Here is a 55,364-nt window from a genome sequence, read left to right as displayed (position 1 = left end):
GCGCGCTGCTCACGTTGTAGTTCTGCAGGATGTCGTTGGTGCCGATGTGCAGCAGAACTGTCTGCGGCCGCTGGGTGTTCAGCCAGCCGACGATGTTCGCGTCGATCTGGTCGATGCGCCAGCCGGGATGCCCCTGGTGGTCGTGGTCACCCAGGCTGGCAGGCCCGTTGAACTGCGACCCGACGAAGTCCACGGTGTAGCGCCCGTTGACGAGTCGCTGCCAGAGCCCGATGCGGTACCCGCCCGGCACCTGCGTGCCCTCGGTGATGGAGTCGCCGAGAGGCATCACCCGCACCCCGCCGTTGGATTCGGCGTTGGCCGGGCCGGTCGAGGTCAGCACCCCGGCGAGGACGACGCCGAGCGCGGCGGTCGCCGCGAGCCATCTTGCCCTGGTTCGCATAAATTTCTCCCCTGCAGTGGCAGTGCTGACCGAGGGGTCAGGCCGTCGCGACCTCGCCGCATCGACATGACGATGCCGCCGCAGCACTGGGACGGATTGTTAACGCTAACAGCGATTCCTGTAAATTCTTGTCGCTGATCCGGCCCACGTCAAGCGCCAGGTGATCGGTGCGGGTACGGGCAGTTGGTCCTCCTGGTGCAGTCGGGACAGCAGTGACGCGTACGCCGAATGTAGGCTTTTTTCGCATAAGTACCCTTGACATGAAGATCATTCGACTACCTTCGCCTTGGTGGCGACAACCGATTTGTCGCCCTCTGCACTTAATGCGACGTGCGGAACCTGGTGTCCGGAGAAGGGCTAGGTAGCTCGATGTCCAACTATCCACACCCGAAGATGAGCGAAGTAGCGGCAGCTCAAGCCCCGTTGTCGAGGAGGCGGCGGGCACGCTGGCTCATCGCCGGGGTGGCCGGGTTGACCGGAGTGGTCGGTCTGGCTGCCTTCACCCCGGCGGGGATGAGCGGAGCGGCCGGAAAGACCGGAGGCACCCCCGCGAAAGCCGGAAGCCAGGTCCTCGCCGACGGCAGCCGAGGCAGCGGCGACGACCGCGGAGGCCAGGACCCGGGCGGTCGCGACGGCAAGGACCACAAGAAGGACGACGACCATCGGGACGGCCGGGGCGACGACTTCCGGTCCGTACCCTGCAACGCCGACGAGCTGATCGCGGCGATCGTCCGCGCGAACGCCAACTCCGGGGCGAAGCTCCGGCTCGCCGAGAAGTGCACCTACACGCTCAACAGGTCGGCCCCCCAGCCGCCGGTGCCCTTCGGTGCGGTCGGCCTGCCGATCATCACTCAGCAGGTCGTGATCGACGGGAACGGATCCACGATCGTCCGCGCGGCCAACGCCACCCCGTTCCGGATCCTGGAGGTCGGAACCGGCGGTGATTTGACGCTACGCGACGCCACCATCAAGGGCGGCCTGGCCGACGGCGGGCTCGGCCAAGGCGGCGGTGGCATCCGCATCGACGTCGGCGGCAGGGCCACCATCGAGAACACCAACGTGGTTTACAACCACACGAACGGCCCGGGTGGTGGTATCGCCAACTTCGGCGTCACGCGGATCCTCGGCGGGAACGGCCACGACAAGGACCGGGACGGCAAGGACCGCGACAAGAAGTGGGACGACGTCAGCACCATCAGCAACAACAGCGCCGTGTTCGACGGCGGAGGGATCTTCAACAACGGCAACCTCACAGTGCAGAACACCCGGCTGAGCTACAACAACACGATCGGGGTCGTCAACATCCTGCCCATCGGTGGCGCCGGTGGCGGGCTGTCGAACAGCAGCACCGCGGTGCTCGAGAACGTCCACCTGGACAACAACACCGCGGGCTTCCGCGGCGGCGGCATCCGCGGTGGCATCAACTCCACCACCGAGGCCAAGAACGTCGAGGTCAACGACAACCGAGCCGGCAGCGAGGGCGGCGGAATCTTCTCCGACGGCGTCTTCAACCTCAGGCACGGCAAGGTCCACCACAACGAAGCCGGCCAACGTGGCGGCGGCGTCTTCAACCAGATCGGCCAGTTCGTGGCCGAGGACAGTTGGATCAGCGAGAACGTCGCCAGTACGAACAGCACCATCGAACACGGCGGTGGCATCTACAACGGCAGCGGCACCGTCGTCCTGCGCCGCACCCACGTCGACCGGAACCGGGCCATCGGCTCAAGCTCCCGGGGCGGCGGAATCTACAACAACGCCACGCTCACCCTCACCGAAAGCAAGGTCACCGACAACATCTCCACCCTGGCACCCGGCGGCATCTTCAACGACGGCGGCCAGGTCACAGTGGACCAGAAGACCGCCATCAGCGGCAACCGGCCCACGAACTGCACCCCCAGCTCGCCGCCGGTGCCCAACTGCTTCGGCTGATCATCCCGGCAGTCGGGTAGTACGAGACAGACAATCCGGTCCCGCACAGGTTCTATCCAGAAGATCGGACCTGCTGCGGGACCGGATGCCGTCCGCGGAACGACCGCAGGGACTCGCACCGTCGCCCCTCTGCCGGGCGACGACCCTCCGGGTGCCCGGTTCAGGTATCGATGATGTTGTTGTTCTCGTCGATGCCGTGGCTGCGCCAATAGACGTCCCACTCGTCGTCGACGTGCTGCGGGACCTTGCCCTCCGGGTAGCGGACGTACGGCGGGGTCGGCTCCTGCCCATCCGGGAAGCAGGCGCTGCCGCCCTGCCCGCCCACCGCGATCGCCGGATACTCACCACCAGCGCAGATGTCTTCCCGGAACGAGCAACCGGTGGTGGCCATCAGCCCACCTAGGCCGACTGCGGCCAGAGCGATCATGATTCGCGTTCGCATGGAGGGAATTCTGGTCGCTGCGGCAGCGCCTGCCATGCGCACGCGTACTCATCTCGCGCCGGGCGTCACGATTCCTCGCCCGGATCGACCAGGCCGACGGGGCGAGCAGAACAACCGCGTCCGACACGTACGCCCATACGAAAGCAGGAAAAATAGTCTACTGGCTATATTACCTGCTCAATTGGTGCGCCCGAAGGGGCTCGAACCCCTAACCTTCTGATCCGTAGGCGTCCTCCGTGGATAGACGCTACGACCTGCGGAAACACAAGGTCGTCCACACCAAAACGCTGCGGGGTTAGAAGGTCTGGAACCCGGCCGCACGGAACCCCTCACCCTCTGTAACGATCTGGACTACAGAGATCCCTTACGCCCTACGGCCCGAAGCGCGGGAGGGCTTCCCCGAGCCCTTCCGGACCGGGGCAGGCTCCCTACGGGCCGGAGAGACCGCCGGGGAGAGCTTCCGGAGACCGTACGGCTGGACGAAGAGTTCCCGGCGGGCTACCGCCTCACCCCGGGCGTCTAGCTCGTACCCCTCGATCCAGAGCCACCCGTCGTAGGTGATCCGGTCTTCGAGTACGCGGATGAGCCGGAAGCGGAACGGCCGGGAGAACTGGACGCTGGCGGCCTGCGTGATGTGGAGGAGGTCACCACCTCTGAATGGGTGCACGACCCACCGCCCTCCGCCACGTCGAGATGCGGTCTCGGGCGAGGGCGACGTTTGGGCAGCCCTCCGCAGCACACTCAGGGCACTGTCGGTGACGGTGGGCGTCGAGCGTGGTCCAGGCCAGCTCCACCAGGAACGGCACTTTCACCGTTCCCCCTCGTCCGGCCAGTGGCCCCGGTTGATGGGGATCTTGCGGCGGGAGCGGCAGGGAAGCTCGTTCCCACAGCGGCAGACGTACCGCCACCGAATCCATGACCAGACCGGGCGGTGTCGACGGGCAAAGGTCAACGCCGTCGCCATCAGGTAGTCGTCAAACCGAACTCTTCGCACCGGGCCTCCTACGGTCGGTGAGCACCTACCGACCGAAGGTAGTCCAACTCGTACAACCCGTATAGCCCGTTCAAAACGTCTAGCCCGTACCCGACGCTCCACCCGTATTGCCCGTCCATAAGGTTCCGATTATGGTTGACGAGATGAGCCCTGTGGCGCTCTACATCCAGGTAGCGGATCTCCTCACCAAGAAGATCGAATCCGGGAAGCTCAAGCCTCGTCAGCCGCTCCCCTCCGAGGCTCACCTTCAGCAGGAGTACGGCGTCGCTCGCGGAACGGTGCGAGCGGCTATCCGCCTGCTGCGGGAGCGGGGTCTCGTCGTGACCCTCCCGGCGCGCGGGACGTTCGTCGCCGACCGCTAGCCCTCTACCCCTCCCGAACCACCCCGGAGACCGGGCAGCCCCGGAGGCGCACGCCTAGCGGGCGGCACGAGCCCCGAAACGGCCGCGCCTCGGGGGTAGTTGCAGCGCTAACTACGCTGAGGCGGTGAGGGACCTTATCGACTGGATTAACGTCGAGCGACTGTCGGTGCTGGTGGCTGCATTGGCGCTTCTCGGCGTCCTCTATAGCTGGAGGTCGGCGCAAGCCGCTAAAGCCTCCGCAGACGCCGCTCGCTCACAGGCGGCCTCGGCTCGGGAGCAGGTCGACCTGGGTCGTCAGCAGATTGATCTTCTGCTGAGGCAGATGGAGCGAACCGATAAGGCGCAGCGGGCAACTCGACAAGCCCAAGAGGAGTCCCTCCAGCCTACCTTCGTAGTCGACATTGCTCCTGCGCCCAACGACCGAAGTGTCATGATGCTGGTGATCGAAAACATCGGTCCGTCGATCGCGCGCAACGTCCGCATCGACGTATCGCCCCCACCAGTTCGAGCTGCCGGCAATCCGAACGCCAAAGCCATACACGAGTGGCCTGTCTTCAACCGAGCAATCAAGACAATGCCACCGCGGCATCGTATGGAGTTCTTCTTCGACATCGGGTTCCAGCGCTTCGCCAATGGCGTCAACAACGCCTTCACCTTTACTGTGAACGCGGACGGCCCGTTCGGCCCCGTCCCCGGGCTCATCTATGACGTTGACCTTGAAGTCATGCGGGATACCTGGGTCGGCCAAGCAACCCTAGGCAAGGTCATCCAGCAGATGGAGAAGGGGAATCGCGCTGTAGATGGCCTAACGGCGGCAGTGCGCCACCTTGACCCGGAGGTCAGACGGTCCAAGCGAGCCGCAATGGAAGAGGCTGAGAAGGAGTTTGAGCTGGAATAAAGCGCCCCGGCTCCCATCTCGGGAACCGGGGCGCTTCTCCCTCTCGGCTAGTCAGGCCGAAAGGGTTGGGGAGTCTCGGGTGACTAGGCTGAGGCTCCGAGCAAGCGAACGAGGTCGAGCACTTGGTCTACGTCCGAGACCACCATGCCCGCTACCTCGCTCACCCGAGGGGAGCAGGCTCGCACCACAGCCGGATGATCGCTATGTCTCGCCTCGATTCAAAGTCTGTGCCGGAACACTCCGCGAGAAGCAGTTTCAATGCCTCGTCCGGCACAACGGGATCGGCTTCTCTGCAACCTTAGGCGGGGTCATCTTCCGCATTGGGGATTCGGGGATTAGCTCCTCTCGGACGGCCTAGTTGTAGAAGGCCCGGAGAGCCCGGTACCGCGCGCAAGCGGTAGTGGCCGAGCGGGTCTCCAGGACGTGGAGGATGTACCCCTCGACCCGCCCCCTGGACAGCTCCAGGAGGTCCGCCTCGTCGACGAACGCCGAGAGCTGGAGCAGCGTCTCCCGGTAGTTCTGCGCGGTCCTGGGCGACCGGTTGCGGATCTTGAGGTCACGCTCGTAGGCGTTGAGGTGGAGCGAGTTGATCTTGGCCATGCACGGAGAGTAAGAAGGTATTCACAGTCCTGGCTAGACAAGAAGAAGCCCCCTAGCGGCCGTTGGGCCTGCTAGAGGGCTGTCTGTGCGCCCGAAGGGACTCGAACCCCTAACCTTCTGATCCGTAGCCGGAAGGAAAGGGTTGCCCTGGGCTGCAGTTATGCTGGTTTGCCCGGATTCGGAATGTAGCAAGGTCGACGGAACGTGACGCCAGGGCGCATCTTCATCCCCCAGGGTGCACCCATGGGTGCATGATCAACCAAACGCGCCCTGTTGCTGGAGCGCCTATAGGGCGTGTGGCACCCCAACTGCGACAATCTTCGCTAGCCGACAGAGCTGCTGCACCGTCAGCGGATACAACAGGCAGGTCTGGACCGCCCGGGGTTGCAGCAACGGCCGGCAGCTCCAGTGGGAGCTTGACCTGCAAGAACATCCGTCAGCGGCTTGCGTTTTTGGCGTTTGTGGCGCATGCTCCAAGCATGGCGACCACGACTGAAGATCTTCTGACCACCGGTCAGGTGGCCAAGCTGCTGGGGTCGTCACGTCAGCGGGTGGTCAACCTGTGCGAGCGTGGGGAACTGCCGTTCGTGAAGATCGGCACGCATCGGAGAGTTAAGCGGGACCAGGTTGAGGCGCTGCTGCGCCCGAGGCAGGAACTGACGCGCGATCAACTCAAGTCGCTGTGGCTCCACCAGGCAGTGGCGGGAAGTTTGGTCACCGATCCAGACGAGGTACTGAGCAAGGCTAGGAAGAATCTCGATCGGCTCCTCCGGCAGCACCAGGGGACCATGACGGAGGTCTGGCTAAGGCGCTGGCAGGACAAAATCAACGATGGAGTCGGCACCGTTCTCAAGATGCTGAACTCGGAGGATCCGGAGGCCGTCGAGCTACGGCAGAACTCACCCTTCGCCGGAGTTCTTTCCCAGCCGCAGCGCAAGAAGGTTCTTGAGTCCTTCACTCGCAGCGGCTGGAAGCAAGCGGCGTGAGGCTCGAGCAACTCGAGCATGTCCTACGGTCTGCGTGCCAGATCGTAGGAGATTCGAACGTCCTCGTCATCGGCAGCCAGTCGGTGCTGGGGGCGATCTCGGAGAGCAGACTTCCACTAGAAGCCACCGCCTCAATGGAGGTCGATGTGGCGTTCTTCGATGACCCTCAGGACCGAAAGGCCGACCAGGTCGACGGTGCTATCGGCGAGTTCTCGCCGTTCCACGAGATGAACGGTTACTACGCCCAGGGCGTGAGCGTGTCGACCGCGGTGCTGCCCGATGGGTGGCGGGACCGGTTGGTTCTGGTGGAGTCTCAGAGCACCCAACCGGGGCGAGGCTACACGCTCGAGCCGCACGACTGCGTCGTGTCCAAGCTGGTTGCCGGCAGGGAAAAGGACCATGCCTTCGCCGACGCGCTGATCCGGGCCAAGCTCGTCAATCCAGCAGTGGTCGCCGAACGGATTGAGATGGTCCAGGTCCATCCATTGGTGCTGAAACGCCTTCGCGATTGGATCGCCATGTACTTGCCAGCCGCCTAGAAGCGGCTGGTGGTGGAGTGCGGCCTCGCTTCCTCACGACAGCGCGCCGCTCCAGTTGGTTGTGCGCTTCCCGTGCGGCTAAGCAGCCTGACGAGCGTCAAGCGTTCCGCCACTCGACCCTTCTCCGCTCTGCTGACGCCAGCATTACAGTCACTTATCGGATTCAACACGTAGCAGTGCCGACTGAGCATGGCGCCAGCGCAACTTCCCTTCGCCAAGGGTGCACCCGTGGTCGCATGATCAATAGTTCTGGAGCCCAGGTCCACCGCCTACGTGAGACGCTGGCGGCGTCGCTAGTCCTCCTCAATCCAGTCCGCAGGTATCAGCGCCTCGCCTTCGGCTCGCCACCGATACCTGACCGCGTCGCTGAACCATTGCTCCTCAAGATCGGCATGCTCCATGACGATGACTTGGAGGTCTACTTCGGGACGCGCGAGGGTCTCGATGACTGCCTGATAGATGCGGACGAGCGCCTCCCGGTCGTCATCTGGCAGCACATGCGAACCGTCGCCGGCGTAGTCCGAGGGAAACCAGACCTGCGACGGCTGGTCCATGATCAGAGTCCTAGGCACCGGCCGGCCCTCCGTCGCAAACCACTCGTGCAGCGCCAGGAAAGTTGCGACGTGGTACCCGACATAGTTCTCGCCGCTACCCATCTCGTCTAGGGGTACGGCACCGTTGCGGGTGTCGGCGACGACGGTCAGGTGCCTCAAGTCCAAGCGGACCGGCCACGCAGAGTGCTCGATCTGAAGACGCCGAGCTTTCTCCCACAAGTGCTGGCTGATGCGAGCCAGGAAGGAGGCCAGTAGGTCCGGGTTTCCGTTCTCCTCCAGCCTCGCCTCGATTTCGCCGATCTCGGCTTCAATCTCAGCAGTGCGGTCCTGGATCGGCGGCTGTTGACCACGTCGGTCGAGCATCTCGAGGTAGAAGCCAATCCGCCCCTGAACCAACGCCGTACGGGCCTCAGCGTTGCGAAGCCTCTCGATGGCCTGGACCCCGGCCGCCAGTTCATCGATCTCGGCCTTGTTCACCCGCAGTAGCTGCGTGACCTCTTGGATCTCTTCGACCAGAAGTGCCACCATCTGGTCGATCTTTGGCGTGTCCGTTCGAATAGCTACGATCTCTCCGTCAAGTCGCACCAACTCACGACGCATGTCAGCCCAAGCAGCCTCGGCGCTCGGGGCGTCGGTGCCGCACACCGGGCATGCATGTGAAGGGGCAGACTCGCTTCCGAAGAAGCCGAGCGATGCAAGGCGAGCCCGCTGCTCGCTGGCCTCGGACGCGAAATCGCCGTTCTCGCTGGCCGCACGACGCAGCCGGGTCAGTTGGATATTCAAGCCAGCGAGCCGATCTCGCAGTTGCGCACGCTGCTGATTGAGTGCCGTAATCTGGTCGCCTTGGGCTTCCGGCTGCCCAACGGACTGGACGTCCACGCGTAAAATCGACCGCAGGGTCCCAACGGCTTCGCCCTCATCGAGACCCTGTGGCGGCAGCTCATCTAGCAGTCCAACTGCCGCCGCCTCTGCGAGCAGTGCGCGGGCCTGGCCCGTGGCACCAAGCGCTGCAGCGCGTTCATCGAGCGCACGCCGTAGTGCGGCAAGCTCCCGCTTGAGAGTACGTAGCCTGATCGTGAGTGCAGCGTACTCGGTATCCACCGCACCCAGAAAGTAAGGTATGACGGCCCGGATTGCATTGGGCCGATGCTCATCTCCTTGGGTGTGGAACAGCACATCTTGGTTTGCAATCTCATTCTGTTCCTGCATCACAAAAAACAAGGCGTGACGGATGCTCGGAGATAGCGGGCCGGTAGTGCCGGGCATCGGAAGTCGCAGTGAGCGGTCGATCCCGCAGAGATCTCCGATGATCTGCTTGGCCGTGTCGACGTTCGTGTTGAATTCGAGTTCGTCGAATACTGGCACCGACTCCGGGTCGGCAGCAACGCTGACGTACATGCGATCGGCGGTTTTTTGTAGGCGCTCCGGCGCCGGCCGGGCGACATACATTGAACGATCGCCGCTAACGATCATGATGCCGAACCCAATCGAATTGTCTCTCGTGACTCCCGCCTTGACTGGATATCCCCTGCTACCGAGGCAGTAGTCGATGATCGTCAGGATCGCGCTTTTGCCTCTGCGCGAGGAGCCAGTGATGATATTCAGCTGTCCGAGCTCGAAGGTCACCTTGCGCATGCGCGCGCCGCGGCCGTACACGACGACATGCCTGATCTGGAAGCTCAAGGACGGACTCCAAGAAGTGTGAAGGTCGTGGGGAGGTCGCCGGCTCTCGGAAGCCACCGGCCAAGGAACAGGCTGGCCTTCTGCATCTCGGAAACCTCGGACGTGCCCCCGGCGATCTTCTTGGGGATTCGCCGGGTTGATCGAAGAAGGTGTTGTTCCTCCAACACCAAAACGCCGGCCCGAAGGCTAAGCAGAAGCCCTTCCCTCACGAGGGGCCCGAGCAACGGAGCAGCCTGACGAAGATGCACTCTGGCTGCAGATTCACGCTCGATCCAGTTGACCGTCGTCGACGAGATGCTTCCCGGCAATACGGCCCGAACTGGGGCGGTAAGGGCCATGACGGGAGCTAGGACGGCGAGAAGGACGTGGCAGCCCGAACCGTACTCCTGCTCATGCCCCTGCACGGCGCGGGCAACCAGAAGTCCGGCGAATGCGGGGTTGTACAGATTCCGCTCTTCCCTACTCAAGAGCTCATGCGTTGGCATTCACTGCACCGCCGACAGGCTCCAGGATGGCAAGAAGACGCGCCTCGAAGTCCGGGTGCCATCCCACACGCTGGTCGTCCGCGAGAATGTGAAAAGAACCCTTGCAGATGAAGGGGTCATGGCACTCCGCCCGGATGTTCCTCCGGAACTCGGTCTCCACCCAACCGTATATCCGTCTCGCCGCTGCGGTCTTCTTCTCTTCCGCCGCTTCCTCACCAATATCATCCTGCATGACAGCAAAATGCGTCTCCCACTCCTCACGCAGCCGCCGCTCGTAGTTTCCGATCTCGCCTGGAAGGAGCAGGTTTTCTCTCGACCAGCGGGAACGTTGGGTGGAAGCCCGCAGGTAGTCGCGCACCGCAAGTTCGATTCGACGATTACCTACGCCAATCAGATCGAGTTGTCGGACGAACGTGCGATCACCGTACTCATCTCGGGTTGCTGTCATTTCCGCGATGTCGTTGTCGATCGGGAGGTTGTAGGGCCGAAACTGGTCACGCAACTCGCTGAACTTTTCATCGATCTCGCTGCCCTGAATTGGCAGCGCGCCCTCGACTCGCATAGTCTCGATGCACCGCTGGATGAACCAGCCTTCGAGGCGGTTAAGTAGCGATTCGGCCGCCGGCCTGCCGACCGCGAAGTGGCAGACCTGAAGGAGGTCTCGGTGAACATCCTCGATGGAGGGACCGTCTCCTAGGACGGTGATGGAGGCAAGCATCGCCTGTCGTTGGCCGTCGCCTAGGCTGCGGTACGCCCCGATGCTCTTCTTCTTGGCATCCGATGTCGATTTATCGGCCGCTGCCTCGAGCAGCTCGCGCGCCCTCTCGACATCTCGGCCCGGACCAGCCTGTAGGTAGTCAGCCACCGAATCGACGGGAACGTCCGAGGTTGTCAGCAGCAGTAGCCGGGTACGGGCCGGGTCCAGCGAACCGTCCCTGATCGCTTCGCTCCAAATGCGCAGCGTCTTCCACAGGTCGGTGCTGCCGTCCGTGAGCCGGGTGCCGCTCGCTCGATGCTTAAGCTGCCAACGTCTGCTTTCGCCAACGGCGACGATCTCCACGTCGTCCACCACCTCAACCGACACGCTCCAACTCGCGTCAGTCCCGAACTCGTTGAGCCCAGCCAAAAGGGCATATCGGAGCTGGTAGAGATAGCCGATAGCCGAGGCCGAAGCATCGAAGACGCTGCTTGAACCACTCACCGGAGCTCCTCGATAAGTCCTGCCAGGTCAGTTGTCGTGGCAGCACATCACAGGTAGGTCGCTGAGTAAATACGTGTCGTCACACTCGGAACGATCGCATAGCCAGTACCCGGCGTCGCGCGGCCGCATCAGCCTCGCCCGGCTCGCCGAGCGGGTCGCGCGGGTGGCAGTCAATGTGTGCCTACCCGTCCGAGCCGAGCACGGCCTCGCCAGCACAGGAGTCTCAGCCACCACCAGCGGCAGCACGTTTTCCCTGAAGGATCATGCTTGGCGGCCATCAGGAAACCCCTCCGGCACTGCGCAGGTTGATCTGAACTCCCGCTGGGCAGGGGAGCCGGCGAGATCCGAGACGGGGGTTACATCGCGCTGCAGGCCTCACCAAGGCCGAGCCGCCGACGTAGATGAACCCCCTCCAGAGGCTGCCCCCAGCAACCCTCGGTGACGGCCAACGAGCGTCAGCGGCAGGGTGTGCACCCATGGGTGCACGAAAAACGCCCCCTGGTCGACTTCTGTCGATGAAACGCCCCCTGGTCGACTTCTGTCGATGACCAGAGGGACGCTTTCCCTGCTCAAACACTGTGCGCCCGAAGGGACTCGAACCCCTAACCTTCTGATCCGTAGTCAGATGCTCTATCCATTGAGCTACGGGCGCTCGTGCTCAGCCAGCATACACACCTGGCTTTCGCGCGGAGACTCCGGGATTCGAACCCGGGAGGGGCTTTAAGACCCCAACCGCATTAGCAGTGCGGCGCCATAGACCAGACTAGGCGAAGTCTCCCTGGTGATCCTCAGACCACCGCGCCCGAGAATACAGGTCACCACCCACCGGGAGCAAAACGACTTCCGGGGTACGCCCACCGGGACCCGTCCGCCCCCGTGTTTCCACGCTGTGCGCCGGCGTGATCGGGACTACGCTCCATCGATATGCAGGAGCAGCCGCCCAGCGAGTCGACCCGTCGAGAGCCTGCTGAACGAGCGCGCCGGCGCTCTCCACGGGCCACCTTCACGCCTCCGGTCGTGGCCGAGGAGCCCACCGGGACGGTGGAACCGGTGCCGCCGGCGGCGGCTCCGGCGGGCCAGCGTCCTCGACGGGCCAAGGCTGCCCCGGCGGTGCTCTTCCAGCCACCGGAGCCGGATCGCCCCCTGCCTCGACAGCCCCGAAGCGCCCCGCCCGACACGACCAGCGACACGAGCCAGGAGCACCCGCAGCCGTCGAGCGCCGACGCGAGCGCCAACCAGCCGATGTCGCCGAGCGGCTCGGGGACGAGCCCGGCGACCGGCGACCAGGCACGCCTGGCCACCGGCGAGGCCAGCTCCGCGACAGAGGTCGCACCGACACCTCCGAAGGCGCGGACCACCCCCGTTCGCAAGGCGCCCCGGAGGGCAGCCGAAACACCGACCGAGGTGACCCCGACCGCGCCGGCACCACGCAAGCGCGCCGCAAAACAAACCAGAGCGGCAGACACCGCCGAGACGGCGCACACCACCACACCCACAAGGGCCCCCGGAACGAGCACCAGCGCCCCGCGCCAACCCGAAGAGGCGGACACCGCCGCCTCAGCGACACCGGCCAGGGCAGCGAAGACCACCAAGCGCGCGGTCTCTCCGCGAAAGGCCACCCCGCCGACAGACACCGACCCCGAACCCGCAGCCGCCCGCCAGGCGACACCCGCCGAACCGCAGACGACACCCGCAGCACCCGCCGAACGGCCCGCTGAGCCGGCTCTGGGGCGTACCCCGGAATCGGAGCTGCGCGCGGTCGCCGCGCGCGTGCTCGACCACCCTGGCTTCGCACCGGAGCTGTTGGCTCTTGCCGCAGTGCGGACGTTCGGGCCCGGCGCGGCCGGGTGGGCCGCGGGGTTGCGCGACAGGTACCCGGATGCCTCGGCGGACGGCCTGGCCCGGTTGGCGGCCCGGCGGTTCGTCCGCTCGGCGGGTGCGGGTGGGGCGACCGCCGCGCTGGCCGGCTTCTTCGCGCCGGTGGCCGAATTGGCGGCGGTGCTGTGGACGCACTCGGAGCTGGTGCTGCACCTGGCCGCGGCGTACGGCAAGGATCCGACGCATCCCGACCGGGCCGTCGACCTGCTGGTGCTGACCCAGGTGCACCCGGATCGGGCGAGCGCGGCGGCGGCTCTGGCCGCCGCCGAGAGCGCTGGTGACCCGGTCGAGGGGGCGTGGCCGCGGGCGGCGGAGGCGGCCTGGCGGTTGGCCGCGCCGCTCACGGCGCAGGCCGGTGGTTGGGTGGCGTTGCGGCTGGTGGCCCGGTTGCTGCCGGGCGCGGCGGTGCTCGCGGCGGCCTTGGGTGACGCGGCGGCGGCCGACCGGCTCGCGGCCCGGACGGTGGCCGTCTATCGGCCCGACCGGCGCTGACGGGTCAGAGCCAGTCGAACCACTCCCGGGGCAGCAGCGCGTAGCCGACGAAGGCGAACACGTCGAGCAGGGTGTGCGCGATGATCAGCGGCATCACCCGCCGGGTGCGCAGGTAGAAGAGGCTGAACACGACGCCCATGATCGCGTTGCCAACGAACGCGCCGAAGCCCTGGTAGAGGTGGTACGAGCCGCGCAGCAGCGCGCTGGCCGCGATGATCGCGGCCAGCCGCCACTGGAGCTGACGCAGCCGGGTGACGAGGTAACCGACCACGATCACCTCTTCCAGCACGGCGTTCTGCACGGCGGCGAGGATCAGCACCGGAACCGTCCACCAGATGTCCGGCAGCGCGGCCGGCACCAGCGTGGCGTTGAGGCCCAGGTGGGCCGCGACCCAGAACAGCGCCAACCCGGGTAGGCCGATGAGCGCCGCCAGGCCGGCGCCGCGCGCCACGTCCTGGCCGGGCCGCCGGGCGTCCAGGCCGAGGGTCCGCGCCGGGTCGCCAGGGTCACGGGTGAGCAGGTGTACGGCGAGAAGCACCGGCAGCAGCGCGAACACGATGCCGAGCAGCTGGTAGGTGAGGTCCAGCCATGGGCGGGCCGACGCCGAGGTGTTCAGTGAGGCGGTCTGCTTGGAGAGCGGACCGTCGGCGGTCAACTTCGCGATGATCGAGACCACCGCGTAGATCGCGGACTGGCCGAGGGAGAGGCCGAGGACCAGCAGCGTCTCGGTGCCCAGCAGTCGGCGGGACACCGGGCGGGTCAGCTCAACGGTCACCGCACCACTCTGCCCGACGTATGGCACCCGTGACATGGCCGACCGGCCACCGTGAGCCGATCGCACATTCTGTGCGACCAGTCGACACGCTCCGTGGAGATTCTATGAGCGCCCGATCCGTTGCCGTCTGGAGAAGGAGCGTCAGTGGACAACCTCGCGCGGTTGCTGAAGGAGAGCTGGGCCCTGGTCGAGGACGACCGGGTCCGGCTGAGCGGTCACTTCTACGCTCGGCTGTTCCTGCTCGACCCCGCCCTGCGGCAACTCTTCCCGGTGCAGATGACCGGCCAGGGCGACCGCCTACTCGAAGCGATCATCACGGCGATCCACACGGTGGACGACCCGGAGAGCTTCGACGAGTTCCTCCGGGCGCTGGGCCGCGACCACCGCAAGTACCACGTCGACGAGCGGCACTACGCCACGATGGGCGTCGCGCTGCTGGACGCGCTGCGCAGCACCGCCGGCGACGGCTGGAACCTGGAGTACGACCAGGCGTGGCGGGAGGCGTACGCGGCGATCGCCGCCCTGATGGTGGCCGGTGCCGCCTCCGACGACGACCCGCCGTTCTGGCACGCCGAGGTGCTGACCCACGAGCGGTACGGCCCGGACACCGCCGTGCTGACCTGCCGGGCGTTGCAGCATCCGCTGCGCTGGCAGGCGGGGCAGTACGTGAGCCTGGAGGTGCCGCGCTACCACCCCCGGGTGTGGCGCAACTACTCGGTGGCGAACGCCCCGAACGACGACAACGTGCTGGAGTTCCACGTGCGGTCTCCGGGGGCCGGCTGGGTGTCCGGTGCCCTGGTGCGGCGGGTGCGGCCGGGTGACCTGCTCCGCCTGGCGGCACCGATGGGGTCGATGACCCTGGACCGCGCCTCGGAGCGGGACATCCTCTGCGTGGCCGGCGGCGTCGGGCTGGCGCCGATCAAGGCGCTGGTGGAGGAGTTGGCCACCTTCAACCGAACCCGGTGGGTGCACGTCTTCTACGGTGCCCGGCAGGCGGCCGACCTGTACGGCCTGGACGGGTTGCAGGAGTTGGTGGCCGCCCACCCGTGGTTGTCGGTCACCGCGGCGTGCAGCGAGGATCCGGACTTCGACGGCGAGCAGGGCGAGATCCCGGAGGTGGTGGCCCGGTACGGCCCGTGGACCACGCACGACTGCTTCGTCTCCGGTGCCGCCCGGATGGTCCGGTCCACCCTGCGGGTGCTGGCCGCCGACAACGTGCCGCCGCCGAACATCCGCTACGACACCTTCGGCGACCTCTAGACGTTCCTCCCCCCACACCGGGGCGCGTGCCCCTGCCCCCTGGGGCACGCGCCCCGGTCCCTTCCTGGTCAGTAGCGCCAGGGACGCCCGGCCTCGCGGTACTCCTCCACCGGCACCAGGGGCACGCCGGGTGCCATCCGGTCGACGTAGAGCCGGCCTTCCAGGTGGTCGATCTCGTGTGCGACCAGCCGGGCCATACCGAATTCGAACGACGTGATGATCCGGCTGCCGTCCCACTGCGCGTGTTCCACGTCCAGGCGTAGCGGCCGGGGCACCAGACCTCGGTGGTCGAAGAAGGAGAGGCAGCCCTCGTACTGCTCGTCGGTCTCCGGGTCGGCGTCGACCACCCGAGGGTTGAGCAGCACGACCGGCTCCGCCGACCGGTCGGGGGGCCGCACCACGGCCGCCGCGCGGCCGATGCCGAACTGCGGAGCGGCGACACCAACGCCCTTGCTGAACGGGTGCAGCTCGTCGAGGCGGGCCAGGGCCATGACGAGCCGGTCGACCACGTCCCGGGCGGCATGGTCCTCACCGGGCAGGTCGAACGGGCGGGCCCGCTGGCGGAGCAGGTCGTCTCCGCGTTGCACGATGCCGAGGCCGCGCATCCGGTCGCTGGGTCGGACCCGGGCGGCGCCGGGGCCGATGTCCGGTTCGGTCTCCGGGCGGGCACGGAACCGCCACTGCATCCGGTAGCGGGCGTTCAACGGGGGGTCGTCGGTCTGCCAGTCGTAGATCACCCGGTCGCCCTCGTCGTGACGCTGCGGCGCCGTCCGCAGCGGGCCTTCCTCCGCACTGAGCGAGGTCTCCACGCCCCAGACCTGCGGGTCGAGGGCGGCGGGCAGATCCAGGCGTACGGCGAGTTGCCGGGTGGGCAGTCGGACGGCCCGCTGGAACCAGGGGCCCCACTTCTCGTGGCCGACGCTGTACGCGTACTCGATGGTGGCCCGGTCGCCCGGGTAGAGGGGGAAGCGTCGCTCCCCGTTCTCGAAGAGCAGCCAGATCTCCTTGAACGCGTCCCGATCGTGCTTGGCTCGCCAGTGCATCGGCTCCGGGTCTCCGCCGCCGTCGTCTCGACGGGCCTGTATCTGCAGCTCGGCGAAGGTGAGGGGGTGCTCCCGGTGGTGCCGGTTGGAGCGGCCGGGGTCGTTCGGGTAGCGGTCGACGGCGACCCGGACCAGGTAGCGGGTGACCGGCTCGGTGCCGGCGTTGTAGAGCTCACGGTGGATGACGCACCGGTACCCGTCGTCGGCATGGGTGAGGGTGGCCAGCTCCCGTTCCACGACCAGCCCGGTGCCGGGTGGCAGCCACTGGCCTGGCAGGTACGGCTCGCGGTGCGGATGACCTGACCGGGCGTGCCGAAGGTCGTCGTACTCCCGGAAGCGCTGCCAGATCGCGCCGCTCGCCTCCAGGACGGCCTCCGCGCGGCGGGCGAAGTCTTCGGTGGGGCGGTGCCGGCGCCCTTCGACGTGGCTCACGTAGGACGGGTCGAACCCCATCAGGACGGCCAGTTGCTTCTTGGACAGCCCGCGCCCGGTCCGTTGCCGGGCGAGTTCGGCCGCGAAGGAGTCGGCAGCCCGTTCGAGGGGTGAGGTAGTCATCAGCTTCCTCGTGGCCGGGGCTATAAGTTTCACGTTCCGTGCGCGGGCACACACGCAAGTGGCATGTTTTCGACACACCGCTTGACAATTCACCGATGGCCGTCGATTGTGCGGCAGCGTTTCCCAGCACCGACTCCGGGTAGTAGGCGGAGCACTACTCTCGCCGAATGCGGGGTGACCTGGGCGTCCGGGATATGACCAAGGTGAGGCTTCCCTTACGGCCACGGGCTTGGTTAGGCTAGCCTTAGCTCAGGACGGCACTGGTTCGTCCGCCGGGGCGCACTCCTCGGTCAGACAGACAGGGGACGACTCAGGTGACAGCGGTGATGCCACGGCGCGAGGCCGCCACCACGCCGCTCGCCCCCGTCACCGCTGCGCTCCGGGCCATGTTCGGCACCGACGACCTCCCCGGCCTCGCCCGGGGCCTGCTGGTCGACGACGAGCTCGGCTGGGCGCCCGCCACCACCCTGATCGATGGCAGTCGACTGTCGGAGTTGCTGAACGGCGCGGCCGTCCGCTGGGGCGGCACCCCGCACGCCTGCGCGGCGCTCGCCTGGAAGTCCTACAGCTACTGGGCGGCCCTGCCGGTCATGCTCGGCTGGGCCTCCGCCCGCCGGGTGCCACTGCTCGACCCGGCCGACCTGCTGATCCATTTCGAGGACCATCGGCAGCTGCTCACCATGGGCCTGCGCCGGGGCACCACGGTGGCGGTGCTGCCGAACGACCCGCTGGCGCTGACCGGCCTGCCGGAGGTGCGGGTTGTCGCCGACGAGGCGGAGCTGCTGGCCGCGCTGCGCGCGTCCCTGCTCGACGCCCACCTGGCGCCGCTCATCACGGCGATCCAGTCCGAGGTCCGGGTGGGCACCCGGACGCTGCTCGGCTCGGTCGCCTCCGGCATCGCGCACGGCATCCTGCGGGCTGCGGACGCCCTGCCCGGCTCCACCGTGCAGAGCATCGACACCCTGCTGGGCGCACTCGACCTGGCCGACCTGATCGAGCTGGTGCCGGGGCCGACCGGTGAGCCGACAGTGCAGCGCCGCACCTGCTGCCTCGCCTTCACCCTGCCCCGCCCGAAGGTCTGCCAGGGCTGCTGCGTCCGCTAGGCCGGACCGGGACGGTATCGCTCAGTCGGTCAACGGCCGGACGTCCCACACCCACACACCGCCGGTGAAGACCGGTTGGATCCCGGTCAGCTCGGTCATGCCCCGGCGCAGCGCGGTCTCGTGCTCGTGTGGCCCGAGGATGACCACCCCGGCCCGCCAGTAGCGCAGGTCGTCGACCGCTCGGACCCGGCTCTGCGGCGTGATCGGCGGCACCGCCCCGGTGCGCCGGATCGTGGTGAAGAAGCTGCTGGTGGGGCGGGGAGTCGCACCGAACAACGCGACCTTCGGCGGATCGGCGTCCGGACGGGTGTCCGGGCCGAGGAAGTAGCCACGGGCCAACGGCATGTCCAACCGGGTCGTCGCGGACCAGCGCAGCGGCTCGGCGTAGGTGGTGTCCGGCAGCGGCAGGGTCACCACACTGCGCCCACCGGCCACGTACGGCCGCCACGCCCCACTGGTCACGAAGCTGGGGACCGGATCGGGGCGGGCCACGGGCAGCGGGGTGGGGACGATCGGCAACAGGGCCATCGTGAGCACGGTGGCGGCGACGAAGCGGACCTGCCCCCGGGCGGCCGGATGCGCGTGGGACAGCTCGCGGGCACGTTCGGCGCCGTAGGCGAGCAGCAGCCCGATGATCGGGGTGATCGCCAACGCCCACCGTGTCGGCACCACCGAGTGCAGGATGGGCAGGTTCTCCAGCGCCGCCCAGGGTCCCGGCACACCCGTACCCCGGTTGTCGAAGCGGACCTCCCGCCCCAGCGAGAGCACCGCGAAGAGCAACCCGAGCGCGGCCAGCGCGAGCACCACGATCGACCGGCGCAGCCACCAGACCAGGGCGATCACCAGCACCACCAGGGCCCACCCGAAGAAGCTGTTCTCCTCGGTCGGGTTCTTGGCCAGGCCCGCGGCGGTGCGCGCGCTACCTGCCAGCGACTCCCGGGAGTACGCGACGAACGAGGCCACGTCGCTGGAGTAGCCGCGGATCAGGCGGGACAGCCCGGAGTACGCGCCCGGTCCGAAGAACTGGACGTACAGGGGGTACGCGAGCAGGAGCCCGGCGACCCCGGCGGCGACGGCCAGCCCGGCGAGGAAGGATCGGGCCCGCGGCCGTAGATCCGCGCGGCCGAGGGCGAGTACGCCGACGACCACGCCGAGCCCGATCGCGGTCATCAGCAGGATTTCCAGGTTGAGGAACGCCTGCCAGACGATGACCAGCGCGAGAAGGATCCCGTTGCGCAGCCAGCGGCCCGGTTCACCGAGTCGTAGCGTGCGCCAAATGATCAACGGGACGACGAACTGCGACACGATGTTCGGGTGCCCATTGGCGTGCGACACCATGGCCGGCGCGAACGCGCAGAAGCCGGCGGCCAGCCACGCCGGCCCCCGACTGCCGATCAGAACCCGGGAGAGCAGGAAATACCAGGCCGTGGCGGTAGCAATCATGCCGACGGTGAGAAAGATCAGAAATGACGCTCGTGGCCCGAACAGCAGGGTGATTGGCGTCATTGGCAATGAAATGGATAATACGGACGTATTGGCCATCAGATTGACGCCGTCGGGCACGTTCATCTGATTGGAATGGAACGGATACGCAAAGTGCGTGACTACTCGCGCACCGTGGGCCATCACCCATTCGAACTGCGACTGATCGGACTGGTTGTCCCGCACATCGCTGCCGGGGTCCAGCCAGAGTCGACAGGTGACCCAGAAGCCGAGCACCACGAAGCTCAGCACGGCGGTCAGATCGGCCCACATCCCCCTACGGGAAGGCGGATCGGCACCGGAAGCCCTCTCCGCCGACGGCGCGGCGGCCGGGCCGCGGTTGTCGCTGGGCACGTCCGGTTCAGGAGTAGTCATGACAATTCATAGGGTAGTCAGCGTATGGCACCGCCGTGACATGTTTCGGGGTACTGCCGTACTATGTGCCGGGTTCGCCGACCGCCGATCACGAACCCACCCCCCGACCACAATTCGGCCACCCCGATGCCTCGATTCTTTCGCCGTCCCAGCGGATGATTCACTCTGTCGGTCCAGGCACGGGTCGAGTTCATATCGTGAGGAATCGAACCATGGCAGAAATCACTGGGGATCAGCGCGTGCAGTCCGAGGTGCTGGAAGGCCTGGCAACCGCTGTCAACCACCGTCGCTGGTTCATCGAACTGGCCGTGCCGTACCTCGGCGACGACCCGATCGAGATCGGCAGCGGTCTCGGTGACTACGCGCTGGAATGGTCCGAGCGGCTGCCACGGTTCACCGCCACCGAGGCCGACCCGGACCGGCTGGTGCAGCTCAAGGAGCGCCTCGCCGACCGCCCGAACGTCGACGTCCGGCAGATGCTGCTGCCGCACAACGACCGGGGCGACTACAGCGCGGCCGTCTCGTACAACGTCCTGGAGCACATCGAGGACCACGTGGGCGCGCTACAGAGCATGCGCGACCTGGTCCGACCCGGCGGCGCCGTGATCATCATCGTGCCCGCGTTCCAGTTCGCGATGGGCCCGGCCGACATCGCCACCGGGCACGTCCGCCGCTACACGAAGAAGACGCTCGGGGCGGCGATGACCGAGGCCGGTCTGACCATCGAGAAGATGCACTACGCCAACGCGCTCGGGCTGATCGGCTACTTCATGGCCACCAAGGTCTTCCGGCTGATGCCGAAGGAGGGCCCGATGGTCAAGGTGTACGACACCCTCGTCCTGCCCGCCACCAAGGCCGCCGAGCAGCTCGTCCTCCCGCCGTTCGGCCAGTCCGTCTTCGCCGTAGCCCGCGTCCCAGCCTGACCCAAACCCAAACCAAACCCCCGGCCCCGGCCCCGGCCCCGGCCCCGGCCCCGGCCCCGGCGATCTTGCACTTCCTGTCGTTGTTATGCCTGGTATGCCAGGAATGCCGGGACAGAAAGTGCAAGATCGCGGGAGCTGGGGAGGGCCCGGGTCAGTCCTTGATCTGGTACGTCGGGCGGATCACCGCTCGGGCCAGGGTGTGGAACGTCAGGTTGAAGCCGACGTAGGCGGGGCTGGCGTCCGGGGTCAGGTCCAGGCGGTCGACGTCCAGGGCGTGCACCGCGAAGACGTACCGGTGCGGGCGGTCGCCGGCCGGCGGAGCCGCCCCGCCGTACCCCTGCTCGCCGTAGTCGTTGCGGACCGAGAACGCCCCACCGAGGTCGGTGCCCGCCGCGCCACCAGCCCCGGTGGGCAGCTGGGTGACGTTGACCGGCACGTTCACCAGCACCCAGTGCCAGAAACCGCTGCCCGTCGGCGCGTCCGGGTCGTAGCAGGTCACCGTGAAGCTCTTCGTCTCGGCGGGAAAGTCCGACCAGGCCAGCTGCGGCGAGACGTTGTCACCCCCGGTACTGCCATGCGCGTGCCGGGCGTCCATCGGCTCGCCGTTCTGCACGTCGTCGCTCGTCAGCGTGAACGAGGGCAGCGTCGGCAGCAGCTCGTACGGGTCCGGGGCGATCGGTCGTTCCAGGGTCATGGGGACGCGTCCTTCCGATGTGCGGAGATACCAGCCCCTTCTTACCCCGCCGCGGCCCTCCCGACGACCGGAAGCACGCGCTGACCGACTGTGGTTTCGCAGAGCTACGGTTGAGGTCGGGCAACGCTCCGCAGGGGGACATCGTGGCCGGCATCTGGCGGGACTTCGCAGTAGCCGTCCTCACCGCGTTCCGCCGCCGGGACGAACGAGCCATCGCCGACGACCGCCGACGCGCGGTGGAGCGACTGGCCGAGGAGACGATCCGCCGGGAGCGGCGAACCGTCGACCCGCCGGAGTGACCGGGAGGCCGGACGCCGGAGCCCTCCGGGACGACCAGACAAGATGATCTGATGTGGCGGATCTTCCGGTCCCGGCCGGTGGTCACCGCGGAGACTCACCGACCGACGCTGTTCGAGGTCTTCTTCGACCTGGTGCTCGTCTTCGGGCTCATCCGGGTCACCACGTTCATGAGCGAGCGACAGTCGTCGGTGACTCTGGTGCAGGGCCTGCTCGTCCTCATGCTGCTGTGGAACTCCTGGCTCGTCTACGCCTGGCTGGGCAACTACGTCCGGCTCGACGTCGGGCTGATCCGGGTCGGCATCGCCGTGGCGATGGCAGCCGTCTTCCTCATCGCGTTGGTCCTCCCCGAAGCCTGGGAAACCGGCAGGGGTACGAGGACACCCCGGCTGATCCTGGTGCTGGCGTACCTCGTGGTGCGGTCGACCCAGTTCGTTCTCTTCTACTGGGTGTCGGTGGACGACCCCCGGCGACTCAGAACCGTTCGGCTCTACGCCCTCACCACAGCGCTGTCCTGGATCCCGCTCGTCCTCGGCGCGGTGTTCGGTGGCACCGCGCAGATCCTGCTCTGGGCGGCGGCGCTCATCATCGACATGGGCGGTGGGGTGCTCGCCCTGCTGGTGGGCGGGTGGCCGGTCCGCAGCCCCGGCCACTTCGCGGAGCGGCACGGCCTGGTGGTGATCATCGCGCTCGGAGAGTCCCTGATCTCGGTCGGCGCCGGCGTCGGAACTCAGATGATCCACTGGCCTACCCTGCTGGCGGCGCTGCTCACGCTCACCGTCACGGGGTGCCTGTACTGGCTGTACTTCCCCAGCGCGTCGAGCGCCGGGAACGCACTGACGACAGACTCCGGACTGCACCGGGGCTTCGTGGCCGGCAACGCCTACAGCGTCGCCCACCTCCCGCTGCTCGCCGGAACGATCTACGTGGCGCTGGGAGTCGAAGAGGTGCTCGCCGGCATGGCGCACGGAAAGTCGCACGAAACCCTGCACTGGATTCCGGCTGTCGCGTTGTTCGGCGGGACCGCCCTGTACCTCGCGGGCCGGGCGACGTTCCTGGCACTCAGCGTCCGGTGCGTACGACCCGAGCAGTTTCTCGCCCCCGCCGTGGCGCTGCTGTTACTCCCTGTCGGCCGCTACCTGCCCGGCCTGGCCGCTCTGGGCCTACTCACCGGGTTCCTCGTCATCCTGCTCAGTTACGAGGCGTGGACCAGGCGCGGTGCCGGGATCGACTGACCCGCGCCAGATCCACTCGACATTCAGGAAATCGCGGCATCCGCGCGGCCGTAACACCCCGACTTCTTGGAAGCCGAGTGGATCAAGAATGGCGGAGGGTGTGGGATTCGAACCCACGAAGACATCGCTGCCTTACCGGTTTTCAAGACCAGCGCCATCGGCCACTAGGCGAACCCTCCTTGACCGTCACCCGTGGGCGTACGGCCACGCATAGTCTGCCACGGCTCGCTCCGGTCGGCCCGGCGTCCCTCCCCGTGCGCCGGCCAGGCGGTCTGCCGCGTCCACTGTGGGCTGGACGGTGCGCCTGCGGCACCCGGGTAGATCGGGAAGACTGGGCCCATGCGAGCCATCACGATTCCGGAGCCCGGTGGACCTGACGCGCTGGTGTGGGCCGAGGTGCCCGACCCGGAGCCGGGCCCGGACGAGGTGATCGTGGACGTGCGGGCCAGCGGGGTGAACCGGGCTGACCTGCTGCAACGGCAGGGGCACTACCCGCCGCCGCCGGGCGTGCCCGCGTACCCCGGGTTGGAATGCTCTGGGGTTATCACCGAGGTTGGCGCGGACGTCGCCGGGTGGGCGGTCGGGCAGCAGGTCTGCGCGCTGCTGGCCGGCGGCGGGTACGCGGAGCGGGTCGCGGTCCCCGCCGGGCAGTTGCTACCGGTGCCGGCCTGCGACCCGGTCGACGCGGCGGCGCTGCCCGAGGTGGCCTGCACGGTCTGGTCGAACCTGGTCCAGGTGGCGCGGCTCGGCGGGGGCGACACGCTGCTGGTGCACGGTGGTGGCAGCGGGATCGGGACCTTCGCCATCCAGTTCGGGGCGGCCCTCGGCGTGACAGTGCTGACCACCGCGCGGGAGGCCAAGCACGCCCGGCTGCGTGAGCTGGGCGCGGCGCACGTCATCGACTACCAGGAGCAGGACTTCGTCGAGGAGGTCCGGCGGATCACCGACGGACGCGGTGTCGACGTCATCCTCGACATCATGGGTGGGTCCTACCTGGGGCGGAACGTCTCCACGTTGGCCACCGGCGGTCGGCTCGTGGTGATCGGGATGCAGGGCGGACGCAAGGCCGAGTTGGATCTCGGCGCGCTGCTGACCAGGCGGGCCAGCGTCGCCGCGACGTCGCTACGGTCCCGTCCGCTCGCCGAGAAAGCGGAGATCGTCCAGGGCGTACGGGACGAGGTGTGGCCGTTGGTCGAGGCGGGTCGAATCCGGCCGATCGTGGACCGGCGGCTGCCGATGACCGAGGCGGCGCAGGCGCACCGGATCGTCGAGTCGAACGACCACTTCGGCAAGGTGCTGCTCACCCGCCCACCGGGCGGAGGGTCGGCCGTCAGCTGAGCGAGCCGGCCCGGCCGTCAGGTGAGCGAGCCGACCCGGCCGTCAGGTGAGCGAGCCGGCCGGCGTCGGGTCGACGGTCGGTCGGGGCAGCACCAGCCGGGCGCCCGGGCCCTCGCCGGCCAGCGCGTCCTCCGGGTTGTTCAACGTGCAGCGCTGCAGGGACAGGCAGCCGCAGCCGATGCAGCCGTCCAGGTCGTCGCGGAGCCTGGTGAGCAGCCGGATCCGCTCGTCCAGCCGGTTGCGCCAGCTCGCCGACAGCCGCGCCCAGTCCTGTGGGCTCGGCGTGCGGGCCTCGGGGAGCGAGTCGAGTGCCTCCCGGATCTCGTCGAGCGAGACGCCGACCTGCTGGGAGATCCGGATGAAGGCGACCCTCCGCAGCTCGGCGCGGGCGTACCGGCGCTGGTTGCCGCCGGTGCGGTCGGCGCGGATCAGCCCGAGTCGCTCGTAGTAGCGCAGCGCCGACGCGGCCACCCCGGAGCGGGCGGACAGCTCACCGATCGTCAATGAATCCGGCATCCCCAGGTCCTTGAGTTGAAGTCCACTTCAACTAACACAGTAGTGGCATGGCCACCACACTGACCACCGACAGCAGCGCCCGACTGCCCGGGCTGATCCGACGACTGACCGGCGACGAGAAACACGCGCCGAGCGCGCACTCCACCGTCGACGTGCTCCAGGTGCTCTACGACCGGGTGCTGCGGGTCACCCCCGACACCACCGACGACCCGGAACGGGACCGGTTCCTGCTCTCCAAGGGCCACGGACCGGCCGCCTACTACGCGGTGCTCGCCGCGCACGGCTTCATCCCGGACGCCTGGCTCGACGACCTGGCCGGGCCGGAGAGCCGGCTCGGCCACCACCCGGACCGACTTCTGGTGCCCGGGGTCGAGATCGGCTCCGGCTCCCTGGGGCACGGCCTCGGGCTGGCCGTCGGCACAGCGCTCGGCCTACGCGCCCAGGGGCTGGGCAAACCCCGGGTGTACGTGCTGCTCGGCGACGCCGAACTGGACGAGGGATCCAACCACGAGGCGATCGCGTACGCCGGAGCGACCGGCCTGGACAGCCTCACCGCTGTCGTGGTCGACAACGCGTCGGCCAGCCACGGGTGGGCCGGTGGCATCGCCGGCCGGTTCACCGTCAACGGTTGGACCGCCGACACCGTCGACGGCCGGAACCACGAAGCCCTGTACGCGGCACTGACCGGGCACCGACCACGACACCCGCACCTGGTGGTCGCCCGCATCGAGAGCAAGGGATGACCGACATGCGTACCGCCTTCATCGACACCGCCACAGCGCTTCTCGACGAGGACCCGCGTACCGCGCTGGTGCTGGCCGACATCTCGGCGAGCCAGTTCGCCCCAGCCGGCCACCGCCACCCGGACCGGGTGCTCAACGTCGGGATCCGGGAGCAACTGATGATCGGTGTGGCCGGCGGGCTCGCCCTGACCGGGCTGCGTCCGATCGCGCACTCGTACGCGACGTTCCTGGTGGACCGGGCGTACGAGCAGATCAAGTTGGATCTGGACCACCAGGGCGTGGGAGCCGTCCTGGTCAGCATCGGCGCGTCGTACGACGGGTCGGCTGAGGGTCGCACCCATCAGTCGCCCGGAGACGTGGCGCTCTTCGACTCCCTCGGTGACGGCTGGACCGTCCGGGTGCCCGGGCACCCGGACGAGGTGGGGCCGCTGCTGCGCAACGCCGCGACCACCGACGATCCGATCTACCTGCGGCTCTGCGAGCAGCGCAATGCCGAGGCGTACCCGGACGCCACCCGGCTACGGGTGCTCCGGCAGGGCCCGACGGATGCGCCCCTCGTGGTGGCGGTCGGACCGATGCTCGACCCCACCCTGGCGGCGACCGAGGGAATGGACCTGACAGTGGCGTACACCCACACACCCCGGCCGCTCGACACGCCCGGGCTGCGGGCGCTCGCCAACACCGACGTGGTGTTGGTCGAGCCGTACCTGGCGGGAACGTCGAGCGCGCTCGTCAGCCGGGCCCTGGCGGACGTGCCGCACCGGCTGCTCGCCCTCGGTGTAGGTCACACCGACCTGCGACGGTACGGCGATCCGGCCGACCACGCCCGGTGGCACGGGCTGGACGCCGACGGCCTGCGGCGGTCGATCAGCGCGTTCCTGGGGTCAGTTGGCGGCTGAGACGGCGGGACGGCGGCGAGCGCGCTCGCGCCCGAGGATCCAGATCGCCTCGACGCCGTCCTTCCAGGTGATCTTCTTGCCCTCTTCCCGGCCGCGTGCCCGGTAGCTGATCGGCACCTCGTACGGCCGGATCCGGCGACGCAGCAGCTTGCCGGTCACCTCGGCCTCCATGCCGAAGCCGCGCGAACGCACCCCGAGCGACCGGTAGAGCGCCACCGGCATCAGCTTGAAGCAGGTCTCCAGGTCGCCGATGTACGAGTTGAACAGCACGTTGGCCGCCATCGTGACGCCCTTGTTGCCCATCACGTACCAGAAGCTGTAGGCGCTGTGGCTGCCGAAGGTGCGATTGCCGTAGACCACAGTGGCCCGGCCGTCGAGCACCGGGTCGAGCAGCTTGGGGATGTCCTGCGGGTCGTACTCCAGGTCGGCGTCGAGGATGACCATGTAGTCACCCTCCGCGCTGTCGACCGCCGTCTTGATGGCGGCACCCTTGCCGGCGTTGCGCTGGTGGGTGATGACCCGAAGGCGCGCGTCGTCGGCGCGACCGAGGACCTCGCCGGTGCCGTCGCGGCTGCCGTCGTCCACGACGACCAACTCGATCTCACACGGATAGTCAACCGCCAATGCCTGCTTGAGGGCATCCGCGATGCGTTCTTCCTCGTTGTAGACCGGCATGAGGATCGAGAGCTTCACGGGGATCTCCACGGTGGCGGCAACACGTCGGCCATAGCCTAACCTGGTTGGTTTGTTTACCGCGTACCGCTACCGCTGGGCAGTCGACGCGGCGGCCTCAGATCAATGGTGTTTACTTCCGCCATGTCGGCTGCCGGCTCCCTGCTCGCGGTGGTTCCTGCCGCCGCGGTGCTTTTGCTCGTCGTCGCGGTGATGCCACGAGAGGCTGGCGCGGTGGCACCGCTGCGGCTCGCCGTGGTGCGCGCCGTCCTGCTCAGCGGGGCGTACGCGGTGCTCGTCGTCGAGGTGCTCGGCGCGTCGCACGCGCTCACCCGAGGCGCGTTCACAGTCGCCTGGCTGCTTCTGCTGGTCGCAGCCGCGGCGGCGACCGGTCTGCGCTGGCGACGGGCGACCCGCCCCGGGCAGCCGAGCGCCGCCGCACCGGTGCCGGTCAGCGCTGCGCCGGCAGTCAGCGCCGCACCACGGCCGATGCCGGTCGGCGCTGTGGTGTCCGGTGGCGGCCCCGACGTGTCCGCCCCGGCCGCCGAGCGCGGTGAGCCCGGCCCCGCGCCGATCCGGGCTGCTCGGGGGTTCGCTGACCTTCGTGCCGCAGCGGTCGAGGCGTGGCGTACGGCCCGGCCGGGTGAGCGGCTCCTCGCCGGCACGGTCGGCGGGCTGGTCCTGGTGGAACTGCTGGTCGCGCTGCTGGCCGAGCCGAACAACTTCGACTCGCAGACGTACCACCTGCCGAAGGTGGAGCACTGGGTGGCCCAGGGCGACCTGGACTTCTGGCCCACCGCCATCCACCGGCAGGTGACCATTCCGCCCGGTGCCGAGTACCTGCTGCTGCACCTGCGTCTGCTCACCGGCGGGGACCACCTGCACAACCTGGTGCAGTGGGCGGCCGGAGTGGTCTGCCTCCTGGTGGCCGCACGGATCACCGCGCAGCTCGGCGGCGGCCGGCGGGCCCAGTTGCTCACCGCGTTCGTGCTGGCGACCACGCCGATGGTCGTGCTCCAGGCGACCAGCACGCAGACCGACCTGGTCTGCGCGGCGTGGGTGGCCTGCGCGGCGACCCTGACGCTGGACGGGCTGAGCCGACGGACCGGCTGGGGCACGCTGCTCGGGCTGGGGGCGGCCACCGGGCTGACCGCGGTGACCAAGACCAGCGGCCTGATCGCGGTCGGCCCGCTGTTGGTGCTCTGGGGCCTGGCCCAGTTGAGGCTGGCCCGGTCCGATCGGTCTGCGCTGGCAGGCCCGACGACGCCCGGCGGGGGTCGGCGGGCCTGGCCGGTCGGCGGGCTGGCCCGCACTGTCGGCGGTTCGGTGCTGATCCTGGTGGTCGCCGCCGTGGTGGTCGGCCCGTTCCTGGCCCGGGTGACCGCCGAGTTCGGGCACCCGCTGGGGCCGCCCCGGCTGCGCGAGTCCATCCCCATGGAGCGGCACGACCCGGCGTCGATAGTGGTCAACGCGCTGCGGATCGGGCACACCGCCTTCGACACGCCGCTGGCACCGCTGCGTCGGGCCGGAGCCGAGGCGATCATCAGCGGCGCCGAGGCGATCGGGGTCGACCCGCAGGACCGCGCGATCACCTTCGGGCGGGAGCTGTTCCCGGAGCCGGCCTGGTATCCGGACGAGGACCGGGTGGCGTTTCCGCTGGCTGGGGCGTTGGCGGTGATCGGTGCGGTGATCGCGCTCGCCCGACCACGGCGGATCACTCCCGAGCGGGCGGGGTCGCTGCGGGCGTACGCCGTGGTGGTGCTGACCGCCGTGCTGCTGCACACCGCAATGATCAAGTGGCAGCCGTGGGGCAATCGGCTGCTGCTCTACGCCGTCGTGCTCGCCACGCCCCTCGCCGGCCTCTGGCTGGACGCCCTCCTGCGCAACCGCGCGGGTGGGCGTCGAACGGTTGCCACCGTGGCGGCCGTCACCGTGCTGGCCACCTCGGCGCTGGCCGGAGTGCTCGCACTGTCGTACGGCTTTCCGCGTCGGCTGGTCGGTTCCGGCTCGGTGTTCACCACCTCGGACTGGGACACCCGGTTCCTGCGCCGCCCCCAGTGGGCCGACGAGTTCCGCTGGGCGGCGACAGCGGTCCAGGACAGTGGTGCGCGACGGATCGGGCTGGTGCAGCAGAACGACAACTGGGAGTACCCGTGGTGGTTGCTGCTGCGGCAGCCCGACGGCGGCTCACCGGACCTGGTGGCGTTGCAGTCGGTGTTGCCGGAACGACCGCCGGCCGATCCGGCCTCGGTCGACGCGATCGTCTGCACCGGCAACAAGGCGGCCTGCGCCAAACTCGTCCCGGCCGGCTGGCGGCTGGAGTACCGCAGCTACGTCGGCTACGCCCTGCCACCGGGCCGCTAGAGCCGCCGTGAGGGGCCGGATAGTCCGATCCGGGCGGTTCTGCATTCCGCGCGCAAGGATCTGAGGCGCATTCACATCTGTTGATTCGCACGTTACCGTCTGGTAACTCAATCGACGTCCCGCGATTGAGCCGAAAGGAGTGCGTCGATGCCTGCAATCCCCGCCAGGCCCGAACGCGCGACCCGACGACGGGCCATCACCGTCGCCGTCGCCGTCGCCGCTCTCGTCCTACCGATGCTCGCCGGACCGGCCACCCCCGCCACCGCCGCCGACCGACCAACCGTCCAACCACTCCCCGCCAACCTCGAAGCCATCCGGGCCGCCGAGGCGACCGCCCTCTACGGCAGCCCGGCGATCCGCCCGATCGAACAACGGCGTACCGCGCTGATCACCATGGGTGACAGCGAGATCTCCGGTGAAGGGGTCGGCAACTACGTCCCCGGCACCCACCAGGACGGCAACTGGTGCGACCGCTCGTACGACCAGGCGGTCTTCCGCACCGGCATCACGTCGGACGCGCAATACAACATCGCCTGCTCCGGTGCCACCCCCTGGAACCTGATCGCCGGCGGCCCGACCCAGCACAACGAGCTGAACCAGGGCGACCACCTGGGCATCAAGGCGCGCAACACGCACGTGAAGCTGATCTGGGTGGTGGTCGGCGCGAACGGTGACGGCACCATCCAGTTCGGTCCGGTCGCCACCGACTGCGCCGTCCGCCGGGTCTTCTTCCAGGGCGCCTGCTACCCCACCTACACCGACCAGTGGACGATCCGCACCGACGGCAGCCGGCAGGCCGTGGAGTCGGCGCTGACCGACATCCGGCAGACCATGACCAACGCCGGCTACCTGCGGTCGGACTACGAACTGGTGCTGATGTCGTACCCGAGCCCCGGCAGCCCCGACGTGGAGGACAACCCCAACTTCCCCGGCTGGTACTCCGGCGGTTGTCTGCTCTACCTGGCCGACGCGGCGTTCGCCCGGAACAAGGCGGTGCCGATGTTCGAGTCGGCGCTGCGCTCGGCCGCGGCGAACACCGGAACCCGCTACCTGGACGCCAGCCGGCTCTTCCACGGGCACGAGGTGTGCACCGACAACACCTCGGTGCGCGGCCTCTTCATCGAGGTCGGCATCTGGAACGAGAACGCCGCCCGACAGTCGTTCCACCCCAACGCCCGCGGGCACGGCATGTTCGCCCAGTGCATCACCCAGTTCTGGAACTCCGGGCAGACGCGGGCGAGCTGCGTCGACCCGGCCAGCACCGGCGGCGGCGTGCTCTACCCGGGCCTGCTGGAGTTCAAGCAACTGCGCAACCTGGCCACCGGCACCTGTGTCGACGGCAAGGGGTACGACTCCCGCAACGGCACGGCGCAGCAGCCGTACTCCTGCCACGGTGGGCGCAACCAGGGCTTCTGGTACGACTCGGCCCGGCGGTCGTTGCACTCGGAGCTGTCCCACGACCGTTGCCTGGACGTCGCCAACAGCTCGATGAAAGCCGGCACCGCGGTCAACATCTACGACTGCAACGGCACCGGAGCGCAGCAGTTCGTCTTCTCCGGCAACCAGATCAGGCCGGCCGCCGCGAGCAACCTCTGCGTGGCGTTCGACAACCCGCTGCTGGGTAGCTCTCGCCTGCGGTTGGCCAACTGCGGAAGCAGCACCCGGCAGCAGTGGTCGTTCGAGGCCCGTACCGCCGCCAACCCGGTCGGCTACGGTCACGACGACTTCATCGGCTCCCGCGTCTACTGACGAGTTCGCGTCTGCTGAGGAGGAGGGCAGGGGCCCTGGCTGACGTCAGGGCCCCTTCGCTCACTTGGCGCGGGGAACGAGGATGAGCCGGGCCACGCCCTTGTCGCCGTCCTTCGCCCCGGCGACGCCCAGAGTCGCGCCGACTTTCACCTCGCTCGGCTGCACCGTGGCCCGCCGCTCGACCACCCGCAGGTCGTCGCCGAAGGTCCAGGTCATGGTGAAGCCGTCGGTGGACTTGACGGTCATCGAGTCGCCGTCGATCGCCGTCACCTCGCCGCGCTGCACGGCGACGGTCTGCGTACCGCCGTCCTTCGTCTTCACCACCGCCTCACCGTGCAGGGTGTTCTTACGCAGCAGCACGCGGGCCTGGCGGCGCTTGCGCCACTCCTCACCGCGCTTCTCCCGGGCCTTCTCCTTCGCGCTGGGGGACGAACCCGGCGTCGGCGTGGCCGGTGCGGCGACGGTCAGGACGTCCAGGTCGTCGGCGTCGAAGCCCATCGCGGCCAGTGCCTGCCCCTCGACTCCCATGGCGGCGGCGACCTCGACGGCGACATCCCGGGCGGGCTGGCTGGCCACCTCGGCCGCGCCGCAGCCGCTGACGCCGAGCGCGACCGCCGCGAGCAGTGCCGTGGTGCCGGTGGCGATACCCCAACGTGGCATGACTCTCCCTCTCTGTCAGTGGACCCTCAGCCTTGCCGGGAACGGCGAGCGGAGCGTCAGGCCGATGTTCGGGTCAGGTAAGGATCACCGGGCAGCCGGACGGTGAAGGCGGCACCGCCCTCCGGCGCGTGCCCCGCGGCGACGTCCCCACCCAACCGGCGGACCAGCCCGGCGGCCAGCGCCAACCCGAGCCCGCTGCCCACCTTGCGCACCCCCCGGTACCGCTCGTGCAGCGCACCGCGTTCGAAGGCCACCGCCAGGTCGTCGTCGGTGAAGCCGGGCCCGCCGTCGCGGACCTCCAACACGCCGCCGTGCGCCGGGTCCGCGCCGGCCGGCCGGACCGCGAGCACCACCGGCGACCCCGGGGGTACGACCCGCAGCGCGTTCTCCAGCAGCCCGTCCAGGACCTGCCGGATCCTCCCCGGATCGGTGTACGCGGGCACCGGCTGACCGGGCGTCTCCACCCGGAACGGCACGCCCACCGCCGCGCACCGACCGGACCAGGTCGGCTCCGCGTCCACTGCCAGTTGGGTCAGGTCCACCGGTACCGGTTCCAGGGGAAAGTCGGCGGCCTCCAGCCGGGCCAGTGCCAACAGGTCGCCGATCAGCCGGTCCAGGTGCTGAGCCTCGGCCAGCATCGTCCGACCGGTGTCCACCGTGTCGTCGGCGCCGAGCACCCCGTCGGCGAGCGCCTCGGCGTACCCCCGGATCGCGGTCAGCGGGGTGCGCAGCTCGTGCGAGACGGAGAGCAGGAACTCCCGCTGTCGGCCCTCGCTGGTGGCCAGCGCGGCAGCCAGACCGTTCAACGCCTCGGCCAGGTCGGCGACCTCGTCCGGCGACTCGACCGGCACCCGGACGGCCCGGTCACCGGCACGCAGCCGGGCGGCGGCGGTGGCCGCGACCCGGATCGGCCGGGCCAGCCGACGGGCCAGCAGCAGCCCGGCCACCACACCGGCGGTCAATCCGGCCAGCAGCGGCAACCAGAGACTGAGCAGCACCCGGGCCCACAGCCCGTTGGCCAGCGGACGGGAGAGCACCACCCCGTTGCCGCCGGGCAGGGCCCGACCCTCGACCAGGGCCCGCTCACCGTTCACGGAGCGGCGGGCCGACACGTTGCGGCCCTGCCCGATCCGCTGCACCACCCGGGGTGGCAGGCCCGCCCGGTCGACCGCCCCACGGCGGATCAGGTACGCGTCGATGCCCTGGTCGCGCAGTTGTTGGATGAGCCGTTCCTCGTCGGCGCTGCGCCCCCGGTCGAGGCGGGTCCGCAGCACCTCGGCGGCGAGTCGGGCCTGGGCGGCGAGCGCCTGCTGCTCGCTGCGCTCCGCGCCCCGGATCGCCAACGGCACCGCGACGATGGCCGTGACCAGCACCGACACCAGCGCCACCGCGCAGGTGACGAGCACCGCGCGGGCGGTCAGCGTACGGCCGGGTCGGCGTCGTCGGGATGCGGTGGGTGGGGCGCCGACCACCGGCAGGGCCATGGTCGGCGACTCGACGCGCCGAGGGTGGTCAGGCATCTACCGCGTACCCGACGCCGCGATGGGTCCGGATCACGCTCGCCGGGCCGAGCTTCGCCCGCACCTGGGCGACGTGCACGTCCACCGTCCGGGTGCCGGCGTGCGCCGCGTAGCCCCAGACTCCGGCCAGCAGCTCCTCCCGGGTGAAGACCCGGCCGGGCCGGGCCATCAGGTGGGCCAGCAGGTCGAACTCGGTGGAGGTGAGCTGCACCGGGGCACCGGCGGCGGTGACCGTGCGGCGGGCCGGGTCGAGGGTCACGGGGCCGACGACACGTGGGCGGTCCGCGCCCTCCGGGCCGCCGGCGGATCGGCGCAGCACCGCGCGGACGCGGGCAACCAGTTCGCGAGGGCTGAACGGCTTGGTGACGTAGTCGTCGGCACCCAGCTCCAGGCCGACGATCCGGTCCACCTCGTCGTCGCGGGCGGTGAGGAAGATGACAGGGGTCCAGTCGCCGGCCTCGCGCAGCCGGCGGCAGACCTCGGTGCCGGGCAGACCCGGCAGCGCGATGTCCAGGACACAGGCCACCGGGCGTATCCGGCGGGCCGCGCTCAGACCGGCCTCGCCGTCACGTTCCAGGTGGACGCCGAACCCGTCCCGGGTCAGGTAGAGCCGGACCAGGTCGGCGATGGCCGGCTCGTCCTCCACGACGAGGACGAGCCCGCGATGCGGTGGTTCGACGGTCACCGGCCCATGATTGCCGACCGCGCAGGCTCGGCGCGATCGGTGTGTGTTCGAGTTCGGTAAAGCCAGGGCGACGCCCGGTCGGGGTCAGCTCACCAGGACGGCGCGAACAGCCCGGGCCGGGCGGCGGCCGGCGCGTCACCGATGCTGGCGACGACCCGCGCGCCGGGCGGCCGCAGGCGGGTCCGGAACGCCTGGTTGAGCAACGCGTCGAGCTGCCAGACCTGCTTCGGATGACTGGTCCGGATCAGGAACCGCTCACGGATCCCGTCGATCGCGGTGGCCGCCATCTCGACCGACTGCAGCCGCGGGTCCGGGCTCCAGGTGACGTTGCTCAGCTCGCGCAACTCGGTGTTGAGGTGCAGGCGCAGGCGGTGCAGGAGGCGGGTCTGCTGGGTCACCACCAGGCGGCGGTGCGTGAGCAGCAACAGGTAGTCGCCGGTGACCGGGCGGTCGGGGCGGCTGCAACGGGTGACCAGGATGGTGGCGTCACCGGAGCCGACGCAGCGCCGGAAGACCGGCATGTGCCGGCTCACCGTCTGCACGGCCAGGCCAGCCTCAGCGGCGGCCGGGAGGAACGTTCGGGAGAAGACGTCCATGACCTGCCCAACGACGTCCCCAGCAGGGTGACGTGGGTCACCCGGAATTTTTGGAAGTTCCACGCCGCCTGTCGCACTGCCTGTCCGACTTCCGACTCGGACGGATCATGGTCAGGAGTTCGGCTGAAGTGGACTGGCGGCGAACAGCTCCTCCAGCCAGCCCGGGACCGCGTCGGCGTACTCGGCGCGGGACTCCTCGGTGGTGTCCAGCGCCCGACGCCAGGACAGCGACCGACTCACCGGACCCAGGCCGATCGCGAGGTCGGCGGCCTCCACGAGGGTCCGCCGGTCGTACCGGTCGGTCCACACCTCCAGGTACGCGTCGCGCAACCGCACCAGCTGGGCGTCGTCGACGGCAAGCTTCCCGGCGTACCCGACGGCGCGCAGGGTCACCAGCAGCGTGCCGAACGGGTGCGCCACCGAGGCGTCGCCCCAGTCGAAGTACCGGTACCCGCGCGCGCCGGCGAAGACGTTGCCGTCGTGCAGGTCGTCGTGTTGCACGGTCGCCGGAATGCCGAGGTCGGCGAGCCGGCGGCACCGCTGCGCGTACGCCGGCAGCTCGGCCCGCAACCGCTCGTGCACCTCCGGACGGAGCCCACCCTCGGCGCCGATCAGCAGCGCATCGTGATCGTCGAGCAGCTCGGCGAAGAGACCGGCGAGCACCTCCGGACGCTGATCCGGCACGCCCAGGGCGACCAGCTCGTCGGCGCGCGACGCGCTCGCCAGTTGCAGCGCCGCGTACCCGGGCAGCGCCCGCTCCCAGTGCGCCAGGTCGGGGTCGCGCGCCAGCACGTCGCGCAACGACTCGCCGCCGTCGGGCAGCAGCGACCAGCCCTGCGCCGGGTCGACCGCGATCGGCGTCAGCACCCGGTCGGGCGTCAACTCGGCGAGCGCCGCGATCAGGACCGCCTCGTGCACGGTGCCCGGGTTGTTGGCCTTGAACCAGACCGGGCCGTCATCGGTGGGCACCCGCCACACCAGCGACCACGGCCGCAGCCTCGGCTCCACCAGCCCGGTCACCTGTCGGCCGGCCCGGCTGAGCTGCGCGTCGACCCAGGACCGGGCCCGCACCTGCCACTGCTCGCTGGACCAGTCGGGGGCACGCTCGCCGGCGATCGTCGTCACGCTGGGCACCCTAGGCCGTCTTACCGACGTTGGGGAGCGCTTTTCCGGCAGGCACGTCGCGGCGTCCGTTCGAAGGCCGATTGCGCACTCTGCGAGATGCGATGGGACAACCCTGAGCGACATCATCGCTGCGCATAGTCACGCGCGAATCGGCCCGGGGAGTAGAGCTATGACGGAAACGCCGACCACAGGCACCCGAGACTTCGCGGGTCCCCTCGTCGCCGAGCGTCCACACCGTAACGGCGTCATCATCGCGGTGAGCGTGGCGGCCGGAGTCCTGCTGGCCGTGCTCTGGTCCTACGAGTTCGTCGACTCGGTCATCGGTGACAGCGTCGCCAGCGGGCTCCTCGGTCACGACGCGAAGGCGACGGCGATCTCCGGCACCGCCGCCGGCCTGGTGTTCGCGTTCGTGTCGGGCCTCGCTGGCACCTTCACCGCATGCAACATCGCGATGCTCGCGTCCATCGGGCCGCTCGGCGCGGCAAGCGGTGGCAACGGCGACCGGCTCCGGCTGCTGTTGCGGCCGGTCGGCTACCTCACCCTGGGCATGGTCGCCGTCGCTGCGGCGTACGGGTTCGTCGGAGTCCTCCTGGGCGACCGGCTCCCCCAGCTGTCCACCGAGACCGCCGGTGGGGTGCCGGTACGCATCATCCAGTCGTCCGTGGTGTTCGGTGTCATCGGACTGGCCCTCATCTACCTCGGGCTGGCCGCGATCGGGACGGTGCGGGACGTGTTCGCCGACCGACCGGTCGCGCGGGTGATCACTCTCGGCGCGCTCATCGGCGGTTTCCTCATCGGCCGGCCGTACCCGCTGTTCAACAAGTTGTTCCACTGGGCGGTCGACAGCGGCAACCCGCTGTACGGTTCGGCCGCCTTCGTCCTGCAGTCCCTCGGCAACATCGTCGTGGTCACCGCGCTGTTCGCGCTGCTGATCATGCTCACCCGCGGCCGGTTCATCAGCTGGCTCGCCGCCGATGTGCGGCGCAGCATGGTGCTCAGCGGCGCCCTGCTCATCGCCCTCGGGGTCTTCACAGTCGTCTACTGGGACGTCCGGGTGCCCTCGATCTTCGGCTTCGGCTGGTTCCCCACCATGTTCTACAACCACTGACGCCGCTCCGGACCTGCCGCCCGCTGCGAAGACGGCACGTTCGAAGATGCTCCGGCACGTCAGGTCCCCGATGCTGTTCGGATGACTGGCGCGGCAGATCCGGACCGGTGGAGTGTGGCCAACACGGCACTGCGAACGGCAACCGACCGGTTCACCGACCTGGTGGCCGCCGCGCCCTCGCCCGTCGTCATGGCGACCGCCGACTGGACCGTTGCCGACACGCTGGCACACGTGGTGTCGATCGCGGTGTTGTACGTATCGAGACTGGAGGGCACCGAGGTCCCCATCCAGGTGCCGGGGCTGGAGGACCTGCTCGCCACCACGAACGTGGACACGGTGGCCGACGTCAATGCCCACGTGCTCGCCCACTTCACCGAACGCGACCCGCAGGTGCTGCTGACGCAGCTGAACACCATGGTCGACCGCCTCCTGGCGACGTCGGCTGACCCGCGATCGACGGTGAGTTGGTTGGGCAACGCGCGGGTGACGGTCGGCGGCCTGTTCGCCCACCTGACCAACGAGCTGCTGGTGCACGGCTGGGACATCGCCCGGGCACTCCGCCGGGCGTGGCCGATGCCGGACGAGCACGCCGCGCTCTACTGGGACCTGTTCATGTTCGACATGCTGCGCGACACGTACGGGGTGCTGCTCAACACCGAACTGCCGACGCCCCGGCACCATGTGTCGGTGCAGTTCCGCTCACGGTACGTACCGACGACGACGCTGACCCTGGGCGACCGCCGGGTGTGGATCGCGGCTCCCGACGCCCCGTTCGACGCGAGCGTGACGTTCCGCCCCGCCCGGTTCAACCTGATGATGTTCGGCCGGATCAGCACCGCGCAGGCGGTGCTGCGGCGCGACGTCGTCATCGGTGGGCCGAGGCCGTGGCGACTACCCGCGTTCCTCCGGGTCGTGCACATGCCGAACGGCCGGCTCGCACCTCCACCAGCATCCCGGCGGAAGTGACCCGCTGTGTGGCGGTGTCCTCAGACCAGCTCGACGATTGTGGCGTTGGCCATGCCGCCGCCCTCGCACATGGTCTGAAGGCCGTAGCGGATGCCGTTGTCCCGCATGTGCTGGAGCATGGTCGTCATGATCCGGGCACCGGAGCCGCCGAGCGGGTGGCCGAGGGCGATCGCCCCGCCACGCGGGTTGAGCCGCTCCGGGTCCGCCTCCGTCTCCGCCAGCCACGCCAGCGGCACCGGGGCGAACGCCTCGTTCACCTCGTACACCCCGATCTCCTCGATGCCCAGCCCCGCGCGGCGCAGCGCCTTCGCGGTGGCCGGGATGGGTGCGGTGAGCATGGTGACCGGGTCGTCGGCAGCGACCACGGCGGTGTGGATCCGGGCCAACGGGCGCAGGCCGTGTCGGCTGGCCCAGTCGGAGGTGGTCACCGCGAGGGCCGCGGCGCCGTCGGAGATCTGGGACGCGGAACCGGCGGTCACCACGCCGTCTGCGCGGAACGGGGTGGCCAGCTCACCCAGCTTCTCCAGGGAGGTCTCCCGGCGGATGCCCTCGTCGGCGGCGAACTTGCCGCCGTCGGCGAGCGGCACCGGGGTCAGCTCCGGGTCGAACGCGCCGGCGTCCTGCGCGGCTGCCGCCTTCTCGTGGCTGGCCAGCGCGAACTCGTCCAGTTGGGTACGCGAGAGACGCCACCGTTGGGCGATCAGCTCGGCCCCGACCCCCTGGTTGAATGGCAGCGGCGCGTCGTCGGCGAAGCCCTCGACGCCCCGGTAACGGGCGCGCAGTTGGTCGCTGAACGGCATGCCGCCGGCCACACTGGAGCCCATCGGCACCCGGGTCATCGACTCGACGCCGCCGGCGACCACCAGGTCGGCCTGACCGGAGAGCACCGTCGCGGCGGCGAAGTGAAGGGCCTGCTGGCTGGAGCCGCACTGCCGGTCGAGCGTCGTGCCGGGGACCGTCTCGGGCCAGCCGGCGGCGAGCACGCCGTTGCGGGCGATGTTCCAGGACTGCTCGCCGACCTGGGACACGCAGCCCCAGAAGACGTCGTCGACCTGGGCCGGGTCGAGCCCGGTGCGCTCGGCGAGGGCGCGCAGCACGTGCGCCGAGAGGTCGACGGGGTGGACGCCGGCGAGGCTGCCCTTGCGCCGTCCGACCGGGGTACGCACCGCGCCGACGATGACCGCGTCACTCATGTTTACTCCCCGGTAACTTGGGCTGCCCCGATCCTACGTCGTCCATCGACCCTCCGGCGTCGATCATGGACTTGTGGTGGGCAGAAGCTCCCGCTTCACACCATATGTGAGGCACCACAACTGCATGATCGACCCGCGCGGGGGCGGCGATTCGCTGGCATGCTGGGCGGGTGACTGAGACCTCCCCGGCCCGGCAGTGGCGAGTGCCCGCGAGCCTGCCGGCGGCGAAACTGGCCGGTGCGGTTCTGCTGATCGCGCTCGGTCTGCTCTTCGCCGACGGCGACCCGGTCCGGCTGGCACTGGCCGTCCTGGCCGCCGCCGCGCTGGCCGGCTGGGCGGTTCGTGACCTGGTCGCGCCGGTCCGGTTGGCGGTGGACCCGGCCGGGCTCCGCGTCATCCACGGCTTCGCCGGCCGGCGGCTGCTGCCCTGGTCGACGGTCGAGGCGATCGCCGTCGACCGGCGGCCCCGCCTCGGGCTGACCAGCGAAACCCTGGAGATCGACGCGGGCAACTCGCTGCATCTGTTCGGCCGGTACGACCTGGGGGCCACCCCGGAAGAGGTGGCCGCCGCACTGCGCGCCGCCCGCCCCGTCAGGTGAGCAGTGCGGCGGTCCGGAAGAGCACCAGCGCGAGCAGGATCAGCAGGATCAGCGCCCCACCGGTGACCTGCACCAGCGTGCGCCGACCACGTGGCGCGTACGCGAGCACCAACGCCATGAGCGCGCCGACCACCAGGCCGCCCAGGTGCCCGGGGATCGAGATGCCCGGCACGGCCAGCGTGAACACCAGGTTGATCACCAGGATCGGGATGATGCGGGAGATGTCCCGACCCAACCTGCGTTCGATGATGATCAGCGCGGCGAAAAGACCGAACACGGCCGTCGACGCGCCGACCGTGGCCGCCCGCGGGCTGCTGAACAGGTAGGCGGCCACGTTGCCGCCGAGGCCCGCGATCAGGTAGAGAGCGGCGAACCGCACCCGCCCGAGGTTGGCCTCCAACGACCGGCCGAGCACCCACAGCGCCCACATGTTGAGCAGCAGGTGAAGTACGCCATAGTGCAGGAACATCGCCGTGACCAGCCGGTACCACTGGCCCTCGGCGATCCCGCCCAGCGTGTAGTCGGAGAGGTAGGCCCGGCCGAGCACCGCACCCCACTCGGTCAGCGGCGTGCTGCCACCCATCAGGCCGCCGAAGCCAGAACCACCGACCGCCGCGTCCCCGCCCCGGGCGGAGGCGATGGAGGCCAGCAGGAACAGCACGTTCACGGCGATCAGCGCCTTGGTGACATAGCCGTGCCGGCCGGCCGTACCGCCGCCGAAGGCGGTACGCGCCGGCCGGACACTGCGACGTCCCTCGTCGACGCACTCCGGGCACTGGTGCCCGACGGACGCCTCCCGCATGCAGTCCGGACAGATCGGCCGGTCGCAGCGGGTGCACCGCACGTAGGTCTCCCGGCCAGGGTGCCGGTAGCAGACCGGGGTGGTCGGTGGAGACTCGCTCACCGGGCCGACCCTCCGTCCGCCACCGCACGGTCCACCGGCACCGGCCGTGCTCCGGAGCGCTCAATCATGCGAGCAAAGGTACCTCGCCGGTCGCTCAGGAAGCGGACCGCTCGATCTCGACCCGCTCGATGACGACGTCCTGGAGCGGACGGTCGCTCGGACCGGTCGGGGTGTTCGCGATCGAATCCACGATCTTCACCGACTGCTCGTCGGCGACCTGGCCGAAGATCGTGTGCCGGTTGTTGAGGTGCGGCGTCGGGGACACCGTGATGAAGAACTGCGAACCGTTGGTGCCCGGTCCGGCGTTCGCCATCGCCAGCAGGTACGGACGGTCGAACCGCAGCTCCGGGTGGAACTCGTCGGCGAACTTGTAGCCCGGGCCGCCCCGGCCGGTGCCGGTCGGGTCGCCCATCTGGACCATGAAACCGCTGATCACCCGGTGCGAGATGGTGCCGTCGTAGTACGGACCACTGCCCGGCTGACCGGTGCGCGGGTCGGTGTACTCACGGTTGCCCTCGGCCAGGTCGACGAAGTTGCGGACGGTCTTCGGCGCGTGGTTGGGGAAGAGCTCCAGCCGGATCGGGCCAGCGTTGGTGTGCAGGGTGGCGTAGACAGCCTCGGCCACGGGTACTCCTCACTCGTTGGTCAGTTCCATGCGGATCCTCCCATGTGCCCGATCTGGCATCGCGGAGGCATCCGAAGGTGGAGGATGACGAAGGAACAACTCCCAGGAGGTAGGACCGTGTTTGGATTCGGGCGGCGTAAGTCCCAGGGGCAGTTGGCGAAGGCCGAACTGAACCAGAGCATCAGCCACCTGATGCTGGCAGCCAACCACGCCGCGAAGGGCGCTGGCGCGACCGTCGGCCCGCGGGTCCAGGTGGCCCGAGGTTACGTCGCACCGACCGCCGCGAAGGTACGCGACCGCGCGTCGACCGGCTGGGGAACGACTCTCACCACGCTGGCACCGCTGGCGGCGGCTGCTCGTGACGGCGCCGCGCAGGCAGGGCCGCTGACCAGGAAGGCCAAGTCGAAGACCATGCGGATCACCGGTAAGAAGAAGCAGCCGCGTCGTCGCGGCTCGATGATGACCGGCCTCTTGGCGGCGGGTGCCATCGCCGGCCTGGCCGGCGCGGTCGCGCTGCGTCGCCGCCGGGAGCAGCAGGAGTGGGCCGAGTACGACCCGACCCGCAGCACCCTGGAGCCCATGCGCGACGAGGTCGATTCGATCGAGGTGCGTACGCCGTCTGCCGCCCGGGGGTCCGACGGTTCCGCCATGTCCGGCGCGGCGGGGATGACCGGCGCGGGCAGCTCGGCGGTGGCCGGCGGCTCCAGCGCCAGCACCACCGCCCCGGCCAAGCAGACCGGTGTCCGTCCGACCGACAAGGTCCCGTCGGTCGCCGAGGGCGCCACCGACGTCTCCGGTCGGCCGACCGACGACCTCACCAAGGCGCTCGGCAAGGACACGGCCCGCACCAACGGCCGCCGCTGAGGTCAACAGCAGCGCACCGGAGCGCCGGCGAGTGGTCACCCACTCGTCGGCGCTTCCGCGTGCGCGGCGCTGTCGCCGGATCAGAGCCAGCCGTTGCGGCGGAACCACCGGTAGAGGGCCAGTGAGACGCCGAGCATGAGGGCGAGAGCCACCGGATAGCCGTACGTCATCTTCAGCTCGGGCATGTTGTCGAAGTTCATGCCCTCGACGCCGGCGATGGAGGTCCAGACCGCAGCGATGGCCGCCCACGCGGCGATCTTGCGCATGTCGTTGTTCTGGTCGACCGTGACCTGGGCCAGCCGCGCCTGGAGGATCGAGTTCAGCAGGTCGTCGTAGGAGTTCACCTGCTCGACGGTGCGGCTCAGGTGGTCCTGCACGTCCCGGAAGTACTTGCGGATCTCCTTCGGCACGTCCCGGTTGACCTGGGAGGTCAGCGTCATCAGCGGCCGTTGCAACGGCACCACCGCCCGCTTGAACTCGACCAGCTCCCGCTTCATCTGGTAGATCCGCTGGATCCGCCCGTGGCCCTGCCGGTCGAAGACCTCCGCCTCCAGCACGTCCAGGTCGTCCTCGATCTGCTCGGCCACCTCCAGATAGAGGTCGACGACCCGGTCGGTCACCCCGTACGCCACCGCCCACGGGCCGTGCAGCAGCAACTCCTGCTTGGTCTCCAGGTCGGCGCGGATCGGGGCGAGCCGGCAGGCGTCGCCGTGCCGGACGCTGATCACGAAGTTCGGGCCGATGAAGAGCATCACCTGCCCGGTCTCCACCACCTCGGAGTTCTCGGTCAGCTCGGTGTGCTCGCAGTAGCGGGCGGTGCGCAGCACCAGGAAGACGACGTCGCCGAACCGCTCCAGCTTGGGGCGCTGCTCGGCCTTGACCGCGTCCTCGACCGCCAGCTCGTGCAGGCCGTAGGTCTCCGCGATGGCGGTCATCTCGGCCAGCTCCGGCTGGTGCAGACCGATCCAGACGAAGCCGTGCTCCTCGCGGCGGGCAGCGGCCAACGCCTCCGCGTAGGTCCATTCGCCGGGCTGCCGCTTGCCGTCGACGTAGAGCGCGCAGTCGACCACGGCGCTGCGGCCGGTGCCAGTGCCCGTCGGGGCCGGCGCGGGCGGCGAGCCGTCGACGTTGAGGATCCGGGTCATCGCCCGGACCGGGGAGGGCCACGCCCGAGGTCGCAGCACCCGACCGGTGGTCGACGGTGCCGTCCGGTCCCGCTCTGTCCGATCCGTCATCGCGTCACCTCCCGCGCTCAGTCAGCGGCTTGCAGGCTACGCCGATCGCGGTCGAGAACCGGTGTGACGGCGGTCGCGTGGGGGCGGCGCCGGGCGGGCCGGGCCGCATCGGGGGTGTGCGGGGGACGACACGGCCCACCCGGCACCTGTGGGGGCGGGAGGTTGTGCTGCCGCGTCGACCCGGCGGGACCGGCCCCGGAGGCCAACGGTGAAGACCGCAGCTCGCGGGGTGACGCTCGCAGCATTGTGGGCCAGCCGGCCGCCCCGAGGGGAGCCCCGGGACGGCCGGCATCGTCGTTCTGTCAGGAACCCGACAGTTGAGTCAGCTGCGGACGGCCTCGACGGCCGAGGCGAGCCGCCGGACGCCCTCGTCGATCCGGTCGGCGGTCACCGCCGAGAAGGCCAGCCGGAGAGCGTGCCGCCCGCCGTCCAGCACGAAGTCACTGCCCTTGACCACGGCGACCCCGCGCTCGGCCGCCGCCGGGGCGAGCCGGTCGACCAGCACGTCCTCCGGGAACTCCACCCAGAGGAAGTAGCCGCCATCGGGCTCCACGAACCGCGCCTGCGGCAGGTGCCGGCGCAACGACTCGGCGAGCACCTGGGCCCGCTCGCCGAGCGCCGCCCGAACCGTCTCGATCGAGCGGTCGATGTCACCGGAGACGCAGAACTGGTGAACGATCGCCTGGGACACCATCCCGGGGGAGATGTAGAGGCTCGTCGCGTTCTTCGCGATGGAGGCGATCAGGTCGGCCGGGCCGACCAGGTAACCGACCCGCACACCCGGGCAGACCGTCTTGGTGAAGCTCGACGCGTGCACCACCACGTTGCGGGTGTCCAGCGAGAGCATCGACGGCAGCGCCTCGCCACGGAAGCGGATGTCCGCGTACGGGTCGTCCTCGAAGATCGTGAACTCGTACTCGGCGGCCAGGTCGAGCAGCTCCCGGCGCTTCTCCTCCGACAGCGTCATGCCGGCCGGGTTCTGGTAGTTCGGGATGACGTGCGCGAGCCGGGGGCGGACCCCGGACTCCAGCAGCTTGCGCAGCTCGGCAGTGTCCAGGCCGTCCGGTTGGACGGCGACGCTGTGCAGCTCACTGCCCATCCGCTGGAGGTTGAGCAGCGTCCGGTCGTACGTCGGGCGCTCCACCACCACCGCGTCGCCTGGGCGGACCAGGTGGTCGAAGAGGAACGCATCGGCCTGAAGCGACCCGTTGGTGACCAGCACCTGGTCGGCCTCGACCCCGTGCTTCTCGGCGATCCACTTTCGCAGCGGTAGGTACCCGACGGAGGTGCCGTACGCCGTCACCCCCGCGGGGTCGGCGTCGAAGGCGCGGACGGCGGCGGCCTTGAGCCCCTCGACATCGACGATGTCCAGGGAGGGAGCCCCACGGGCAAAGGAGATCAACTGCTCGGCGGTCATGGATATTGAGCGTACGGGCGGCGGCGGGGGACGCGCGGTCGGCACGGCGATGTCCGCATCCTGAGCCACCGGGTCGGGTGACGGAACTGGGCCGGTCGGCGGCAGATCAGACCGGAAGGGCGAGCGCGTCGTGCTGCGCACCCCGGGAAAGTCCCTCCAGCTGCACGCCGAGCGCGTCGAGGAGCTGACTCCAGTCGAAGTAGGAGCGCCACGCGGTGATCCGACCCTTGCGGGCCCGGACCACGTCGGCCACCTCCCAGCTCACCAGCCGGCCGGTGGGCGCGACGGTGCCGTACGGCGAATGCAGGGTGCCGGTGTGGGTGCCGGTCAGCCGCAGCTCGACCGCAGCGCCACCGCCGGTGCGGACCGCGCCCATCGGGTCGACGCGCAGATCCGGGAAGGCGCCGGTCCAGGTGCGCAGCAAGGCGGGCAGCTCGATCGGCCGGACCGTCACGCCCGGCATGGCGTAGAACGCCTCCGGGGCGTAGAGATCCGGCAGCCGGGCCACGTCCCGACGCAGGAGCATGGCGTACTGCTGCTCGACCAGCCGCTCCGCGTCGCGCATCGGGACCTCCCCCGCGGGCCACGGCATCTCCGCGCCCGCAAGGGATGTCTACCCATCGATCCGGCCCCGCACACCACCCCCGGTCAGGTGGTGGCGACCGCCTGGCTCTCCGACCAGACCCGCATGATGTCCCGCACGGAGATCACGCCTGCCACCTCCCGGCCGTCCAGCACCACCAGGTGCCGGAATCCGCCCCGGGCCATCGCGGCGGCGGCCTCGGCCACCGTCCACTCCGGCCCCGCGTAGACCACGTCCCAGGTCAGGTGCGCGCCGGTGCGTTCGACGTCGCAGTCCAGACCGGCACCGATGGCCTTCAACACGTCACGTTCGGTCATGATCCCCACGCCCTCGGAATCCGGGTCGATCACGACCGCCGACCCGACACCGCGGGCCGACATCATCCGAGCCGCCTGGCGGAGCGTGTGCTCCGGACCGACGACGAGGACCTGGCTGGACATCGCATCCCGTACCTGCATCACACATCACCCCTTTGGGACGGTGGCATTCGGTACGGACATGGTGGTCGGTGGATGTTTCCGGGACAAGAGCGGCATCGCACAAGCTGCAGACGCTGGCTACTGTCGGATGGTGTCCACCGAGCCCCTGCGCTGCGCCGGCGCGCTGATCGTCGACCATGACGGCCGCATCTTCTTTCAGCGCCGCTCACCACACCGACGCCTGTTTCCCGACTGTTGGGACATCGTCGGCGGCCACGTGGAGCCGGGCGAGGACATCGACGAGGCGCTGCGCCGGGAGATCACCGAGGAGACCGGCTGGGTCCTCTCCCACGTCCTGGGCCAGGTGGGCGAGTACAGCTACGTCGGCGACGACGGCCTGGCCCGGACCGAGTACGACTTCCTGGTCCGCGTCGACGGTGACCTCGACCGCCCGACGCTGGAGGCCGGCAAGCACACCGAGTACCGCTGGCTGGCCGAACACGAGGTGACGGTGCTCGACGAGCACCGCGACGTCAACGACGGGCTGATCCGGCGGATCGCGGAGGAGGGCTTCGCCGTCCTGCGGTCGATCGGTCTGTGAACGCCGTCGAACTGGCACCCCACCGGATCGCCGGGCTGCTCGCACCGGCCGTGGACCGGACCTTCCGCGCCGGCATCCTGGCCGGCCGGGACGGCGGTGGCGCCGAGTTGTCCCAGCGCTACGGCGGAAGCACCGCCACCGGCTTCCTGGTCGACCTGCGCACCCGGCTGGCCGCACCCGGTGGCACCGTCGACGGGCAGGGGTTCGCGGCGATCACCCGCTACCAGGACCCGGTCGCCTGCCGGCGGACCGTGGACAAGCAGGTGGCCCACGGGATGATCTACCGCGGCCCGGACGGGGCCCTGTCCGCCACCGAGCGCGGCGCGGCGTTCCTCGCCGAGCTGTACCAGGTGCACGCCGAGGTCACCGAGGAGTTGTGGGCCGGCCACGACGACCGGGTGGCCCGGCTGGTGTCCCTGCTCGGACGACTGCTGTCGTACGCACTCGTGCTGGCCGACGAGGAGGCGAACCCGGTCGCCTCCTCGGCCTTCACCGCGCTGGCGCCCCCGTACGAGCGGGACGGCACCCCGTCGGGCGTGCTGCTGCTCAACCGGCTCGGCACGCTGCGACACCACCGCGCCGACGCGCACGCCGCCGCCTGGACCGCCGCCGGGCACACCGCGTCGAGCATCGCCGCCCTGCCGGCTGGTCCCGAGCGGCTCGCCATCGAACTGGAGACCGACCGGCGGGCCGCCGCCCCGTACGCCGCGCTCAGCGCGGAGGAGCGCCTGACCATGCTCGCCGACCTGGCGGCCTTGCCCGGCTGACCCGGTTGGCCGGAGCGACGCACCCGGCCGGCGCTATCCTCCACCGGTGACCGGAGCAGGACTAGGGAGGATGTCGCGATGATCGGAATGGTGCTCGCGGCCGGAGCGGGACGACGGCTGCGCCCGTACACCGACACCCTGCCCAAGGCGTTGGTGCCGGTGGACGGCGAGACGACGATCCTGGACATCGCGCTGGGCAACCTCGCCGCGGTCGGGCTCACCGACATCGTGATCGTCGTCGGCTACGCGGCGGACGCGGTCGTCTCCCGGCAGGCGGAGCTGGAGAAGAAGTACGGGGTCACGCTCACCCTTGTGCACAACGACAAGGCCGAGGAGTGGAACAACGCCTACTCGCTCTGGCTGGCCCGGGAGTACTTCGCGCGCGGCGTGCTGCTGGTCAACGGGGACACCGTGCACCCGGTGAGCGTGGAGAAGACCCTGCTCGCCGAGCGTGGCCCGGGCATCCTGCTGGCCGTGGACACCCTCAAGCCGCTGGCCGAGGAGGAGATGAAGACCACCTTCGACGCCGCCGGCCAGCTCACCCGGATCACCAAGATCATGGACCCGGGCGAGGCGTACGGGGAGTACATCGGCGCGACACTGATCGAACCGCAGGTCGCCGACGCCCTCGCCGACGCGCTGGAGGCGACGTGGCGACGGGACCCGAACCTCTACTACGAGGACGGCTACCAGGAGTTCTCCGACCGGGGCGGGGAGGTGCGGGCGGCACCGATCGGTGACGTCCCGTGGGTCGAGGTCGACAACCACGCCGACCTGGCCCGCGCGCGGGAGATAGCGTGCCGCTACTAGCCCGGAGCGTCCTCACCCCGCTGCACATCGACGTGCGACGCGGGGCGGTCGCCGACCTGGGCGCGATCCTGGCCGACGGGCGGATCTCCTCCGGGGGCGACGTCGCGGTGGTGGTCGGCCCGGGTCAGGGCGCCCAGATCGCGGAGCTGATCCGACCGTCACTGCGCTCGGCGGACGTGTTCACCGTGTCCGGCGGGACACTGGACGCCGCCGACGACCTGGGCGGCAAACTCCGCGCCCGGTCCTACGACGCGGTGGTCGGCATCGGTGGCGGCAAGACCATCGACGTGGCCAAGTACGCGGCGACCCGCCGAGGGCTGCCGATGGTGTCGGTGGCGACCAGCCTCGCCAACGACGGGATCGCCTCCCCGGTGGCCAGCCTCATCACCGACGGGATCAAGGGCTCCTACGGCGTACACATCCCGATCGGGGTGATCGTCGACCTGGACTTCGTGGAGAGCGGCCCGGACCGGCACAACCGGGCCGGCATCGGCGACGTGATCAGCAACATCAGCGCGCTGGCCGACTGGGAGCTGTCCCGACAGGTACGCGGTGAACCGGTCGACGGGCTGGCCGCCTCGCTCTCGCGGGCGGGCGCCGAGGCGGTGCTCAACCACCCCGGCGACATGAGCGACGACGCCTTCGTGATCGTCCTCGCCGAGGCGTTGATCTCCAGCGGTCTGGCGATGGCTGTCGACGGCACCAGCCGCCCGTGCAGCGGCGGCTGCCACGAGATCATGCACGCGGTCGACTCGCTCTTTCCGGGAACCGCCTCGCACGGCGAGCTGGCCGGGCTCGGGGCGCTGTTCTGCACCTGGCTGCGCGGAGATCTCCGCCGCTTCGGGGAGATGTCGGCCTGCCTCGCCCGGCACGGCCTGCCCCGACTCCCCGCCGAGGTGGCGCTGACCGACGACCAGTTCATCGAGGCGGTGCAGTTCGCGCCACGTACCCGGCCGGACCGGTACACCATCCTCGAACACCTGGCACTGTCGCCTACCGAGACCCGGGAGCGGCTGGCAGACTACGCCGGTGCAATCCGCGACCAGCTTGGCTGACCCCCGTCCCACCGTCGCCGACTTCCACCGGGTGAACCGGGGGGGCGGCCTGTTCAGCGAGTCGATCAGCCAGTGGCTGGGGGCCGTCTTCGCGCTCGTCGCCCAGCGGCTCGGGCTGCGACCGACAGCGTTGACAATCACCAACCTGGTGCTCGGGCTGGCCACCTCGGTCACCGTCGTGGCGCTCGCCGGCCCGGTCGCCGCCGGGGACGTACCGGCCTGGGTGGTCGGCCTGCTCGCCCTGGTCGGCTGGCAGGTGGCGTATTCCCTGGACTGCGCGGACGGGCAGCTCGCCCGGGTGACCGGCCAGGGCAGCGCGGCCGGCGCGCGCGTCGACGTGCTCTGCGACGTGGCCGCGCAGATCGCCCTGGTGGCGGCCCTGGCCGCCACCGCTGTGGCGCAGGAGCCGGCCACGCCGACCTGGCTCGTGGCGACCTTCGCGGGCACCTGGATGGTCAACCTGGTGACGTCCGTGATGCAGGCCGGCCCGAACGCGGCCAGCATGGTCACCTCGACCTCGCTGCCGGTGCGCCTGGTGAAGCTGGTCCGCGACTACGGCGCGGTGATCTTCGTGGCCGCCGTGGTGCTCGCCGTGGCCCCCGCGCTGGTCCTCTGGGTGATGGTCGCCTTCACCATCGTCAACGGCGGCTTCCTGCTGGCCAGCATCGCCTTCTCCGCCCGAGCCTCCTGGTAAGGAAACCCCGACTACCGCCTTCGCGTAGGTAGGGCTCCTTATCGACCACCGCGGGGCGGCGTCTTCGTCGCCGGCACCGCTGCCATCAGGATCCCGAAGGCACTTCCGTCCCGCCGTCTTCAGCATGTTGTCGGCGGAGTTGTTCGAGGACGGCGGTGTCGGCTTCGAGGTCGGGGTCGTCGACTTGCCGGTCGAGGTCGACGACGTGTTCGAGTTCCCGGATTGCCTGCTCGAGGTCACCGTCCGCCTGGTGGATCATCGCGATGTTGTAGCGGGTGACGGCTTCGCCGGCTCGGTCGCCGACCTCCCGCCGGATGGGCAGGGCCTGGTGGTAGTGGTCGAGGGCCTGCTGCCGATCCCCCAACCCGTGGTACGCGTGGCCGATGTTGTTGAGGGTGACGGCTTCGCCGGCCCGGTCGCCGATTTCCCGCTCGATGGGCAGGGCCTGGTGGTAGTGGTCCAGGGCCCGCTGCCGATCCCCCATCCTGTCGTAGACGTGGCCGATGTTGTTGAGGGTGACGGCTTCGCCGGCCCGGTCACCGACCTCCCGTCGGATGGGCAGGGCCTGGTGGTGGTGGTCGAGTGCCTGCTGCCGATCGCCCAACGCGTCATACTCGTGGCCGATGTTGTTCAGGGTGGCGGCTTCGCCGGCCCGGTCGCCGACCTCCCGCCGGATGGGCAGGGCCTGGTGCAAGTAATCCAAGGCCCGCTGCCGATCACCCAACCTGCCGTACACGCCGCCGATGCTGCTGAGGGTGGCGGCTTCGCCGGCCCGGTCACCGCCCTCCCGCCGGATGCGCAGGGCCTGGTCCAAGTGGTCCAAGGCCCGCTGCCGATCACCCAACCTGTGGTACACGCCGCCGATGTTGTGCAGGGTGGTGGCTTCGCCGGCCCGGTCGCCGGCCTCCTGGTACAGGGTCAGGGCCTGCTGATAGTCCTCCAGCGCCAGCCAGGGCCGACCGGTCGACGACCGCGCCCAACCCCGGGCGGAGAGGGCGTTGGCGTCCGGGCCCAGGGCCAGGGTCGCGGTGGTCATGGCCTTGACCGCCGCGAACCGCGAGGTACGCAGCCACACCAGACACACCCGGTCACCGACATTCCGGGCGATCAGCGGCTGCTGACCGGCGACAGCAAGCCGATGCACTTCCACATGTCGGGCGGCAGTCGCCGCAGCGCGAGTGACGGGGCGCAATGGTGACGGTTCTCGATCCTCCATGCCCGATGAACCTCGCTCTCCTACTGCTCCCGGTTGCCGCCTCGGCGTGGCCAGGGTCGGACCGCGGCACACCACCGATGTACGGCGGTGGTGTGGGTCGTCATTGTTCTTCCCACCGGTGGCCGGGACTCGGTCGGCGAGTCGGAAACCCGTCAGCCGGGTTCGCCGAGCGGTCCCGGGACGCGAATAAAACGTACAGTGGCCGCCAAGGTCCACCCGATGATCGCCCGGCCCAGGCCAGGGATCCGCGATCCTGGGCGGGCTTGACCAGGCGCATCAGGGGAGGGTGCGGGTGATGGGGAACGCCACAGTGGAGGTGTCCGGGGCGCAGGCCGCGCGCTGGGCGGCGGAGCTGCGGTCTGCCCTGATCGGGGTGATGGGGCCGGACGACAGCGTGTCGCCGGTACAGGTGCAGCGGTCGGCCGAAATGGTGATCGCGGTCATCGGGCTGGTGTTCTCCGGGGTCGAGGTGGCCAAGACGATCGCCGAGTGGTGGAGCGCCCGCCGCCGGGAAGGTGCCGCGGTGACCGTACTGCTGCCGGACGGCACCCGGATCGAGCTGGCCGAGGGCAGCCAGGCTCGGCTGGAGATCGCCATGCGGCAGGAAGGCACCGGGCCGCACTGAACTGACCGCCACGACGGGATGGGCAGATGGGCACCTTCGAACTGGAGGTCTTCGCGCAGACCTCGAACTACTACGAGCTGCGGCTGTCCGCCGACGGCACGGCGCCCCAGACCCGCAGCCTGGACCGGGCCGCGGTCGATGAGCTGGTCGCGCTGGTTCGGCGTGACTACAGCACCGACGCCGCCGCACAGAAGGTGTACGGCGCGGTCCGGCTGGCTGAGCTGGGGGCGAGGCTGGCGGATTTCCTCGACGGCGATCAGCGGTGGCTGACCCCGATCCTGGCCCATCCTGCCGGGGCAGTGTTGCGGATCGCCGCCGAGGAGCGGTTGCGGCACCTGCCTTGGGAACTGCTCGCCCGGGAGGGCACGTTCCTGACCGTGGCAGGGCGGGCACCGCTGTTGCCGGTTCGTGCGGTCGGCACCCACGCCGCACTGACCAACCCGGTCACGCCGAACAACCGGCCGTTGCGGGTGTTGTTCATGGCAGCCTCGCCCGAAGGCGTCGAGCCGGTGCTCAACTTCGAGGCCGAGGAGGCGGCGATCCTGGCCGCGACCCGACGGACCGGCACCGACCTGGTGGTCGAGGAGAGCGGCACCCTGGAAGGGCTCCGGTTCCTGAGCCGCGCCTACGGGCCCGACCATTTCGATGTGCTGCATCTGAGCGGGCACGCCACCACCGACGGCGGGGAGCCGGTCTTCGTGGTGGAGGACGAGTTCGGCGGGCGCGCCAAGGCGACGGCCGACCAGATCGCCCAGGCGATGCAGGGACACTGGCCGAGACTGGTGTTCGTTTCCGGCTGCCTGACCGCTGACGCCCCCGAGGGTGGGGTTTTCCCGTCGATGAGCGAGAGCCTGGTCGACGCCGGCGCCCCCGCGGTGCTGGGCTGGGCGCTACCGGTGGGAGACGTCTCCGCCACCGATTTCGCCGCAGCTCTCTACCGGGCACTGGCTGACGGCGGGTCGTTGGACCAGGCCGTCATCGAGGCTCGCCGTCACCTGTTCCACGACAAGAAGAGCAACTACTGGCATCTGCTCCGGGTCTACGCCGACCGATCCCCGCTGACGCCCCTGGTCACGCCGCTGCACACCAGGGGCCGCAGACAGTCGCAGGTGCGCGCCGCCGACCGGCAGTTCCTGGACCCGCAGACCCAACTGTCCCGGGTCGCGTCCCGCGCCGAGTTCGTCGGCCGACGGCGGATCATCCAGCGCTGTCTGCGCGCCCTCCGGCAACCCGCCGACACCCCCGGCGCGGCACAGGGCCTGCTGCTGGCCGGCATGGGTGGGCTCGGCAAGAGCAGCCTCGCCTCCCGGCTCCTGGAACGCATGCCCACCCACCAGCATGTCGTCTGGTACGGCCAGGTCGACGCCATCAAGTTCCGTGAGCTGGCCACCAAGATCCGCTTCGACAGCGGTGAGCAGTCCGAGGAGGCCGGCAGGCTTCTGGACAACGAGCAGATTTCGCTCCCGACCCGGCTGCGGCACCTGCTCGACGCCGACGGGCTCCTTGGTGGGACACCCTGCCTCTTCGTGTTCGACGACTTCGAAACCGGCAACCTCGACATCCGCGACGACGGCAGCCACGTGCTCGCCCCGGCGATGGCCGAGATCCTGCCCGCCCTACTCGGTGCGATCCGCGACACCGGCAGCCCGAGCCGCGTCATCATCACCAGCCGCTACCGCTTCCCCACCCCGGCCGGCACCACCGTCGCCGTCGAGGCTCTGGAGACCCTCAGCCCCGTCGAGCAGACCAAGAAGATCGCCAATCTGGTCAACCTGCGCCCCGAATCCACCATCGACCCGGGCATCCGAAACCGGGCGATCGAGGCCGCGGCGGGCAATCCCCGCCTGCTCGACTGGCTCAACCGGATCGTCAACGATCCCGCCCTCGACATCGATGGCCTGCTCACCGCCATCGAGAACGAGACCGACAGGTTCCGCCGCGAGACGGTACTGGCCGACAACCTGCTCGACTCCCAGCCGCTCGAACTCCGCCGCATGCTCGCCAGGATCAACGTCGTCGAACTACCCGTACCCGCCGCCACCGTCCACGCAATGCACCAACACGCCGATGCCGATCGGCACATCCAGCGGGCCGTCCAACTCGGCCTGCTCGAAGAGGGCATCAACCCCGAGACCCGCCAGCCCCGCTACTACGTCTCCAACGTCCTGCACCCCCTTGTCCGCCCTCTGATCACCGACGACGAGTACATCGAGGCATGTGCCGCCGCCGCCCAGTCCCTCTACCAACTCTGGGTCCTCGACCCCGCCGGTTCCGATGGCCACTGACCCGAGGGACCTCTCCCGATGGGTCGAGGTGCATCGGCTTTCCGTCGCCGGTCAGCACCTGATAATCGCCAGGGATGTCGGTGCCCGGGTGTGTCGGGTGTGGCTGCGTACCTCGCGGTTCGCGGCGGTCGAGGCCATGGCCACCGCGACCCTGACCCTCGGCCCGGATGCCCGCGCCCTCTACCAACGTGGCTGGGCGCGGTCGGCGACCGGCCGGCCCCGGCCGGCGCTGGAGGACTATCAGCAGGCCCTGACCATGTACCGACAGGCCGGCGACCGGGGCAACGAAGCCGCCACCCTCAACAACATCGGCAGCGTGTACAACGGGTTGGGGGATCGGCAGCAGGCCCTGGACCACTTCCACCAGGCCCTGCCCATCCAGCGGGAAATCGGTGACCGGGCCGGCGAAGCCACCACCCTCACCAACATCGGCAGCGCATACAACGGGTTGGGGGATCGGCAGCAGGCCCTCGACCACCACCACCAGGCCCTGCCCATCCGGCGGGAGGTCGGTGACCGGGCCGGCGAAGCCGCCACCCTCAACAACATCGGCCACGTGTACGACAGATTGGGGGACCTGCAGCGGGCACTTGACCACTACCACCAGGCCCTGCCCATCCGGAGGGAGGTCGGTGACCGGGCCGGCGAAGCCACCACCCTCAACAACATCGGCAGCGTGTACCACGGGTTGGGTGATCGGCAGCAGGCCCTGGACCACTTCCACCAGGCCCTGCCCATCCGGCGGGAGGTCGGTGACCGGGCCGGCGAGGCCGTCACCCGGTTCAACATCGCGATGGTCCACGAGGCGGATGGCGAGCTGGACCAGGCGATCCGGGAACTCGAACACGTCGTCGAACTCGACCGGCAGGTCGACCACCCCGACCTCGAAGCCGACACCGCTCTCCTCGAACAACTCCGCCAACAACGCTCCCTGGTTGACCCGACCAGGGGTCAATGAGGGCGGGTCAGGCTCGCGTAGATGTCCAGGTGTCGCTTGATGACCACGTCGGGGTGGAAGGTCTGCTCGTACCGCAGCCGGGCCGGTGCGGAGAGCGCGGCGGCACCGGCCCGAGCGACCGGGAGCGCGGCGGCCAACGCGGCCGCTTCCGGTGGGACCACCCAGCCGGCACTGCCGGTGACCAGGCCAGCCGGCACCGCAGGCGGACCTGCCGGCGGCGGGGAATGGCCGGCGACGGCGGAGGCGATCTCGGCGGGCCCGGTGCCGGCGGGCTCGTGCGGGGCGTCGGCACCGACGAGGTACGGAATGCCGCCCAACGCCGTCCCGAGCACGGGTCGGCCGCTCGCCAACGCCTCGATGATCACGGTGGGCAGCACGTCGTGCCACA

55 protein-coding genes and 3 tRNA genes (2 of these 58 only partly in view) are annotated in these 55,364 nt (G+C 69.5%); 28 read left to right on the top strand and 30 right to left on the bottom strand.

Annotated elements, in window-relative coordinates; translation table 11 throughout:
- A protein-coding gene (locus ACIBEF_RS18645; protein ID WP_396794482.1) for a ricin-type beta-trefoil lectin domain protein crosses the window boundary here: on the bottom strand, positions 1–400 show its beginning. 716 nt of this gene lie to the left of the window's left edge; the window shows 400 of its 1,116 coding nt (coding positions 1–400); its start codon is at positions 398–400; its stop codon lies beyond the left edge, outside the window.
- Positions 401–769: 369 nt separating this feature from the next.
- Here ACIBEF_RS18645 and ACIBEF_RS18640 point away from each other — a divergent pair, with 369 nt between their 5' ends.
- Complete coding sequence (locus ACIBEF_RS18640; protein ID WP_396794481.1) at positions 770–2,329, top strand: hypothetical protein; 1,560 nt, start codon at positions 770–772, stop codon at positions 2,327–2,329.
- A 160-nt stretch (positions 2,330–2,489) separates the two neighbouring features.
- Here ACIBEF_RS18640 and ACIBEF_RS18635 read toward each other — a convergent pair whose 3' ends face one another.
- Positions 2,490–2,771 (bottom strand): SCO0607 family lipoprotein, encoded by a 282-nt coding sequence (locus ACIBEF_RS18635; protein WP_357193777.1) that lies wholly within the window; start codon positions 2,769–2,771, stop codon positions 2,490–2,492.
- A 364-nt stretch (positions 2,772–3,135) separates the two neighbouring features.
- Entirely contained in the window at positions 3,136–3,438 is a 303-nt protein-coding gene (locus ACIBEF_RS18630) for a hypothetical protein (RefSeq protein ID WP_396794480.1), read from the bottom strand.
- A 470-nt stretch (positions 3,439–3,908) separates the two neighbouring features.
- Here ACIBEF_RS18630 and ACIBEF_RS18625 point away from each other — a divergent pair, with 470 nt between their 5' ends.
- Positions 3,909–4,127, top strand: coding sequence for a GntR family transcriptional regulator (locus ACIBEF_RS18625; RefSeq protein ID WP_396794479.1), 219 nt, complete (start codon positions 3,909–3,911; stop codon positions 4,125–4,127).
- A gap of 124 nt (positions 4,128–4,251) precedes the next feature.
- Complete coding sequence (locus ACIBEF_RS18620; protein WP_396794478.1) at positions 4,252–5,025, top strand: hypothetical protein; 774 nt, start codon at positions 4,252–4,254, stop codon at positions 5,023–5,025.
- Between the two features lie 354 nt (positions 5,026–5,379).
- On the opposite strand, the gene ACIBEF_RS18615 is transcribed toward ACIBEF_RS18620, so the two are convergent.
- A complete protein-coding gene (locus ACIBEF_RS18615; RefSeq protein ID WP_396794477.1) occupies positions 5,380–5,625 on the bottom strand; it encodes a site-specific integrase in 246 nt (81 codons plus the stop codon).
- 479 nt (positions 5,626–6,104) lie between these two features.
- On the opposite strand from ACIBEF_RS18615, the gene ACIBEF_RS18610 reads away from it, so the two are divergent.
- Positions 6,105–6,611 carry a helix-turn-helix domain-containing protein gene (locus tag ACIBEF_RS18610; RefSeq protein ID WP_396794476.1) on the top strand — a complete coding sequence of 169 codons (507 nt, stop codon included), beginning with the start codon at positions 6,105–6,107 and terminating at the stop codon, positions 6,609–6,611.
- Positions 6,608–7,150, top strand: a complete 543-nt coding sequence (locus ACIBEF_RS18605) for a DUF6036 family nucleotidyltransferase (RefSeq protein ID WP_396794475.1) — start codon at positions 6,608–6,610, stop codon at positions 7,148–7,150. The genes ACIBEF_RS18610 and ACIBEF_RS18605 overlap by 4 nt, the downstream gene beginning before the upstream one ends.
- Before the next feature lie 293 nt (positions 7,151–7,443).
- Here ACIBEF_RS18605 and ACIBEF_RS18600 read toward each other — a convergent pair whose 3' ends face one another.
- The 5 genes from ACIBEF_RS18600 to ACIBEF_RS18580 form a co-directional block, all read right to left on the bottom strand.
- On the bottom strand, positions 7,444–9,387 hold the full coding sequence (locus tag ACIBEF_RS18600) for a DUF3732 domain-containing protein (RefSeq protein ID WP_396794474.1): 1,944 nt from the start codon (positions 9,385–9,387) through the stop codon (positions 7,444–7,446).
- Complete coding sequence (locus ACIBEF_RS18595) at positions 9,384–9,872, bottom strand: three component ABC system middle component (RefSeq protein WP_396794473.1); 489 nt, start codon at positions 9,870–9,872, stop codon at positions 9,384–9,386. The genes ACIBEF_RS18600 and ACIBEF_RS18595 overlap by 4 nt, the downstream gene beginning before the upstream one ends.
- A complete protein-coding gene (locus tag ACIBEF_RS18590) occupies positions 9,859–11,073 on the bottom strand; it encodes an ABC-three component system protein (protein ID WP_396794472.1) in 1,215 nt (404 codons plus the stop codon). The genes ACIBEF_RS18595 and ACIBEF_RS18590 overlap by 14 nt, the downstream gene beginning before the upstream one ends.
- A 579-nt stretch (positions 11,074–11,652) precedes the next feature.
- Positions 11,653–11,725 (bottom strand) — tRNA-Arg (locus ACIBEF_RS18585).
- Positions 11,726–11,760: 35 nt separating this feature from the next.
- Positions 11,761–11,851 (bottom strand) — tRNA-Ser (locus ACIBEF_RS18580).
- A 239-nt stretch (positions 11,852–12,090) separates the two neighbouring features.
- Between ACIBEF_RS18580 and ACIBEF_RS18575 the strand changes: the two genes are divergently transcribed.
- Entirely contained in the window at positions 12,091–13,443 is a 1,353-nt protein-coding gene (locus tag ACIBEF_RS18575) for a hypothetical protein (RefSeq protein WP_396794471.1), read from the top strand.
- Between the two features lie 4 nt (positions 13,444–13,447).
- On the opposite strand, the gene ACIBEF_RS18570 is transcribed toward ACIBEF_RS18575, so the two are convergent.
- Complete coding sequence (locus tag ACIBEF_RS18570; RefSeq protein ID WP_355004423.1) at positions 13,448–14,218, bottom strand: CPBP family intramembrane glutamic endopeptidase; 771 nt, start codon at positions 14,216–14,218, stop codon at positions 13,448–13,450.
- Between the two features lie 144 nt (positions 14,219–14,362).
- On the opposite strand from ACIBEF_RS18570, the gene ACIBEF_RS18565 reads away from it, so the two are divergent.
- Positions 14,363–15,478 carry a globin domain-containing protein gene (locus ACIBEF_RS18565; RefSeq protein WP_357193768.1) on the top strand — a complete coding sequence of 372 codons (1,116 nt, stop codon included), beginning with the start codon at positions 14,363–14,365 and terminating at the stop codon, positions 15,476–15,478.
- Between the two features lie 68 nt (positions 15,479–15,546).
- On the opposite strand, the gene ACIBEF_RS18560 is transcribed toward ACIBEF_RS18565, so the two are convergent.
- Entirely contained in the window at positions 15,547–17,076 is a 1,530-nt protein-coding gene (locus ACIBEF_RS18560) for a peptide deformylase (RefSeq protein ID WP_396794470.1), read from the bottom strand.
- A gap of 326 nt (positions 17,077–17,402) precedes the next feature.
- On the opposite strand from ACIBEF_RS18560, the gene ACIBEF_RS18555 reads away from it, so the two are divergent.
- A complete protein-coding gene (locus ACIBEF_RS18555; RefSeq protein ID WP_396794469.1) occupies positions 17,403–18,179 on the top strand; it encodes a hypothetical protein in 777 nt (258 codons plus the stop codon).
- A gap of 21 nt (positions 18,180–18,200) precedes the next feature.
- Here the strand turns inward: ACIBEF_RS18555 and ACIBEF_RS18550 are convergent, their stop codons facing one another.
- Positions 18,201–19,934, bottom strand: coding sequence for a hypothetical protein (locus tag ACIBEF_RS18550; protein ID WP_396794502.1), 1,734 nt, complete (start codon positions 19,932–19,934; stop codon positions 18,201–18,203).
- Positions 19,935–20,248: 314 nt separating this feature from the next.
- Here ACIBEF_RS18550 and ACIBEF_RS18545 point away from each other — a divergent pair, with 314 nt between their 5' ends.
- A complete protein-coding gene (locus ACIBEF_RS18545; protein ID WP_355583671.1) occupies positions 20,249–20,959 on the top strand; it encodes a class I SAM-dependent methyltransferase in 711 nt (236 codons plus the stop codon).
- 151 nt (positions 20,960–21,110) lie between these two features.
- Here ACIBEF_RS18545 and ACIBEF_RS18540 read toward each other — a convergent pair whose 3' ends face one another.
- Positions 21,111–21,653, bottom strand: coding sequence for a YbhB/YbcL family Raf kinase inhibitor-like protein (locus tag ACIBEF_RS18540; protein ID WP_396794468.1), 543 nt, complete (start codon positions 21,651–21,653; stop codon positions 21,111–21,113).
- Positions 21,654–21,796: 143 nt separating this feature from the next.
- On the opposite strand from ACIBEF_RS18540, the gene ACIBEF_RS18535 reads away from it, so the two are divergent.
- Positions 21,797–21,952, top strand: coding sequence for a hypothetical protein (locus tag ACIBEF_RS18535; RefSeq protein ID WP_357193751.1), 156 nt, complete (start codon positions 21,797–21,799; stop codon positions 21,950–21,952).
- A 51-nt stretch (positions 21,953–22,003) separates the two neighbouring features.
- Positions 22,004–23,185, top strand: a complete 1,182-nt coding sequence (locus ACIBEF_RS18530; protein WP_396794467.1) for a low temperature requirement protein A — start codon at positions 22,004–22,006, stop codon at positions 23,183–23,185.
- An 89-nt stretch (positions 23,186–23,274) separates the two neighbouring features.
- Here the strand turns inward: ACIBEF_RS18530 and ACIBEF_RS18525 are convergent.
- Positions 23,275–23,364 (bottom strand) — tRNA-Ser (locus tag ACIBEF_RS18525).
- A gap of 160 nt (positions 23,365–23,524) precedes the next feature.
- On the opposite strand from ACIBEF_RS18525, the gene ACIBEF_RS18520 reads away from it, so the two are divergent.
- Positions 23,525–24,523 (top strand): NAD(P)H-quinone oxidoreductase, encoded by a 999-nt coding sequence (locus tag ACIBEF_RS18520; RefSeq protein ID WP_396794466.1) that lies wholly within the window; start codon positions 23,525–23,527, stop codon positions 24,521–24,523.
- 42 nt (positions 24,524–24,565) lie between these two features.
- Here the strand turns inward: ACIBEF_RS18520 and soxR are convergent, their stop codons facing one another.
- The gene (soxR, locus tag ACIBEF_RS18515; RefSeq protein WP_396794465.1) at positions 24,566–25,039 is read right to left on the bottom strand and encodes a redox-sensitive transcriptional activator SoxR; all 474 of its coding nucleotides are present in this window, start codon (positions 25,037–25,039) and stop codon (positions 24,566–24,568) included.
- Positions 25,040–25,086: 47 nt separating this feature from the next.
- Between soxR and ACIBEF_RS18510 the strand changes: the two genes are divergently transcribed.
- Both ACIBEF_RS18510 and ACIBEF_RS18505 read left to right on the top strand, forming a co-directional pair.
- Positions 25,087–25,782 carry a transketolase gene (locus tag ACIBEF_RS18510; RefSeq protein WP_396794464.1) on the top strand — a complete coding sequence of 232 codons (696 nt, stop codon included), beginning with the start codon at positions 25,087–25,089 and terminating at the stop codon, positions 25,780–25,782.
- A 5-nt stretch (positions 25,783–25,787) separates the two neighbouring features.
- The gene (locus ACIBEF_RS18505) at positions 25,788–26,681 is read left to right on the top strand and encodes a transketolase family protein (protein ID WP_396794463.1); all 894 of its coding nucleotides are present in this window, start codon (positions 25,788–25,790) and stop codon (positions 26,679–26,681) included.
- Here ACIBEF_RS18505 and ACIBEF_RS18500 read toward each other — a convergent pair.
- Entirely contained in the window at positions 26,667–27,374 is a 708-nt protein-coding gene (locus ACIBEF_RS18500; RefSeq protein ID WP_091397575.1) for a glycosyltransferase family 2 protein, read from the bottom strand. The genes ACIBEF_RS18505 and ACIBEF_RS18500 overlap by 15 nt on opposite strands.
- 123 nt (positions 27,375–27,497) lie before the next feature.
- On the opposite strand from ACIBEF_RS18500, the gene ACIBEF_RS18495 reads away from it, so the two are divergent.
- Positions 27,498–29,717 carry a glycosyltransferase family 39 protein gene (locus tag ACIBEF_RS18495; protein ID WP_396794462.1) on the top strand — a complete coding sequence of 740 codons (2,220 nt, stop codon included), beginning with the start codon at positions 27,498–27,500 and terminating at the stop codon, positions 29,715–29,717.
- Positions 29,718–29,864: 147 nt separating this feature from the next.
- Positions 29,865–31,466, top strand: a complete 1,602-nt coding sequence (locus ACIBEF_RS18490) for a ricin-type beta-trefoil lectin domain protein (protein ID WP_396794460.1) — start codon at positions 29,865–29,867, stop codon at positions 31,464–31,466.
- A gap of 60 nt (positions 31,467–31,526) precedes the next feature.
- Here ACIBEF_RS18490 and ACIBEF_RS18485 read toward each other — a convergent pair whose 3' ends face one another.
- The 5 genes from ACIBEF_RS18485 to ACIBEF_RS18465 all read right to left on the bottom strand — a co-directional run bounded on the left by ACIBEF_RS18485 (position 31,527) and on the right by ACIBEF_RS18465 (position 36,052).
- Complete coding sequence (locus ACIBEF_RS18485; protein ID WP_357223337.1) at positions 31,527–32,126, bottom strand: hypothetical protein; 600 nt, start codon at positions 32,124–32,126, stop codon at positions 31,527–31,529.
- 56 nt (positions 32,127–32,182) lie between these two features.
- Positions 32,183–33,646, bottom strand: coding sequence for a sensor histidine kinase (locus ACIBEF_RS18480; protein ID WP_396794459.1), 1,464 nt, complete (start codon positions 33,644–33,646; stop codon positions 32,183–32,185).
- Entirely contained in the window at positions 33,639–34,331 is a 693-nt protein-coding gene (locus ACIBEF_RS18475) for a response regulator transcription factor (protein ID WP_396794458.1), read from the bottom strand. Before ACIBEF_RS18475 ends, ACIBEF_RS18480 begins: the two co-directional genes overlap by 8 nt.
- Before the next feature lie 89 nt (positions 34,332–34,420).
- Entirely contained in the window at positions 34,421–34,927 is a 507-nt protein-coding gene (locus tag ACIBEF_RS18470) for a hypothetical protein (protein ID WP_357193713.1), read from the bottom strand.
- Between the two features lie 111 nt (positions 34,928–35,038).
- Positions 35,039–36,052 (bottom strand): aminoglycoside phosphotransferase family protein, encoded by a 1,014-nt coding sequence (locus tag ACIBEF_RS18465; protein WP_396794457.1) that lies wholly within the window; start codon positions 36,050–36,052, stop codon positions 35,039–35,041.
- A 169-nt stretch (positions 36,053–36,221) separates the two neighbouring features.
- Between ACIBEF_RS18465 and ACIBEF_RS18460 the strand changes: the two genes are divergently transcribed.
- Both ACIBEF_RS18460 and ACIBEF_RS18455 read left to right on the top strand, forming a co-directional pair.
- Complete coding sequence (locus tag ACIBEF_RS18460; protein WP_396794456.1) at positions 36,222–37,160, top strand: hypothetical protein; 939 nt, start codon at positions 36,222–36,224, stop codon at positions 37,158–37,160.
- Positions 37,161–37,241: 81 nt separating this feature from the next.
- The gene (locus ACIBEF_RS18455) at positions 37,242–38,126 is read left to right on the top strand and encodes a maleylpyruvate isomerase N-terminal domain-containing protein (protein WP_396794455.1); all 885 of its coding nucleotides are present in this window, start codon (positions 37,242–37,244) and stop codon (positions 38,124–38,126) included.
- Positions 38,127–38,146: 20 nt separating this feature from the next.
- On the opposite strand, the gene ACIBEF_RS18450 is transcribed toward ACIBEF_RS18455, so the two are convergent.
- Positions 38,147–39,319, bottom strand: a complete 1,173-nt coding sequence (locus ACIBEF_RS18450; protein WP_357223351.1) for an acetyl-CoA C-acyltransferase — start codon at positions 39,317–39,319, stop codon at positions 38,147–38,149.
- Positions 39,320–39,489: 170 nt separating this feature from the next.
- Here ACIBEF_RS18450 and ACIBEF_RS18445 point away from each other — a divergent pair, with 170 nt between their 5' ends.
- Positions 39,490–39,918, top strand: a complete 429-nt coding sequence (locus tag ACIBEF_RS18445) for a PH domain-containing protein (protein ID WP_396794454.1) — start codon at positions 39,490–39,492, stop codon at positions 39,916–39,918.
- Here the strand turns inward: ACIBEF_RS18445 and ACIBEF_RS18440 are convergent.
- The gene (locus ACIBEF_RS18440) at positions 39,911–40,822 is read right to left on the bottom strand and encodes a rhomboid family intramembrane serine protease (protein ID WP_396794453.1); all 912 of its coding nucleotides are present in this window, start codon (positions 40,820–40,822) and stop codon (positions 39,911–39,913) included. The two genes, ACIBEF_RS18445 and ACIBEF_RS18440, sit on opposite strands and share 8 nt — an antisense overlap.
- A gap of 94 nt (positions 40,823–40,916) precedes the next feature.
- Positions 40,917–41,447: a peptidylprolyl isomerase gene (locus ACIBEF_RS18435; RefSeq protein ID WP_357223359.1), complete on the bottom strand. Its 531-nt coding sequence runs from the start codon at positions 41,445–41,447 to the stop codon at positions 40,917–40,919.
- 84 nt (positions 41,448–41,531) lie between these two features.
- Here ACIBEF_RS18435 and ACIBEF_RS18430 point away from each other — a divergent pair, with 84 nt between their 5' ends.
- Positions 41,532–42,311: a hypothetical protein gene (locus ACIBEF_RS18430; protein ID WP_112583840.1), complete on the top strand. Its 780-nt coding sequence runs from the start codon at positions 41,532–41,534 to the stop codon at positions 42,309–42,311.
- 80 nt (positions 42,312–42,391) lie between these two features.
- Here the strand turns inward: ACIBEF_RS18430 and corA are convergent, their stop codons facing one another.
- The 4 genes from corA to ACIBEF_RS18410 all read right to left on the bottom strand — a co-directional run bounded on the left by corA (position 42,392) and on the right by ACIBEF_RS18410 (position 46,004).
- On the bottom strand, positions 42,392–43,546 hold the full coding sequence (corA, locus tag ACIBEF_RS18425; protein WP_396794452.1) for a magnesium/cobalt transporter CorA: 1,155 nt from the start codon (positions 43,544–43,546) through the stop codon (positions 42,392–42,394).
- Between the two features lie 322 nt (positions 43,547–43,868).
- Entirely contained in the window at positions 43,869–44,963 is a 1,095-nt protein-coding gene (locus tag ACIBEF_RS18420; protein ID WP_396794451.1) for a PLP-dependent aminotransferase family protein, read from the bottom strand.
- Positions 44,964–45,069: 106 nt separating this feature from the next.
- The gene (locus ACIBEF_RS18415) at positions 45,070–45,528 is read right to left on the bottom strand and encodes an ester cyclase (protein ID WP_357223364.1); all 459 of its coding nucleotides are present in this window, start codon (positions 45,526–45,528) and stop codon (positions 45,070–45,072) included.
- Positions 45,529–45,611: 83 nt separating this feature from the next.
- Positions 45,612–46,004, bottom strand: coding sequence for a cyclic nucleotide-binding/CBS domain-containing protein (locus ACIBEF_RS18410; RefSeq protein ID WP_030487774.1), 393 nt, complete (start codon positions 46,002–46,004; stop codon positions 45,612–45,614).
- 109 nt (positions 46,005–46,113) lie between these two features.
- Between ACIBEF_RS18410 and ACIBEF_RS18405 the strand changes: the two genes are divergently transcribed.
- From ACIBEF_RS18405 to ACIBEF_RS18385, 5 genes are all read left to right on the top strand, one after another.
- Entirely contained in the window at positions 46,114–46,566 is a 453-nt protein-coding gene (locus ACIBEF_RS18405; protein WP_396794450.1) for an NUDIX hydrolase, read from the top strand.
- Complete coding sequence (locus ACIBEF_RS18400; protein WP_396794449.1) at positions 46,563–47,333, top strand: hypothetical protein; 771 nt, start codon at positions 46,563–46,565, stop codon at positions 47,331–47,333. The genes ACIBEF_RS18405 and ACIBEF_RS18400 overlap by 4 nt, the downstream gene beginning before the upstream one ends.
- A 78-nt stretch (positions 47,334–47,411) precedes the next feature.
- Positions 47,412–48,143: a sugar phosphate nucleotidyltransferase gene (locus ACIBEF_RS18395; protein WP_396794448.1), complete on the top strand. Its 732-nt coding sequence runs from the start codon at positions 47,412–47,414 to the stop codon at positions 48,141–48,143.
- The gene (locus ACIBEF_RS18390; RefSeq protein ID WP_179781433.1) at positions 48,131–49,198 is read left to right on the top strand and encodes an iron-containing alcohol dehydrogenase family protein; all 1,068 of its coding nucleotides are present in this window, start codon (positions 48,131–48,133) and stop codon (positions 49,196–49,198) included. Before ACIBEF_RS18395 ends, ACIBEF_RS18390 begins: the two co-directional genes overlap by 13 nt.
- On the top strand, positions 49,173–49,892 hold the full coding sequence (locus tag ACIBEF_RS18385; protein WP_396794447.1) for a CDP-alcohol phosphatidyltransferase family protein: 720 nt from the start codon (positions 49,173–49,175) through the stop codon (positions 49,890–49,892). The genes ACIBEF_RS18390 and ACIBEF_RS18385 overlap by 26 nt, the downstream gene beginning before the upstream one ends.
- An 85-nt stretch (positions 49,893–49,977) precedes the next feature.
- Here ACIBEF_RS18385 and ACIBEF_RS18380 read toward each other — a convergent pair whose 3' ends face one another.
- Positions 49,978–51,036 (bottom strand): tetratricopeptide repeat protein, encoded by a 1,059-nt coding sequence (locus ACIBEF_RS18380; RefSeq protein WP_396794446.1) that lies wholly within the window; start codon positions 51,034–51,036, stop codon positions 49,978–49,980.
- A gap of 367 nt (positions 51,037–51,403) precedes the next feature.
- Between ACIBEF_RS18380 and ACIBEF_RS18375 the strand changes: the two genes are divergently transcribed.
- The 3 genes from ACIBEF_RS18375 to ACIBEF_RS18365 all read left to right on the top strand — a co-directional run bounded on the left by ACIBEF_RS18375 (position 51,404) and on the right by ACIBEF_RS18365 (position 54,976).
- Positions 51,404–51,733: a hypothetical protein gene (locus tag ACIBEF_RS18375; protein ID WP_396794445.1), complete on the top strand. Its 330-nt coding sequence runs from the start codon at positions 51,404–51,406 to the stop codon at positions 51,731–51,733.
- 26 nt (positions 51,734–51,759) lie between these two features.
- Complete coding sequence (locus ACIBEF_RS18370; protein ID WP_396794444.1) at positions 51,760–54,018, top strand: CHAT domain-containing protein; 2,259 nt, start codon at positions 51,760–51,762, stop codon at positions 54,016–54,018.
- Between the two features lie 97 nt (positions 54,019–54,115).
- Positions 54,116–54,976 carry a tetratricopeptide repeat protein gene (locus ACIBEF_RS18365; protein WP_396794443.1) on the top strand — a complete coding sequence of 287 codons (861 nt, stop codon included), beginning with the start codon at positions 54,116–54,118 and terminating at the stop codon, positions 54,974–54,976.
- Here the strand turns inward: ACIBEF_RS18365 and ACIBEF_RS18360 are convergent.
- Positions 54,970–55,364: the 3' end of a glycosyltransferase gene (locus ACIBEF_RS18360; protein WP_396794442.1), read on the bottom strand. 880 nt of this gene lie beyond the right edge of the window; 395 of the gene's 1,275 nt are visible here — the last part of the coding sequence; the start codon falls outside the window, past its right edge — the gene reads right to left on this strand; it ends in the stop codon at positions 54,970–54,972. The genes ACIBEF_RS18365 and ACIBEF_RS18360 overlap by 7 nt on opposite strands.

The sequence above is a fragment of the Micromonospora sp. NPDC050795 genome (genome assembly GCF_044456785.1).
Lineage (GTDB): Bacteria > Actinomycetota > Actinomycetes > Mycobacteriales > Micromonosporaceae > Micromonospora.
This window is presented reverse-complemented; position numbering and strand designations above follow the sequence as displayed.

Coding starts and splice junctions, on each gene's coding strand:
- soxR (WP_396794465.1), bottom strand. CDS start 25,039: ATGCCGGATTCATTGACGATCGGTGAGCTGTCCGCCCGCTCCGGGGTG.
- ACIBEF_RS18460 (WP_396794456.1), top strand. CDS start 36,222: ATGACGGAAACGCCGACCACAGGCACCCGAGACTTCGCGGGTCCCCTC.
- ACIBEF_RS18375 (WP_396794445.1), top strand. CDS start 51,404: ATGGGGAACGCCACAGTGGAGGTGTCCGGGGCGCAGGCCGCGCGCTGG.
- ACIBEF_RS18545 (WP_355583671.1), top strand. CDS start 20,249: ATGGCAGAAATCACTGGGGATCAGCGCGTGCAGTCCGAGGTGCTGGAA.
- ACIBEF_RS18610 (WP_396794476.1), top strand. CDS start 6,105: ATGGCGACCACGACTGAAGATCTTCTGACCACCGGTCAGGTGGCCAAG.
- ACIBEF_RS18450 (WP_357223351.1), bottom strand. CDS start 39,319: ATGAGTGACGCGGTCATCGTCGGCGCGGTGCGTACCCCGGTCGGACGG.
- ACIBEF_RS18370 (WP_396794444.1), top strand. CDS start 51,760: ATGGGCACCTTCGAACTGGAGGTCTTCGCGCAGACCTCGAACTACTAC.
- ACIBEF_RS18455 (WP_396794455.1), top strand. CDS start 37,242: ATGACTGGCGCGGCAGATCCGGACCGGTGGAGTGTGGCCAACACGGCA.
- ACIBEF_RS18395 (WP_396794448.1), top strand. CDS start 47,412: ATGATCGGAATGGTGCTCGCGGCCGGAGCGGGACGACGGCTGCGCCCG.
- corA (WP_396794452.1), bottom strand. CDS start 43,546: ATGACGGATCGGACAGAGCGGGACCGGACGGCACCGTCGACCACCGGT.
- ACIBEF_RS18550 (WP_396794502.1), bottom strand. CDS start 19,934: ATGTGGGCCGATCTGACCGCCGTGCTGAGCTTCGTGGTGCTCGGCTTC.
- ACIBEF_RS18405 (WP_396794450.1), top strand. CDS start 46,114: ATGGTGTCCACCGAGCCCCTGCGCTGCGCCGGCGCGCTGATCGTCGAC.
- ACIBEF_RS18595 (WP_396794473.1), bottom strand. CDS start 9,872: ATGCCAACGCATGAGCTCTTGAGTAGGGAAGAGCGGAATCTGTACAAC.
- ACIBEF_RS18520 (WP_396794466.1), top strand. CDS start 23,525: ATGCGAGCCATCACGATTCCGGAGCCCGGTGGACCTGACGCGCTGGTG.
- ACIBEF_RS18415 (WP_357223364.1), bottom strand. CDS start 45,528: ATGCGCGACGCGGAGCGGCTGGTCGAGCAGCAGTACGCCATGCTCCTG.
- ACIBEF_RS18420 (WP_396794451.1), bottom strand. CDS start 44,963: ATGACCGCCGAGCAGTTGATCTCCTTTGCCCGTGGGGCTCCCTCCCTG.
- ACIBEF_RS18615 (WP_396794477.1), bottom strand. CDS start 5,625: ATGGCCAAGATCAACTCGCTCCACCTCAACGCCTACGAGCGTGACCTC.
- ACIBEF_RS18635 (WP_357193777.1), bottom strand. CDS start 2,771: ATGCGAACGCGAATCATGATCGCTCTGGCCGCAGTCGGCCTAGGTGGG.
- ACIBEF_RS18640 (WP_396794481.1), top strand. CDS start 770: ATGTCCAACTATCCACACCCGAAGATGAGCGAAGTAGCGGCAGCTCAA.
- ACIBEF_RS18430 (WP_112583840.1), top strand. CDS start 41,532: ATGACGAAGGAACAACTCCCAGGAGGTAGGACCGTGTTTGGATTCGGG.
- ACIBEF_RS18560 (WP_396794470.1), bottom strand. CDS start 17,076: ATGACTACCTCACCCCTCGAACGGGCTGCCGACTCCTTCGCGGCCGAA.
- ACIBEF_RS18555 (WP_396794469.1), top strand. CDS start 17,403: ATGCCACGGCGCGAGGCCGCCACCACGCCGCTCGCCCCCGTCACCGCT.
- ACIBEF_RS18485 (WP_357223337.1), bottom strand. CDS start 32,126: ATGCCACGTTGGGGTATCGCCACCGGCACCACGGCACTGCTCGCGGCG.
- ACIBEF_RS18410 (WP_030487774.1), bottom strand. CDS start 46,004: ATGCAGGTACGGGATGCGATGTCCAGCCAGGTCCTCGTCGTCGGTCCG.
- ACIBEF_RS18510 (WP_396794464.1), top strand. CDS start 25,087: ATGGCCACCACACTGACCACCGACAGCAGCGCCCGACTGCCCGGGCTG.
- ACIBEF_RS18470 (WP_357193713.1), bottom strand. CDS start 34,927: ATGGACGTCTTCTCCCGAACGTTCCTCCCGGCCGCCGCTGAGGCTGGC.
- ACIBEF_RS18495 (WP_396794462.1), top strand. CDS start 27,498: ATGTCGGCTGCCGGCTCCCTGCTCGCGGTGGTTCCTGCCGCCGCGGTG.
- ACIBEF_RS18530 (WP_396794467.1), top strand. CDS start 22,004: ATGTGGCGGATCTTCCGGTCCCGGCCGGTGGTCACCGCGGAGACTCAC.
- ACIBEF_RS18540 (WP_396794468.1), bottom strand. CDS start 21,653: ATGACCCTGGAACGACCGATCGCCCCGGACCCGTACGAGCTGCTGCCG.
- ACIBEF_RS18480 (WP_396794459.1), bottom strand. CDS start 33,646: ATGCCTGACCACCCTCGGCGCGTCGAGTCGCCGACCATGGCCCTGCCG.
- ACIBEF_RS18505 (WP_396794463.1), top strand. CDS start 25,788: ATGCGTACCGCCTTCATCGACACCGCCACAGCGCTTCTCGACGAGGAC.
- ACIBEF_RS18490 (WP_396794460.1), top strand. CDS start 29,865: ATGCCTGCAATCCCCGCCAGGCCCGAACGCGCGACCCGACGACGGGCC.
- ACIBEF_RS18625 (WP_396794479.1), top strand. CDS start 3,909: ATGAGCCCTGTGGCGCTCTACATCCAGGTAGCGGATCTCCTCACCAAG.